The organism is Verrucomicrobiota bacterium (assembly GCA_021413925.1).
In the GTDB taxonomy this organism is placed as follows: domain Bacteria; phylum Verrucomicrobiota; class Verrucomicrobiia; order Chthoniobacterales; family UBA6821; genus UBA6821.
Genome location: JAIOPL010000004.1, coordinates 114,087 through 170,749 on the forward strand (window position 1 = coordinate 114,087; position 56,663 = coordinate 170,749).

General features: G+C 55.2%; 56 protein-coding genes, 2 tRNA genes and 1 other RNA gene (2 of these 59 cut by a window edge). 43 read left to right on the forward strand and 16 right to left on the reverse strand.

What is annotated here, in order from left to right:
* The 5 genes from K8R57_02965 to K8R57_02985 all read left to right on the forward strand — a co-directional run.
* Positions 1-246, forward strand: the end of a protein-coding gene (locus K8R57_02965; GenBank protein ID MCE9587258.1) for a hypothetical protein. The gene continues 384 nt to the left of window position 1, outside the view; 246 of the gene's 630 nt are visible here — the last part of the coding sequence; its start codon lies off the left edge, out of view; its stop codon occupies positions 244-246.
* Positions 247-323: 77 nt separating this feature from the next.
* Positions 324-656, forward strand: a complete 333-nt coding sequence (locus tag K8R57_02970; GenBank protein ID MCE9587259.1) for a hypothetical protein — start codon at positions 324-326, stop codon at positions 654-656.
* 21 nt (positions 657-677) lie between these two features.
* On the forward strand, positions 678-1,160 hold the full coding sequence (locus tag K8R57_02975; protein MCE9587260.1) for a hypothetical protein: 483 nt from the start codon (positions 678-680) through the stop codon (positions 1,158-1,160).
* A gap of 328 nt (positions 1,161-1,488) precedes the next feature.
* Positions 1,489-1,560 (forward strand) — tRNA-Arg (locus K8R57_02980).
* Between the two features lie 89 nt (positions 1,561-1,649).
* Positions 1,650-2,375: a hypothetical protein gene (locus tag K8R57_02985; GenBank protein ID MCE9587261.1), complete on the forward strand. Its 726-nt coding sequence runs from the start codon at positions 1,650-1,652 to the stop codon at positions 2,373-2,375.
* Between the two features lie 11 nt (positions 2,376-2,386).
* On the opposite strand, the gene K8R57_02990 is transcribed toward K8R57_02985, so the two are convergent.
* The gene (locus K8R57_02990) at positions 2,387-3,496 is read right to left on the reverse strand and encodes a glycosyl hydrolase (protein ID MCE9587262.1); all 1,110 of its coding nucleotides are present in this window, start codon (positions 3,494-3,496) and stop codon (positions 2,387-2,389) included.
* 46 nt (positions 3,497-3,542) lie between these two features.
* Here K8R57_02990 and K8R57_02995 point away from each other — a divergent pair, with 46 nt between their 5' ends.
* The 9 genes from K8R57_02995 (at position 3,543) to K8R57_03035 (ending at position 13,661) form a co-directional block, all read left to right on the forward strand.
* Positions 3,543-4,748 (forward strand): DUF1343 domain-containing protein, encoded by a 1,206-nt coding sequence (locus tag K8R57_02995; protein ID MCE9587263.1) that lies wholly within the window; start codon positions 3,543-3,545, stop codon positions 4,746-4,748.
* Between the two features lie 83 nt (positions 4,749-4,831).
* Positions 4,832-5,446: a nicotinate (nicotinamide) nucleotide adenylyltransferase gene (gene nadD, locus K8R57_03000; GenBank protein ID MCE9587264.1), complete on the forward strand. Its 615-nt coding sequence runs from the start codon at positions 4,832-4,834 to the stop codon at positions 5,444-5,446.
* On the forward strand, positions 5,433-5,906 hold the full coding sequence (gene rsfS / locus K8R57_03005; GenBank protein ID MCE9587265.1) for a ribosome silencing factor: 474 nt from the start codon (positions 5,433-5,435) through the stop codon (positions 5,904-5,906). Before nadD ends, rsfS begins: the two co-directional genes overlap by 14 nt.
* A gap of 165 nt (positions 5,907-6,071) precedes the next feature.
* Positions 6,072-6,260, forward strand: a complete 189-nt coding sequence (locus K8R57_03010; GenBank protein MCE9587266.1) for a CPXCG motif-containing cysteine-rich protein — start codon at positions 6,072-6,074, stop codon at positions 6,258-6,260.
* A 55-nt stretch (positions 6,261-6,315) separates the two neighbouring features.
* Positions 6,316-7,134: a transglutaminase-like domain-containing protein gene (locus K8R57_03015; GenBank protein ID MCE9587267.1), complete on the forward strand. Its 819-nt coding sequence runs from the start codon at positions 6,316-6,318 to the stop codon at positions 7,132-7,134.
* The gene (locus K8R57_03020; GenBank protein MCE9587268.1) at positions 7,131-8,393 is read left to right on the forward strand and encodes a CinA family nicotinamide mononucleotide deamidase-related protein; all 1,263 of its coding nucleotides are present in this window, start codon (positions 7,131-7,133) and stop codon (positions 8,391-8,393) included. Before K8R57_03015 ends, K8R57_03020 begins: the two co-directional genes overlap by 4 nt.
* Before the next feature lie 89 nt (positions 8,394-8,482).
* The gene (locus tag K8R57_03025; protein ID MCE9587269.1) at positions 8,483-10,171 is read left to right on the forward strand and encodes a DUF4153 domain-containing protein; all 1,689 of its coding nucleotides are present in this window, start codon (positions 8,483-8,485) and stop codon (positions 10,169-10,171) included.
* A 9-nt stretch (positions 10,172-10,180) separates the two neighbouring features.
* Positions 10,181-12,850, forward strand: a complete 2,670-nt coding sequence (locus K8R57_03030; GenBank protein MCE9587270.1) for a glucosidase — start codon at positions 10,181-10,183, stop codon at positions 12,848-12,850.
* A 43-nt stretch (positions 12,851-12,893) separates the two neighbouring features.
* The gene (locus K8R57_03035; protein MCE9587271.1) at positions 12,894-13,661 is read left to right on the forward strand and encodes a glucose 1-dehydrogenase; all 768 of its coding nucleotides are present in this window, start codon (positions 12,894-12,896) and stop codon (positions 13,659-13,661) included.
* A gap of 55 nt (positions 13,662-13,716) precedes the next feature.
* Here K8R57_03035 and K8R57_03040 read toward each other — a convergent pair whose 3' ends face one another.
* The 9 genes from K8R57_03040 to ychF form a co-directional block, all read right to left on the reverse strand.
* Positions 13,717-14,484 (reverse strand): hypothetical protein, encoded by a 768-nt coding sequence (locus tag K8R57_03040; GenBank protein ID MCE9587272.1) that lies wholly within the window; start codon positions 14,482-14,484, stop codon positions 13,717-13,719.
* Positions 14,485-14,512: 28 nt separating this feature from the next.
* Positions 14,513-15,772 carry a TIGR03862 family flavoprotein gene (locus tag K8R57_03045; GenBank protein MCE9587273.1) on the reverse strand — a complete coding sequence of 420 codons (1,260 nt, stop codon included), beginning with the start codon at positions 15,770-15,772 and terminating at the stop codon, positions 14,513-14,515.
* 47 nt (positions 15,773-15,819) lie between these two features.
* Positions 15,820-18,573, reverse strand: a complete 2,754-nt coding sequence (locus tag K8R57_03050; GenBank protein MCE9587274.1) for a phosphoenolpyruvate carboxylase — start codon at positions 18,571-18,573, stop codon at positions 15,820-15,822.
* Positions 18,574-18,959: 386 nt separating this feature from the next.
* Entirely contained in the window at positions 18,960-22,304 is a 3,345-nt protein-coding gene (locus tag K8R57_03055; protein MCE9587275.1) for an autotransporter-associated beta strand repeat-containing protein, read from the reverse strand.
* 617 nt (positions 22,305-22,921) lie between these two features.
* Positions 22,922-24,379: an Asp-tRNA(Asn)/Glu-tRNA(Gln) amidotransferase subunit GatA gene (gatA, locus tag K8R57_03060; protein MCE9587276.1), complete on the reverse strand. Its 1,458-nt coding sequence runs from the start codon at positions 24,377-24,379 to the stop codon at positions 22,922-22,924.
* Between the two features lie 178 nt (positions 24,380-24,557).
* Positions 24,558-24,857, reverse strand: a complete 300-nt coding sequence (gatC, locus tag K8R57_03065) for an Asp-tRNA(Asn)/Glu-tRNA(Gln) amidotransferase subunit GatC (GenBank protein MCE9587277.1) — start codon at positions 24,855-24,857, stop codon at positions 24,558-24,560.
* 96 nt (positions 24,858-24,953) lie between these two features.
* On the reverse strand, positions 24,954-25,367 hold the full coding sequence (locus K8R57_03070; GenBank protein ID MCE9587278.1) for a plasmid pRiA4b ORF-3 family protein: 414 nt from the start codon (positions 25,365-25,367) through the stop codon (positions 24,954-24,956).
* Between the two features lie 224 nt (positions 25,368-25,591).
* The gene (locus tag K8R57_03075) at positions 25,592-26,719 is read right to left on the reverse strand and encodes a deoxyguanosinetriphosphate triphosphohydrolase (protein ID MCE9587279.1); all 1,128 of its coding nucleotides are present in this window, start codon (positions 26,717-26,719) and stop codon (positions 25,592-25,594) included.
* 168 nt (positions 26,720-26,887) lie between these two features.
* On the reverse strand, positions 26,888-28,006 hold the full coding sequence (ychF, locus tag K8R57_03080) for a redox-regulated ATPase YchF (GenBank protein MCE9587280.1): 1,119 nt from the start codon (positions 28,004-28,006) through the stop codon (positions 26,888-26,890).
* A 69-nt stretch (positions 28,007-28,075) separates the two neighbouring features.
* Here ychF and K8R57_03085 point away from each other — a divergent pair, with 69 nt between their 5' ends.
* From K8R57_03085 to K8R57_03100, 4 genes are all read left to right on the forward strand, one after another.
* Positions 28,076-28,846 (forward strand): Nif3-like dinuclear metal center hexameric protein, encoded by a 771-nt coding sequence (locus K8R57_03085; GenBank protein MCE9587281.1) that lies wholly within the window; start codon positions 28,076-28,078, stop codon positions 28,844-28,846.
* Positions 28,847-29,016: 170 nt separating this feature from the next.
* Positions 29,017-29,250, forward strand: a complete 234-nt coding sequence (locus tag K8R57_03090) for a hypothetical protein (protein ID MCE9587282.1) — start codon at positions 29,017-29,019, stop codon at positions 29,248-29,250.
* Between the two features lie 80 nt (positions 29,251-29,330).
* The gene (rpoN, locus tag K8R57_03095) at positions 29,331-30,767 is read left to right on the forward strand and encodes an RNA polymerase factor sigma-54 (protein MCE9587283.1); all 1,437 of its coding nucleotides are present in this window, start codon (positions 29,331-29,333) and stop codon (positions 30,765-30,767) included.
* A 14-nt stretch (positions 30,768-30,781) separates the two neighbouring features.
* Positions 30,782-31,822: a P-loop NTPase gene (locus tag K8R57_03100; protein ID MCE9587284.1), complete on the forward strand. Its 1,041-nt coding sequence runs from the start codon at positions 30,782-30,784 to the stop codon at positions 31,820-31,822.
* 22 nt (positions 31,823-31,844) lie between these two features.
* Here K8R57_03100 and glk read toward each other — a convergent pair whose 3' ends face one another.
* Together glk and serA are read right to left on the reverse strand one after the other, a co-directional pair.
* A complete protein-coding gene (gene glk, locus K8R57_03105) occupies positions 31,845-32,831 on the reverse strand; it encodes a glucokinase (GenBank protein ID MCE9587285.1) in 987 nt (328 codons plus the stop codon).
* A 31-nt stretch (positions 32,832-32,862) separates the two neighbouring features.
* Positions 32,863-34,458 (reverse strand): phosphoglycerate dehydrogenase, encoded by a 1,596-nt coding sequence (gene serA, locus K8R57_03110; protein ID MCE9587286.1) that lies wholly within the window; start codon positions 34,456-34,458, stop codon positions 32,863-32,865.
* Between the two features lie 424 nt (positions 34,459-34,882).
* On the opposite strand from serA, the gene K8R57_03115 reads away from it, so the two are divergent.
* From K8R57_03115 to K8R57_03225, 23 genes are all read left to right on the forward strand, one after another.
* Positions 34,883-35,764, forward strand: coding sequence for a hypothetical protein (locus K8R57_03115; GenBank protein ID MCE9587287.1), 882 nt, complete (start codon positions 34,883-34,885; stop codon positions 35,762-35,764).
* Between the two features lie 121 nt (positions 35,765-35,885).
* Positions 35,886-36,716, forward strand: coding sequence for a F0F1 ATP synthase subunit A (atpB, locus tag K8R57_03120; protein MCE9587288.1), 831 nt, complete (start codon positions 35,886-35,888; stop codon positions 36,714-36,716).
* An 88-nt stretch (positions 36,717-36,804) separates the two neighbouring features.
* Positions 36,805-37,047, forward strand: a complete 243-nt coding sequence (locus K8R57_03125; protein ID MCE9587289.1) for an ATP synthase F0 subunit C — start codon at positions 36,805-36,807, stop codon at positions 37,045-37,047.
* Between the two features lie 86 nt (positions 37,048-37,133).
* Complete coding sequence (gene atpF, locus K8R57_03130; protein ID MCE9587290.1) at positions 37,134-37,631, forward strand: F0F1 ATP synthase subunit B; 498 nt, start codon at positions 37,134-37,136, stop codon at positions 37,629-37,631.
* Between the two features lie 47 nt (positions 37,632-37,678).
* On the forward strand, positions 37,679-38,068 hold the full coding sequence (locus K8R57_03135) for a F0F1 ATP synthase subunit delta (protein ID MCE9587291.1): 390 nt from the start codon (positions 37,679-37,681) through the stop codon (positions 38,066-38,068).
* Between the two features lie 62 nt (positions 38,069-38,130).
* On the forward strand, positions 38,131-39,666 hold the full coding sequence (atpA, locus tag K8R57_03140) for a F0F1 ATP synthase subunit alpha (GenBank protein ID MCE9587292.1): 1,536 nt from the start codon (positions 38,131-38,133) through the stop codon (positions 39,664-39,666).
* Positions 39,667-39,695: 29 nt separating this feature from the next.
* Positions 39,696-40,580: an ATP synthase F1 subunit gamma gene (gene atpG / locus K8R57_03145; GenBank protein MCE9587293.1), complete on the forward strand. Its 885-nt coding sequence runs from the start codon at positions 39,696-39,698 to the stop codon at positions 40,578-40,580.
* 72 nt (positions 40,581-40,652) lie between these two features.
* A complete protein-coding gene (gene atpD / locus K8R57_03150) occupies positions 40,653-42,131 on the forward strand; it encodes a F0F1 ATP synthase subunit beta (GenBank protein ID MCE9587294.1) in 1,479 nt (492 codons plus the stop codon).
* Positions 42,132-42,542, forward strand: coding sequence for an ATP synthase F1 subunit epsilon (gene atpC, locus K8R57_03155; GenBank protein ID MCE9587295.1), 411 nt, complete (start codon positions 42,132-42,134; stop codon positions 42,540-42,542).
* Between the two features lie 40 nt (positions 42,543-42,582).
* The gene (locus K8R57_03160; protein MCE9587296.1) at positions 42,583-43,221 is read left to right on the forward strand and encodes a hypothetical protein; all 639 of its coding nucleotides are present in this window, start codon (positions 42,583-42,585) and stop codon (positions 43,219-43,221) included.
* A gap of 57 nt (positions 43,222-43,278) precedes the next feature.
* The gene (locus K8R57_03165; protein ID MCE9587297.1) at positions 43,279-44,517 is read left to right on the forward strand and encodes an amidohydrolase family protein; all 1,239 of its coding nucleotides are present in this window, start codon (positions 43,279-43,281) and stop codon (positions 44,515-44,517) included.
* Positions 44,518-44,600: 83 nt separating this feature from the next.
* Entirely contained in the window at positions 44,601-46,466 is a 1,866-nt protein-coding gene (locus tag K8R57_03170) for a tetratricopeptide repeat protein (protein MCE9587298.1), read from the forward strand.
* Between the two features lie 54 nt (positions 46,467-46,520).
* Positions 46,521-47,264 carry a ribonuclease PH gene (gene rph, locus K8R57_03175; protein MCE9587299.1) on the forward strand — a complete coding sequence of 248 codons (744 nt, stop codon included), beginning with the start codon at positions 46,521-46,523 and terminating at the stop codon, positions 47,262-47,264.
* A 74-nt stretch (positions 47,265-47,338) separates the two neighbouring features.
* Entirely contained in the window at positions 47,339-47,602 is a 264-nt protein-coding gene (gene rpmB / locus K8R57_03180) for a 50S ribosomal protein L28 (protein ID MCE9587300.1), read from the forward strand.
* Between the two features lie 60 nt (positions 47,603-47,662).
* Positions 47,663-47,866 (forward strand): hypothetical protein, encoded by a 204-nt coding sequence (locus K8R57_03185; protein MCE9587301.1) that lies wholly within the window; start codon positions 47,663-47,665, stop codon positions 47,864-47,866.
* 123 nt (positions 47,867-47,989) lie between these two features.
* Complete coding sequence (locus K8R57_03190; GenBank protein MCE9587302.1) at positions 47,990-48,853, forward strand: sulfurtransferase; 864 nt, start codon at positions 47,990-47,992, stop codon at positions 48,851-48,853.
* Positions 48,854-48,863: 10 nt separating this feature from the next.
* A complete protein-coding gene (locus K8R57_03195; GenBank protein MCE9587303.1) occupies positions 48,864-49,331 on the forward strand; it encodes a SufE family protein in 468 nt (155 codons plus the stop codon).
* Positions 49,332-49,347: 16 nt separating this feature from the next.
* Positions 49,348-50,421 (forward strand): hypothetical protein, encoded by a 1,074-nt coding sequence (locus tag K8R57_03200; protein ID MCE9587304.1) that lies wholly within the window; start codon positions 49,348-49,350, stop codon positions 50,419-50,421.
* An 83-nt stretch (positions 50,422-50,504) separates the two neighbouring features.
* Positions 50,505-50,579, forward strand: a tRNA-Asn gene (locus K8R57_03205).
* Positions 50,580-50,594: 15 nt separating this feature from the next.
* Complete coding sequence (locus K8R57_03210; protein ID MCE9587305.1) at positions 50,595-50,816, forward strand: DNA-directed RNA polymerase subunit omega; 222 nt, start codon at positions 50,595-50,597, stop codon at positions 50,814-50,816.
* A 76-nt stretch (positions 50,817-50,892) separates the two neighbouring features.
* On the forward strand, positions 50,893-51,351 hold the full coding sequence (gene smpB, locus K8R57_03215) for an SsrA-binding protein SmpB (protein MCE9587306.1): 459 nt from the start codon (positions 50,893-50,895) through the stop codon (positions 51,349-51,351).
* A gap of 51 nt (positions 51,352-51,402) precedes the next feature.
* A complete protein-coding gene (trpE, locus tag K8R57_03220; protein ID MCE9587307.1) occupies positions 51,403-52,935 on the forward strand; it encodes an anthranilate synthase component I in 1,533 nt (510 codons plus the stop codon).
* A 2-nt stretch (positions 52,936-52,937) separates the two neighbouring features.
* Entirely contained in the window at positions 52,938-53,507 is a 570-nt protein-coding gene (locus tag K8R57_03225) for an aminodeoxychorismate/anthranilate synthase component II (protein ID MCE9587308.1), read from the forward strand.
* Between the two features lie 93 nt (positions 53,508-53,600).
* Here K8R57_03225 and lipB read toward each other — a convergent pair whose 3' ends face one another.
* The 4 genes from lipB to K8R57_03245 form a co-directional block, all read right to left on the reverse strand.
* Positions 53,601-54,350: a lipoyl(octanoyl) transferase LipB gene (gene lipB / locus K8R57_03230; protein ID MCE9587309.1), complete on the reverse strand. Its 750-nt coding sequence runs from the start codon at positions 54,348-54,350 to the stop codon at positions 53,601-53,603.
* A gap of 3 nt (positions 54,351-54,353) precedes the next feature.
* Positions 54,354-54,884, reverse strand: a complete 531-nt coding sequence (ruvC, locus tag K8R57_03235; GenBank protein MCE9587310.1) for a crossover junction endodeoxyribonuclease RuvC — start codon at positions 54,882-54,884, stop codon at positions 54,354-54,356.
* A gap of 101 nt (positions 54,885-54,985) precedes the next feature.
* Positions 54,986-55,168, reverse strand: coding sequence for a hypothetical protein (locus K8R57_03240; protein ID MCE9587311.1), 183 nt, complete (start codon positions 55,166-55,168; stop codon positions 54,986-54,988).
* The gene (locus K8R57_03245; protein MCE9587312.1) at positions 55,165-55,983 is read right to left on the reverse strand and encodes a hypothetical protein; all 819 of its coding nucleotides are present in this window, start codon (positions 55,981-55,983) and stop codon (positions 55,165-55,167) included. The genes K8R57_03240 and K8R57_03245 overlap by 4 nt, the downstream gene beginning before the upstream one ends.
* Before the next feature lie 112 nt (positions 55,984-56,095).
* On the opposite strand from K8R57_03245, the gene ffs reads away from it, so the two are divergent.
* Positions 56,096-56,190: signal recognition particle sRNA small type (gene ffs / locus K8R57_03250), an RNA gene on the forward strand.
* Positions 56,191-56,260: 70 nt separating this feature from the next.
* Positions 56,261-56,663, forward strand: the 5' end (the start) of a protein-coding gene (gene argH, locus K8R57_03255; protein MCE9587313.1) for an argininosuccinate lyase. 962 nt of this gene lie beyond the right edge of the window; only the first 403 of its 1,365 coding nucleotides appear in the window; the start codon lies at positions 56,261-56,263; its stop codon lies beyond the right edge, outside the window.

The following is a 56,663-nucleotide window of genomic DNA, read 5'->3' on the forward strand; positions in this document are numbered from 1 at the left end:
TTTCATGCTAGGGGACAGAAGGCAGTTCAAGCCCGTGAGAGCTATAAAGAAAGTGTGAAGGCCGGTTGGGAGACGCGCCGCGCCGTTCATGGAGGCACAGGCAGGAAACCAGCTTTGCATCCTGATAAAAACTTGAGGCGAAAGGCCGTCAGACAGGCCGAAAATTTGACTCATCCGCCAAGGAATGCGCCTCACGACTCCCACCATGACAATCAGCAATATCCCGAAAATCTCGCTGGAAATTAAAGGCCCTCCGGGGACTCAGAATCTCCCAACCGATAAGCCAACCCCCGCACCAGCTCCAACCCCAGCCCCGAAATCTAATGAGTAAGCTCACCACACCATCAACAGAACAGACTAAGCTCACCGCGCAAGTCGCCGCTAGCAAAGTTAAACTTCAAGCTCTCCGCCGCGAGGAGCAGCAGTTGAAGGCAGAGTATGTTCGCAAGGATCTTCGGATCAAAACCCTGCATTCTGAAATCAATGCGATTTTGAAGAGTAGTGGAATGCTCGCCTCAGACATTGCCCCCAGCGGAAAACGCTTCAATGCTGCCGCCGCATATGTCGAGGCAGTCGAGACCGGCAACAAGAAGCTCGCCGCGGAACTTTTCAAGAATCACAAGAGCGAAATCTTCGCCCTAGCCCGTAAGGAGTAATCACAAAACCAAACCAAAACTATGACCACCAAAGCCCCAGCCCTCCCGAAGAACATTGCCGCCCTAGTAAAGCGGGAATCAGAACTCCAAGCCCAAGTTGATAAATGGAGCCAAGCAGCGTTTAGAGAGGAGAGAGACAGGCTCACCGCCGTAGTCCACTCCGGCAGCGCGACCGATGAAGAGATCGCCCTTCATGCAGACTTCCGAGATGGCGGAAAAATTAACGGGGACTTCTCCGCAATGGAGGCCAGCTGTTCCGCCGCACTCGACGCATTCCGTAGAGCCAACTGGGAGGAGTTTCGCCAGCACCTCATTAATCGCCTAGCCCTCAGGGTTCAGCGTGAGGCCGACTATGTTTTAGAGTTGGCACAGGTAGCCACCAAGTACGGAATTGAGATCCAGCACTCGGACGATCAGTCAAGCACGACACGCCAGCTTGAGGATCTTTGCAGCCGCGAGGATGGAGGCTTCATCAGTTTTCTATCAGCAACGGAAACTTTTTAGTGGGTTAGTTGATTGGCTTTCTCTTCGGCCCGCCGTGTGGCGGTGTCCGAACTCATAGGCTGCAAGCCCTCGCCGTAACTGGCGGGGGTTTTCAGTTTTCAAAAAAATCAATCTCGACTCTGTAGGGAATCAACTTTGATTCTCCATGAAACACAAGGAGGCCCGAGCAATCCGCCCCTCACTATTCCTCGATGCTTTCCTTTTTTGATTCTCCGTCTATCATCAACCCCGATGGATTATCTTGAACGGAATAGAACGCCCCTTATGTTTTCCCTTATAAATGGGAAAAACTAGGATTCCTCTTTCTGTAAGTAGTTCATAATCAACTGACCCCGTAGTTCAACGGAAAGAATAGGAGTTTCCTAAACTCTAGATGGTGGTTCGATTCCACCCGGGGTCAGTTTTCTTCATGTTTCGTCATTTGGTTCATGACGAAAGCGTTTCTCAGGCTAGAGTCTCCGACCCAAGCAACGTTTTTTCCACCCCTTCATGCTTCTTTGTATCGATTTCCAACCAGCCTATATCGAGGCATTCGGGGATCTTGTTGTGCCGTTGAGGCGGAGGCTCAGTGAGGCTACCCAGAGTAGCGAAGAGGTTCACTTCATCTACAATGATGTGTGCTCGCTGGAGGGCGAGGAACTTGGCGATTCACTCGCTGGTGTTCTGGAGTGGGGAGCGAAACTGGATTTGGGGCTGGATTTGGGTCTAGCGCTGGGAAAAACCCGTCTCATCCAAAAGAACTTCGGTTGGGTTTCCCATCTCTTCCGTTCCGGGCGGAAACGATCTGTTGCCGTCGCAATTCTCCGTTATCTCATGAAGAACGGTCTCTCAAGCAGCGCGGAGATTCCCGCATCGCATCTGGAGCGGATCGTTGCCGATGCACACGATGACTTCGCGGGATTCTGGGATTGCTCTCCGGAGGCTTGGGAAGAGATAAAGTCCGGGGCAATTGCCATGCCCTTTCTCTTCGAGGGGGGTATGATTCCCTGGCTTGAGTCAATCAAGGGAGCGGTGGTGGAGGTGACGGGCGGATTCCGTCATAGGTGCCTGGATGAGTTCTGTATCACGATGGAAGCGGCCGGAATCTCCTACTTCCTCAATGATGCCTTGATCTATTCGCTTCCGGAAGAAGCCTCAGAGGCCGTGGAACGATACCTCGAATGCGAGGTGAGGGCTCCGTTGCTTTTCCCCACCGCGTCTCTGGTCCCTGCTTGATTAGGTAATTCTTAGTAAGTTTCGACGGGGGAGCGCTTCCCGTCTTCGGGGCTGCGTTTGGCGGCGCCTTCTGCGCCAAGGACATTAACCCGTAGATCCCAGACGCCCTGGTCAAGGGCCTGGAAGTTCTCGAGAGTGAAGGTCGTGGGTGGAGCCATTTTCGCCTTGAAGGCAGCGAGATTCGCATAAGCGCGCTCGAGTTGATCGGAGGGGCTCTTTTCGAGGATTTTGAAGGCCTGTTCGGCAAGTTCTGTACGATGGCAGATCATCAGGAGATCATTTCCAGCGGCCAGTCCGAGACGGATCATCTCGTCGAAACCGTGGTGATTGATAATCGCGCCCATGTCGAGGTCATCGGTCATGACAAGTCCCTGAAAGCCCATCTCCTCCCGGAGTAGCTTCGTGGTGATAACGGGTGAGAGCGAGGCGGGTAAGCCTGAGGCGTCGAGTTCTGCAAAGGCGATATGACCTGTCATCATGCTGTCGACCGAGTTTTCCCCTGTGGCAAAGTGACGGAAGACCTTGAGCTCGTGAGCTTCGAGTTCGGTACGTGGACGAGGCAGGGCGGAGAGTTCGTGATGGGGATCACTGGAAGCCGAGGAATAGCCAGGGAAGTGCTTTCCACAGGAAAGGACTCCGGTTGACTGGAGGGCCTTGTTGAAGACGCCCGCCATCGTGATGACCTGATCGGCCGTCGTGCCGTAGCATCGGCCGCGAAGGGAGTTATCAGCCTCGTCGTCAAAGGCGATGTCCAGAACAGGACAGAGATCGAGATTGAAGCCGAAGATCCGCAGGAGCTGTCCAGTTAGTTCCCCATGGCAGGCAATGAGTTCAAGATCTCCCTTGTCCCGGAGTTGGCGGGCATTGGGAGGCTCGTTCCCCAGAAGCTTGAGCCGGGAGACGCGTCCTCCTTCCTGGTCGATGGTGATGATTGGCTCGATGTCGCTGAGTTCCCGGAGTCGATCCGTGAGTCGTCGGAGCTGGTCGGGGGTCTCGATATTGCGTCCGAACAGTATAAATCCTCCGGGCTGAACCCTGCGGATGAAGTCGGCGTAGGAATCATCGACTTCCATTCCAGGAACACCAAGGAGCAGCAGTTGACCGGGTGAAGAGCATCTCATAACTTGTAGGAAACCAGATAACTTTCTTACTGACGAAACGATTCTTATGAAACTCCGAACCCTAACGCTTTTTCTCTCCCTTCTGCTAGCGCTCTCCGCATTGATATCATTCTCGATCTCCAACGCAAACGCCGTGGAACTGGGAATCGATGTGCTTCAGAAGAACAACTTCGACCTGCTCCGCGGAAAACGGGTTGGACTTGTCACCAATCAGACCGGGGTCAACTCAACCGGGGTGAAAACCCGGATTCTCCTGAAGAAGCATGTCAACCTCGTGGCACTCTACACTCCCGAGCATGGTCTTGATGGGACGGAGAAGGCTGGAATCGAGGTTCGCTCGCGACGTGATTCCCTGACAGGCCTACCTGCTTACTCACTCTACGGAGACACCAGAAAGCCGACTCCCCAGATGCTCGCCGGTATCGATGTCCTGGTCTACGACATGCAGGATATCGGCTGCCGTAGCTACACCTACATCAGCACGATGGGGAAGTGCCTGCAGGCCTGTGCGGAGCAAGGTAAGGAATTTGTCGTTCTGGATCGTCCGAATCCTCTCGGCGGCAACCGTGTGGAGGGACAGGGGATCGAACCGAAGTGGATCTCCTTTGTTGGGCAGTTTCCCATTCCCTATGTCCATGGCCTGACGGTGGGCGAGCTTGCTCTCATGGCTAACTCCAAAGGCTGGATGGGGCCTAAGGCCAATCTGCAGGTGGTGAAGATGCACGGTTGGAACCGCTCAATGACTTGGCCGATGACCGGCCTGCACTGGGTTCCTCCCTCACCCAATATTCCCAATGAGATGTCCCCGAGTTATTACGTGATTACGGGTGTCGTTGGAGAGCTTGCGGGCGGGCTGGACCAGGGTCTCTTTTCTCCGAAAGCGTTTCAGGTGCTCGGAGCCCCTTGGGTGAAGCCTCAGATGGTCTCCTCCCTCAGGGCGAAGTGTGAGGATATCAAGGTGGAACCGACCGTGACCGCCTCGGGACCAGGTGTGATCTATCATGCGAATCCCAGCGGGGGAGGGGATCTCGGAGCGGCCGCCCTCTACACACTCGCCGAGTGCAACAGAGAATCACACGGAATGATTTTCACCAAGGCGAGCAAGTCCAAGCTCGATCTCTTCCAGAAGGTCTATGGAAGTGATACGATCCGTCGCGAACTGGCCACCAAGCGCCCCGAGCAGATCGTGGCCTCCTGGCAGCCGTTCTTGAGCCGCTTTCGCTCAGAGAGACAGCCTTATCTACTTTATTAGTTGATAGGCTGAAGCCTGAAGGCTGAAAACTCTTAGGAAAGATCAGAAGATACCATACACAAACAGGAATCACTCCAACCCCCATGGCTACCAACAGAATTCCGGGCCATGTCGAACGGGTTGGCCTGTTCGGTGGAAGCTTCGACCCAGTTCATCTTGGTCATTTGATTCTTGCGGAAGCCGCTCTGGAGGAACTGCAACTGGAACGAATCATTTTCATTCCTGCAGCACTCTCACCCTTCAAGACGGAACGTCCTCCCGCCGCATCTGATGAATCGCGACTGGCTATGCTCCGGGAGGCGATTGCATCCGAAGCACGTTTCTCCGTGGATGATCGCGAGCTTAGTCGCGAGGGACCCTCTTATACCATCGATACGGTCCGGGAATTGCTTGGGGATTACCCTGGAGTGCGTTTTCTTTACCTGATCGGAGCCGATAATCTGAAGGATCTTCCGCGCTGGCATGAGATCGAGGAGCTTCGGAACTTGGTTGATTTCGCGGTGCTCGATCGCGGAAATGCTCCCGAGTTGGAATCATGCGAGCTCCCGGTGGTACGCCGCCGTATTGATCTTTCCTCCACGGAAATCAGGGAACGATTGGCCAAGGGGCTTTCCATTCGCTTTATGCTGCCCGAGCGGGTATACGATTTCATCATGACGCATCACCCGTACCGCGATTTTCTCCATGGCAACTACTAAGAAGCTGACAACTGTTAAGAAGCCCAAGGCTCCCGCTTCCAATAAAAAAGTTGAGAAGATTGTGAAGGAGAAAAAAGTTACGGTTAAGAAAATCAAAAAAATCGTGAAGCTCGATCCCGAGGAGGCACTCGTGCGACTCTGCGCAGAGGGGGCACTCGACAAGAAGGCTGAGGATATAGTCCTCCTCGATATGAGGAAGATCTCTTCCTTCACCGATTTTTTCCTGATCGTCTCTGGCACTTCGGAACCTCAACTCAAGGCCATTGCCGGTTCGATCCGTGAGAAGGTTCGCTCAGTCACCGGACTGCGCCCGATTGCCGAGGATGGATTCCCAATCAGCCAGTGGGTCATCATCGATTACGGCAGTGTGATCATTCACATCTTCCATAAGGACAAGCGCGATCTCTACGGACTGGAATCCCTCTGGGGAGATGCAGGACGCCTGGAGATCGAGGAGTAGGCTTGAGAAACCTGAGGTCTGAAACTTGAAACCTGAGTTTTTGCAAGAGGGCCCTTGTGGTAAGTATCATAATTTTACCTCCCTAGAGGTTTCTCATTTCCTTTTGGTTCAGCCCTGATTTTGCACTCAGACTTCAGGTCTCAGCTTTCATCCCTTTTTTCATCCATGTCTTGGCTTGAGGAAATCCTGATCCAGTGTCCCCAGTGCGGGGAAGAATTCGCCATTCAAATTGAGACAGCCGAAGATGGCTCTGTGGAGCTCATCGAGGACTGCGCAGTCTGCTGCCGCCCAGCTACCGTACGAATCACGACCGAGGCAGGGGAAGTCACGGCGGTGGATGTGGTCGCGGCATGATCCGCTCTGTTTTTTAATGCTTCAGCTTTCAGCTTTAAGGTTCCATCCTACTTTCATGTCCACGCAGTGTGATGCTCTGGCTCGTCTCTTTCGTGACGATGATCCTCATACGGTCGGTCTGGTGAAAGAGCAGTTGGTCCTCAAGGGAGAGAGTGCCGTTCCCGATCTCCGGAACCTTGTGAATGCGGATTCGGCGATTGTCGCAGCCCATGCGCAGGAAGTTCTCCATGCCATTGCGGGCAAGCGAGCCGCGTCTGAGCTGGAAGCTCTTTTGAAAGGGGAGGAGATCCCTTTGGAGCGGGCCTCTTGGCTGATTGCAGGCGCTTTGATGCCTTGGATCGATCTGGAGGAATGCCTTGCCATGGTGGATGCCTGGGGTAGCGAGTTTGGCAGGCGAATCGCCGTCGGTGAATCTGATCCGGTAAGCGTTCTGACTCGTTATTTGCACGGGGAACTCGGGTTCGATGGCAATGCAAACGACTACTACAATCACGAGAATTCCATCCTGCCATGCGTGATGGAGAGTCGACGGGGTTTGCCTCTCACCCTCACCCTTCTCTACATATTCGTCGCGGCACGTGCCGGCATAACACTTCACGGGGTGAATCTCCCCGGTCATTTCATAGCCCGCTGCGGCGAGACCTATTTTGATCCCTTTCATTCCGGACGTATCCTTTCCCTTGCGGACTGTGCCGACATTCTGGCACGTCAGAATATCGAGCTGAGCGACGAACATCTGGAAAACCCAGGATCCAGGGAGGTTCTCGCCAGGATGCTTGCCAATCTGGGTCACGCCTATGCCATTGAAGAGACCGTATGGCAGAAGGGGATGGTAGATCGCTGGCTCGGCATCGTGACGGGGGCTGAGCAATGATCCCACTTCCTTTACGTGTGGAGTTGCTGAACACAGGCAGCGAACTCTTGCTTGGGAGCGTCCGTGACGCGCATCTTTCCTGGTTTGGCCGGGAACTTTTTCCCCTTGGACTCAGAATCGCCCGTCAGAGCACGGTGCCCGATGGTGCGCCGATCCGGGATGCACTTCTGGAGGCTTTTGCCCGCACGGATGTCATTATTGTGACCGGTGGACTCGGACCGACGACCGATGACATTACCCGCGAACTGGCAGCTGAACTTCTGGGGAGAAAGATGCTTCCCCACCCCGAGACACTGGAACGAATTCAGGAGCGTTGCAGACGCCGGGGATTTGCGTTTCAGCCCCGTATGGAGCGACAGGCGATGGCTCCTGAGGGGGCAACTGTTCTCCCGAATGACAATGGCACTGCACCCGGTCTCTATCTTCCAGCAGTGGAAGGGATCTCCTGGTCCTCTCCCCATATCTTTCTGTTGCCTGGGCCTCCCCGTGAGTTGCAGCCGATGGCCGTTGCCCATGTGCTTCCTGTCTTGAGGGAATTAGCTAAACGCCATTCCGGCGGGGTCACCCAGGAATGTCGCATTTACAAGGTTGTCGGAATGGGTGAGTCGATGGTTGAGGCAAAAATCGGCCTGGAACTCTCTAAGCGTGGAGATCTTGAGGTTGGCTACTGTGCGCGGCCCAACGAGGTCGATTTCCGATTGATCGGACCTCGTGAGATTCTCGACCAAGTGGAGCCCTCTGTTCTGGCCGTGGTTGGCGATTATTTGGTTTCGGGAGATGAGAAATCCATGGAGGAGATCGTTGTTCATCTGCTTGCGGAACGCGGAATCACGCTAGTCACGGCAGAGTCCTGCACCGGCGGGCATCTTGCCAATCGCCTCACGAATGTTCCGGGTGCCTCGAAGGTTTTTCTGGAGGGATTTATCACCTATAGCAACCGATCGAAGTCAGAACTGCTGGGTGTTGATTCTGGGTTGATCGAGGCTCACGGCGCGGTCAGCGAGCAAGTCGTGCGTTCCATGGCGGAGGGGGCACTACAAAAAAGCGGGTCCCGTTATGCTATCGCTACCACAGGCATTGCCGGTCCAGATGGTGGGACGTTGGAAAAACCGGTTGGCACCGTCTGGATAGCACTGGCTGAAGAGGGAGAAGTGACTGAAGCATGGAAGGAAACCATTCCCGCAGATCGTATAACCTTCAAGCAAGTGGTCTCACAGTCGGCTCTTGACCGACTCCGCAGAGTTCTTGTCTCAATGTGACCGAATAAATCCTCAATGCAGATACCCTCTACTTATCCAAAAAGGTGAGAATTCCCAATTTCAGGCATTTCGTATCGAAGCTCGCGGGAATGCGTCGGTTCCCCCTGCCGATCCTGGCGGCACTGATCGCCACCGCCGCATATATTGTTTCCATCCATTCCTCGTGGACCCCGACCGACGAACAATGCATCAGGATTTCCCTCACGATGCTCTTTGGCCTCCCTCTTCTCGTCGGCGCGGTCTATGGATCGGAACTCCATCCTCGATTTCAACCGATCCTGCATCCGGCCGCGCTGATCGCCATGACGGGTCTCTTTTTCCTTGTTCCCGTGGGCATTATTCACACTGGAACGGTGTGGTTTTGCTTCTGGATGCTGGTGCTGATGGCGTTTGCCCTGGCCAGCGTGGTGCCCGGCCTTGTACGCGATGGAAGTCTCAATTGGTGGAGGGTGAATGTCGGTTGGCTGAACGCCCTCGTACTTGCCGCGATTATGACGGCGATTGTGGAAATCGGCCTTCAACTGGCCTTCTTGAGCGTGAAGATACTCTTTGGATTGGAAGCCCATTTCTTTTTTGTGCGGTGTCTGCACTTCGATCTCCTTGCCCTTGCAGGATGCCTAATCTACCCCGTCACTGCCCTGGCTCTGTTTCCGTCCGCCAAGGATGACCTCTATCCCGACCAGCCTGGGTTCAAGGTCTGGTCCAATCTCTGCAAGTGGGCGCTGATCCCGATCGGTTTCCTCTTCATGGGAATCCTTGCCGCTTATGCCGTGAAGATCATCATCCAGTGGAAGCTTCCAAACGGCATGGTGGCGACTCCGGTGCTCTCCCTTGGGGCGTATGGAACGCTGGCCATGCTCCTGATCCTCCCGTGGAAGGGGGAGCGTTCCTGGGCCCGATGGTTCTCGTTGATCTATCCACCGGCCTTCCTGCTCAGCAGCGCCCTCCTCTTCATCTCCCTCGCGCTCCGCATCAAGGAGTACGGCGTGACCTTCGACCGATATTCCGCATTGGCCGCAGGCATCTGGCTGACTGTATCGGCATTCTGTTTTCTGATTCGCCGTAACCAAGCACCTCTCTTGGTTCCCTTCCTGCTTGCCCTCACCACGTTGGTTGCCGTCCTGGGGCCGCTGAGCGCGGGCACCTTGTCGCGGCGCAGTCAGTCCGAACGACTCAAGCACCTTCTCGAATCCTCAAACCGCAAGGATGAGCAGATCCGTTCCATTGTCACAATGATCGTTCAGGATTTCGGGTTGACGGACCTTGAGAAGGTGACCGGACCGCTCGGTATCGATCCCAAGCTTGCTTACTGGGAACTGTCCAGGGCGGTGCTTCAGAAGCTCCATCTATCCAAGGATCCTACCCAATGCAGCTATGGACTTAGCGAAGGATCCATCGTTCCGATTGCCGGATGCACCGCCTATCTGCAGGCCCGCAACGGTGGATGGAAAGGAACTCTTGGTACGAATGCCGCCGGGGAGGAGTTGATGCTGAAGAACACATTCACGGGCAGCGGTGACCTTGACCTGAGGCTGGTGCTCCAAGCTGGGGGAAGGGAGGTGGCATCGAAACGAATCGCTGACCTTGATTTTGATGCAGCGATTAAAAACAAGACGCCCATTCTCTTCACTCTCGGAGGAGAGGGGAGGTGCTTCCAGATCGTGATCACGTATGCCCAATGGGATTCCTCGGCCACCCCTAGAAAGGTGGTTAGCATCGAATATCAGGTTTTTGAAAAACAGTGCGATCCGGAAAATAATCCATCCCCCGCACCTTAGAAATCTATGATGCCATCACCCCTTGAACCCACCGCCGAGGAGATTCGACTTGGAGAGGACTCTCGCCGCGAGCGCTTCTGGAAGCTCTGGGGAACCTACCTCTCGGAGCGCCAGTGGGGTACCGTGCGCGAGGATTACTCTGCTGACGGCGATGTCTGGAATTCTTTTTCCTTCGATCAGGCCCGCAGTCGCGTCTATCGCTGGGGCGAGGATGGATTGCTTGGGCTGAGTGATCGCTTCGGGCGTCTCTGCTTCGGGATTGCGCTCTGGAATGGAAAGGATCCGATCCTCAAGGAACGTCTCTTCGGTCTCACCGGTCCGCAAGGAAATCATGGGGAGGACGTCAAGGAACTCTACTACTACCTGGACGCCACGCCGACCCACTCCTACTGCAAGGGACTCTACAAATATCCCCAGGCAGAGTTTCCCTACGCCGACCTGGTAGCCGAGAATGGACGTCGCACTCACCTGCAACCCGAGTACGAGCTTGTCGACACGGGGGTATTTGATCAGAACCGCTATTTCGATGTGCAGGTGGAGTACGCGAAGGGATCGATCAAGGACATTCTGATCAAGGTCACGATCAGCAACCGGGGTCCGGATCAAGCGGATCTCGTTTTTCTCCCGACCCTCTGGTATCGGAATACCTGGGCCTGGGGGCAGATCAGTGAGGAGTGCCTCGAAGAACCTAAAATCTCCATTGCGAGACCCGGAACAGTTTCTGCCGTCCATGCGGTGATGGGTGAGTACGAGATGACTTTTGACAAGGGGCCGGACGGGAAACTGCCTGAGTTTCTTTTCACAAATAACGAGACCAACACCCAACGTCTCTACGGGGAGCCGTTGGCTCGTCCCTATGTGAAGGATGCCTTTCATGATGCGGTGATCGAAGGAAAAGCCGACGCGGTCAACCCGGAGCAATTCGGCACGAAGACCGCCGGCCGTTACAACCTCACGATTCCGGCGGGAGATTCCGTCGTGCTTAGAATGCGGTTGACGGAGAAGGGAGCGGCGCAAGGTGAGCCGCTGGACGACAGTTTTGAGGATATTTTTGCAGCAAGAGTTGAGGATGCGGAAGAGTTCTACAGCAGCAAGCTCGCCCCCGCACTGAGCGCCGAGCAGAAAAATGTTACCCGTCAGGCCTATGCGGGGCTTCTCTGGTCGAAGCAATTTTACAATCTGGTTCAGAGCGAGTGGGCTAAGGGGGATTCCACGGAGCCTCCTCCACCCCCCGGACATTCGGTGCGCAATGAGGATTGGGAGAACATCTTCAACCGGGATGTCATTTCGATGCCCGACACGTGGGAATATCCCTACTACTGCTCCTGGGATCTCGCCTTCCACACAGCAGCGCTTGGAAGAGTCGATCCCGTTTACTGCAAGGATCAGCTGATCCTACTTCTCCGAGAGTGGTACACACATCCGAACGGCCAGATGCCCGCTTACGAGTGGAACTTCTCTGATGTGAATCCGCCGGTCCATGCTTGGGCAGCTCTCCGTCTTTATTATCAGGGAGTTCTGGCTGGGGTGACTGACAATGACTTTCTCGAGAAGGTTTTCCAGAAACTCCTGATCAATTTCACCTGGTGGGTGAACCGGAAAGACAGCAATGGGAACAATCTTTTCGAGGGTGGATTTCTGGGCTTCGATAATATCTCGGTGTTCGACCGCTCCAGGCCGCTGCCCACCGGTGGAGTGCTAAAGCAGGCGGACGGCTCCTCGTGGATGGCCTTCTACTGCCTAACGATGCTTCGAATGTCGTTGGAACTCGCCGTGCATAATCCCGTCTATGCCGACATGGGCACGAAATTCATCACCCATTTCGCCCGCATCGTCGAGGCGATGAATGAGTTCGGTGGGACAGGTCTCTGGGACGATGAGGACGGTTTTTACTACGACCATCTTCAGCTAGGTGAGCAAAGCATCCCCATCAAGGTCCGCTCGATCGTGGGGTTCATACCGATGTTTGCCACCAGTTATGTGACATCAGAGCAACGGAACATGAATCCGGGATACAAGAATCGTCTTCAATGGTTCATCAAAAACAGACCTAGGCTCGCTGCTACGCTTTTGGAAATTAATGGGCCCGCCAGCCATGATCCCGATGGACTCCATCTGCTAACGGTCACTCCGAGAAAGCGCCTGGAAAAGATCCTGCGCTACATGTTCGACGAGGAGGAATTCCTGTCACCGCACGGCATTCGCTCTGTCTCCAAGTACCACGAGAAACACCCCTACACCTACACGGTAAACGGCCAAGTCTACTCGGTTGATTACGAACCGGGTGAGGGGAAGACCGGCATGTTCGGTGGTAACTCGAACTGGCGAGGACCCGTCTGGATGCCGATCAACTTCATGATCATTAAGTCCCTCGAGACCTATAACCATTTCTATGGCGATAGCTTCAAGGTGGAATTTCCCACCCGCTCCGGCAACTGGATCACTCTCGGGGAAGCCGCTCGACTTCTTGCAGAGAGGGTCTCTTCCATCTTTCTGCCGGATGAGTTGGGTAACCGTCCCTGCCATGGGGGTGATGTCCTCTATGCCAATGACCCTCACTGGAAGAACCTTGTTCTCTTCAATGAATATTTCCATGGTGAGACAGGTAAGGGTCTCGGTGCTTCCCATCAGACGGGATGGACAGCCTTGGTGGCCGAATTACTGGCCAATGATATCTGATCTTCCCGGTACTTTTATTTAATAACCAACCATTCAAATACCTATGAAACTCCAAGGAAAAACAGCACTCGTCACAGGTAGCGCCCAAGGAATCGGGCAGGCCATTGCCATTCGTCTCGCCCAGGAAGGAGCCGACATCATTGTGGATGATCGTACCTTGGGCCAGAGCGCCCAGGAGACCGCCGATACCATCACGGCGCTGGGGCGGAGGGTACACATGATTCAGGGTGATCTTGCCAATACTGAGGATGATCGCCGTGTCATTGCCGAGGGGGTCGAGATGATGGGTAAGATCGATATCCTGGTAAACAACGCTGGCGTCGAAAAACATGCCGACTTCTGGGATGTCACGGAGGAGGACTTTGATTTCGTTCTGCAGATCAATCTGCGTGGGACATTTTTTATTACCCAAGACTTCGTGAACCACTTGCGTGCCACGAACCGCCCCGGCCGTGTCATCAATATCAGCTCCGTGCACGAGGAACTCCCTTTCCCTCACTTCTCCACCTATTGTGCAAGCAAGGGAGCCTTAAAAATGCTCTGCCGCGACCTCGCTGTCGAACTCGGTCCCCTCGGTATCACGGTTAACAACATCGCTCCTGGCGCCATTGCGACCCCGATCAATACGTCCCTGCTCAACAACCCCCAGCTGCTAGCCCTGCTCGAGTCGAAGATACCGCTCGGACGTCTTGGCAAACCGGACGACGTTTCGGGACTTGCCGCTTTCCTAGCCTCCGATGATGCCTCCTATGTCACCGGGGCCACCTTTGTGGTGGATGGTGGACTGCTTCACAACTACCACGAGCAGTAGAACTCCACTACCACTTCGACGTCAAAGAACTGATCTCGGTCGGGCATCCTCTTGACTATCGACTGATCAGTTCCAAAGCCGTCTGGAAGGGCTGGCTTGGAACCTTAATCGAACCGTCCAGCGGCATGCTCATCTCGCAGATCAGGAAGATCGCCCCCGCAATGCTCACCGAGCAGAAGAAGAGCACGGCAAGCACCGTGCCGTTCCTTGGTGCAAAGATTCCGTAAACAAAGGTCAGGAAGGTAATCCAAAAGACAGGAATCACCACCAGTAGTAAAGGCAGTTTCGAGGAAGATTCTACGGTGATCTGCCATCGCTCCTTGTTCAGGTCCGAGGCGATGGAAAGAGCATTGTTTTTCATCTGAATGGAACCTAAATCCGATGCATTAAGAGAGGCTATATCCTTGATCAGAGAGATGATGGTCGATTCCTGCTTGAAGACTGCAGATCCCTTGTTAAGCACCTTGTTGTCCTCGGGCCAAACATCATTCCGGACTATGATGATTCGATCAAGCAGGAGCTTTCTAAGTGGAGCTGCCTCGGGTCCGAAGTTTCTCAGTGTCCTGTCGAGGCTGATCGTATTGGCAGCGGCATCGTTGATGAGGACATTGACGCGGTCATAGGTTCCCTTGGAGGAGGAGACCAGCAGACCGAGAATCAGGGCCGCCATCGTGGCGATGAGTCCGGCGCCCAACTTGACGCTTTCATGGGAATCCTTGCTGAGGTGATGAGCGGGAATGAAGCGCTGGATCAGCATGCCGATCAACGCCCCACCGAAAATGCAGAGAAAGGCAACCGAAGCGACTAGGTAGGAATTCATCATGTGACTCTATGCTGATTGAGGTAAGAAATTAAACGGAAAGCGAACCAGCGGATACGGGCCGGGTTTCAGAGTTCAGATAACGGAGGGCCCCTCGCGCTGCCCGAGTTCCTGTTGCTAAGCAGCCTTGTAGGAGATAACCACCCGTTGGGGCCTCCCAGTCTATCATTTCACCTGCGACAAAGAGGCCTGGGTGTTTTTTGATCATCAAGTCATCATTCAATTCCGAGTACCGGATGCCACCTGCTGAGGATATGGCTTCTGCGATCGGACGCGGGCCGGTGAGTGGGATCGGGATGGCCTTAGCAAAACGGGCCAAAGCAAGCGGATCGTTCCTAGATTCCTCAGGAGCCAAGTTGTTTATAAGAACATGAGCGGCCTTTCCAAGACGCCAAGCATTCTTGGCAGCGCTTATAATATTGCCTGAATATGAGGATAACTTCTGCTGTAATTCCTGAACCGAAAAAGTGGGTTTTAGATCGATGAAGATGAGCGGATGAGGCATAGATCTTAATGAATGTCCCAGCTGGTAGATGGCTCCACCTTCCAGCCCGTACGCAGTAATCATCAGTTCACCCTGGATGGTTTTGTTTCCTGCTGATACCGCGATATTTTTCAAGGGTTGTCCCTCTGGTAATTGGATGATGTCCGGATGCCAGCTAGTTTCCCATCCGCAGTTGGCCGCCTCGAGCGCGGCGATGGAAATCCCTAGATCCTGTAAAATTGGGATCCATTGCGCATCAGAACCGGTTTTAGGCCATGAGGCTCCACCAAGAGCAAGTATAACCGCATCAAAAATCGATGAGCTAACACCCTCAGGATGAGAGAACTCTAGTTCTATACGGCCATCCTTGGGTAAAATGTTTTGTAAATAATGACGTGCTGCGAACTTGACCCCGCTGGTGCGCAGTCTTTGGATCCAACTCCGCAGGAGGGGAGCGGCCTTGAACTCCTTGGGAAAAATCCTGCCGCTTGTCCCGATAAAGGTCTCAATCCCAAGCCCGGTAGCCCAGTCGCGGGTATCCTGATTGCTGAAGTCCTTCAGGAGTGATGTCCAGTATCTTGTTTCAATGCTTCCTTGATACTTCTCGGCGAAGCGATCTAAGGGATCCGAATGAGTAAGGTTCAATCCTCCATGGCCGGCTACCAAGAATTTCCGCCCTACGGAGGGCTTGCCTTCAAAGAGCGTGACTTTTAGGTCCTCTCTACTCGCTCCCTTAGCAATGACTACGGAAGCCACTTCGGCCGCCATGAGACCCGCCGGGCCACCGCCAATTATGGCGAGATTCATCGGACAGGGAGGCCTTCTTTCTGAATATTAATACGTAAAAACAATGACTATCCGGTTGTTCTCAAGCCGCTTGCAATTGCGTTAATAGAAAGCAGAACGCGGGGAAGCAGGGCATCCGCCTTAGCTGGATTTTCCGTGCGCGCAGCCCGCCATTCCTTGATAGTCACAATCTGCTGCTCATGGAGAAGGGCCAAGGCTCGGGCGCGAAGTTGGAGTGTTTTACCCATTCGGGGGCGCCGTTCCTCAAGACTCCCTCCAAAGACCTTGCGGAGCTGTTCCTGGGTGCGCTGAAATTCCTCGGAGATGATGTTGAAGATTCTTTCGCGGATTTCCTTATCGGTCACGAGGGCCGCATAATCCTTCATGATCGGGAGATCGGCGCTGGCCATGTTAGTCTCCACATTCGATAGGACATAATAAAGAAATGAGTAGTTCCTAAGCTCGGCCTGAAGTGTCTTGAAAAGCTCCGGTTGCTCCCTCTCCAGGGCTTCTAGGGCGCTGCCGACACCGAACCAGCCGGGCAAGTAATAGCGGCACTGGTTCCAACTGAAGACCCAGGGGATGGCTCTCAGGTCGGCTAGGCTACGCTGGCCGGAGCGGCGCTTGGGGCGTGAGCCGATACGACTCGACTCCAGGGCGTCGATCGGGGTCGCCTGGTCGTAGAAGGTGATGAACCCAGGCGCGTCGATCAGGGCCCGATAGGCCTTGCGGCTTGCCTTGGCCAGATCATCGGCAATACGCGAGCACGTTCCGGTTTCCCGTCCCGGGCGCTTACCCGCGAGTGAGATGCCTGTGACGCCGGCTAGTAAAAGTTCCAGGTGATAGGTCGCCGTCGAGATGTCGGCGTATTTCTGAGCGATCGTCTCTCCCTGCTCTGTCATCCGATGGTCACCCTGCAATGCGCCCGGAGGCAGGGCGTCTAGGAAGAGGTGAGTGGGGCCAGCCCCGCGACTGATGGTACCTCCTCGTCCGTGGAAGAAGCGCAGGGCGATATTTGACTCGGCGGCGACCCTGGTCATGTCCTGCTGTGCTTCATGGAGTCCCCACTGGCTGGCCAGAATCCCGCAATCCTTGTTGCTGTCGCTATAGCCGATCATCACCTGCTGGACCGGCAGTCGTCCCTCGCGGTGGATGAGGGAGGCCTTGGCAACAGGTTCGGCCAGAAACGCCCTGATCAGTGATGGGCTGCGCTCCAGATCGTCGAGCGTCTCAAAGAGAGGCACGATAGGCAGGGGAGAGGAGAGGATACCGTCTTTCCAGTCGGTTAGTCCGGCCTCGCGGGCCAGAATGGGAATGACCAGCAGATCGGAAAGCTGGCGGGTCATGCTGACGATGAGGGCGCCGACTCCCTCGCGGCCGTGTTCACGGATATGCTCGCGCAGGGTATCGTAGCAGCTCAGAACCGCATCAGCCTCGGCCCCGAGTCCCAGATAATGGTTTGCTCCCAGGAAGGGGCGTGGTGAGCGAAGTTCCTCATGGAGGAAAGAAAGACGCTTTTCTTCACTCCACGTGGGGAAGTTCTCTCCGTCTGGAATGTTGGCAGCCTTTAGGAGCTGGGCCATCGCAAGATCGTGTGTGTTGCTATTCTGCCTGACATCGAGCTCGGCGAGATGAAAGCCGAAGACGTCCAGGATACGCAGCACCGGCCAGACTGTTTCGCGAATGAGGCGTTGGCCCCCGACTTCCGCGAGACTTTCCTGCAGGATGGTGAGGTCGGCGGCGACCTCTTCCGGGCGACGATAGCGCGCACCGGACTCAGCGATCCATGCACGGTCTGCGGCACCGATTTGCAGTGGGAGACGTCCTTGGATGAGCAGTACCAGCTGGCGCCATGGCTCACCGGGATAGCGGGCCGTGATCTGTTCGCCCAAAGGACCAAGCTCCCCGCGGAGCACCGCGACCCTATCGAGTAGTTGCTGGGAGGCCTTTTGGAAGTGGCTGGAGAGAGGGAGAGCCTCGGCGAGGGTATCGAGTTGGCGGTGCAGGACGATCAGGGCATTGAGATGCAACTCCCTGAGTGTTTCTTCCGTCACCTTCGCGGTGACAAAGGGGTGACCATCCCGGTCTCCGCCAACCCATGTTCCGAAACTGAGATGGGGACGACTCTCCGGTCCTCCCATCAGTTCCGGTGGAAAGCCCAGCTCATTCCATGCCCATCGCAGGCGCATATCGAGACGAGTAACCACTCCGGGAAGGATATCCCGGAGGTAAAACATAACGGCACGCCTCTCGTCGGCCACATCGGGCTGATCCAGGAAGATCTCTCCACTTCTCCAAAGTCGCTCCAAGCAGATCTTGATCTTGCGCCGGATCTCTAGTCGTTCGCTGGGAGTAAGATCCATGCGGTCGAGTTCGGCAAGAAGCTGATGGATCAGGCGGTGCTGGTCGAGAACCGCGCCGCGTTTTGCTTCCGTCGGGTGCGCTGTGAAGACCGGCTCCACGCGGACTCCCGGAAGATAGGCGGCGATCTCCTGCGGCGTCCATCCCTTGGCGGCGAGACGGGAGAGTTGATCTCCCCACAGGCCGCGTCCGGAGACAAGCCCCTCGTGGATCTCACGTTGGCGACGTGTCCGTTCTGCAGCATTTGCCTCGACGATATTGAGAAGCTGGAAGGCAATCGAGTAAGCCTGTTCGAGCCCCCTCGATCCCCCGGATCCGGTTTCCTCATTGTTGAGCCAGGGCAGACGCTTTCTAGTCTCTTCCTCACCGAGTTCCTCAAGCACCTCGTTGAGGCAGGTCATCAGTTCACGCAGATCATGGTCGATCTTGGCGAATCCGTCGGAGAGATAGTTGGTTTCCATGGAAAGTTCGGTGCGAATCATTGCCTCTGTGGTTAAAAAATCCAACTCAACAGAGCAAAAACTTTGCCAAGAGCGGAAGGTGGGTGGAAGTGGAGGCCATTAGACTGAAGGCTGAAGGCTAAAGACTGTTAGGGGGAGGGAAATGAAGAATGGGAAATGAGTGGATAGGTGGGAGTGGGAGTGGGCGAGGGGGAGATGTGCCGGTGATTTTTCTCCCGCAGAGGCGCAGGGGCGCAGAGGGGAATGAAGGTAGAACAAGGCTTCTGGGCAGAGGGGCCTTCGAAGGGAAAATAAAAAAACCCCGCGTCCTTTCGGAGGCGGGGCTTTTAAAGGGTTTTGCTTCTGACCTAAGTCTAAAAGACTTCAGCCTGTTCACCTATGCCCTACTAGGCGCGCTTGCGTCGGTAGGCGATCACGAGGGCCAGTGCACCAAGTCCCATGAGGGCGTAGGTACTCGGCTCGGGAACGGCGTAGTTCAGGACGACGTTGTTGCCGTTCTGGGCAAGGGAGAAGTTTCCGCCGGATAGGACATTACCGAAGAGATCACCGCTGGCATCAGTCCAATTGGTGGTGTTGAGGGTAAGGTTACCAAATCCTGCCGTGGTACCGCCCACTGAGTAGAGCGTCCAGCTTTGGCTGGTCTGCCAGAAGGCATTGTTCCAGTCGACCGCACTTCCAGTCTCTCCGAAGGAGATGTTCAGGCTGGTAAGGCCGCTAAAGTTAAGGTCCTTGCCTACAAGGATCTGGTCGTAGGCAAGCGGGGAGTTGACGGTCGTGTTGTCGGCGAATTCGAGCAAGATGCCAGCTCCCGATTGGTAGGTGAGGTTCCCTCCGAAGGTCTGGATGCCGGGGCTGTTGCCGGGGCTGTGGGTGCCCGTGACGACCGTGTCGGCAGCAACCGTGCCACTACCGCTGAGGGTTCCTGTCACGGTCATTGTTCCGGATCCTGCAATCGTGCCGTTGGCCTTCACATCGTTGAGGGACTGGTTCCTCGTACTGAGGTCAAACTTCGCGCCTATGTCAATTTGGGCTGAGCTATTGGTGGCAAGCGATCCCCCTGCTCCGAGGGCGAGTGTGCCGGCGGTGATCTTTGTAAGGCCGGTGTATGTGTTGGCTCCACCGAGGGTCGTGGTGCCAGTACCGAGTTGATTCACGCTACCCGAACCGGAAATCTGGCTATCGATGGTAGTGGCGTCCCGCTGGTTAAAGTTGATGGAGCCGGTACCATCACCAAACTGGATTGTCGATGCCGTCACTGTACCCGCCGTATCGGTTCCTCCGAGGGAGCCAATATTTAGGACGCCAACTGTTCCTGCATTATTAGCGATGTAGATATCGTTTGCCACAACGGAACCTCCCTTGGTCACCGTCAGAGCTCCTTCGCTGGTGGATCCCTGGTAGGCGCCGCCAATATTAAGAGCCCCATTGTTACTCCAAAGAGAGCCCGTTCCGGTTACAAGAGCCGTGTTTCCAACTCCTGCACCACTCCCCCCAATGCCACTCTCTCCGCCGGAATATACCTTGCCTCCAGCGGAGACGACCATGGTGTTGCTGGAGCTAGCAACTGCATCACCATCGTAGCCATCCCCGATCCAAATCCCGTAGGAGCCGTATCGCGAGGTGTTGACCCATAGTGTGGAATTGGATCCGGTTACGGTGAGATTGTTGGCGGAGCCGCCGTATTCACCAAGTCCAAGCCATCCACCAGTATCAGCTACACGGACCGTACCAGCATTGGAAATCGTCAAGCTGTTGCTACTGGAGCCGTAGTAGCCAATGTAGAGAAAATCGCTGTTATTCCAAGAGCCGGAGGTGACGGTAACTGATCCCACCGTGCCTACACCGTTACCGATAATCCCAGAGGCATTATTCAGGGTGCCTCCGTTAACTAGGAGGTTGGTGCTGTGACCCGCTCCACTGTCGATCACGAGATTGCCGGTGCCTAAGTTGCCGATATTCAGGACGCCAGCCGAGACGGTTGTGGTGCCCGTATAGCTGTTGCTGCCGGTGAGTGTCGTGGTGCCCAAACCGATCTGCCTGACGTCACCAGTACCCGTAATCGGAGCCGTTACAGAGAGGGTGCCGCTGCGGTTGAAGATCAGTGAGCCGCTGTTTGAGACCGTGCCGCTGCCAATCGTCCCCGAGGTGCCGCCGTTGCCAACCTGGAGAATAGTGGCGGAGTCGATGCGGGTCGTCCCAGTGTAGCTGTTGGAGCCGGTGAGTGTTAGGGTGTTGCCGCCATAGGCGAGCAGTCCGAGGGTGCCATTGGTGCTGTTGCCAAGGTTGTTGGTGAGGGTGAAGATGCCCCCCGCGACATCAAAGCCGATCGAGGAGTTGCTCAGGAAGCCCTTGCCGCTGGTCCCGCCCAAGTTCGAAAGAATCGTGGTGATGTTACTGGTGGAGAACTGACCGGCGCCTCCGACAGCAAAGGCGAGGGTTGCGCCGTTGCTCACGGTGATATTGTTGGCAGTCCAGCTAGAGGTGGTGCCGTTGTACAGAGAGTTCGTCTTGGCAAACTCGAGGAGACCTTCTCCGACTGTGGTGGTACCGGTGTAGGTGTTGGTTCCACTAAGGAGCATGGTGCCCGCTCCCGTCTTGATGAGGTTGCCGGTCTGTTTGACCCCCCATGAAGCGGAGTCACCATTGGCAAGGTTGCCGGTAACATTGAGGGTAGCCGAATTCGTGACTTGGAACGTGGTATTGGTGACTCCGGCTTCGCCGAGGGCGATGCCGGCTCCGGCAATCGTGGAGGTGGCGGAACCGATGACGCTGACAAGACCTTTCAGTCCGAAAGCCGTGCCCGAGGCATTGGCTCCGGTGGCACCCAGGGACTGTATGGTGCCTCCGTTGAGCACCACGTCGCCAAGGGCATTGAAGTTCACCCCGTCGTTGGCAAGAACACCTCCCTCATTGATAGTGATCGTCGGGTTGATCGTAGCGTTCCACTGAGCAAAGACATCCTGAACGGCAAACACCAGCTTGCTGCCTGAATTAATGGTGATGTCGTTGTTGGCATTGTTGGCCAGGTTATCGACAGCTAGGGTGCCTCCATTGACGGTGATGCCGCCGGTAAAGGAGTTATTTCCCGAGAGTGTCTGGGTGCCGCTACCGGCCTTCACGAATCCTCCCGTTCCGCTGAGAGCGCCGGAGTAGGTGTTGTTCTGGTTATTGGCACCGACGGAGAGGGTGTTGGCGCCGAGTCCCAGGTTTTGGCTGCCGGAGAGACCGCCGAAGTTGTAGGTTTTAGTTCCTCCGGCTGTAAAGTTCAGAGATTGAAATCCGGAGAGGACCACCGTCGATCCGCTGAAGGCATTCACATTTCCTATGTCAACGGAGGCGCCGCCGCTTGCCCCATCAAAGGTTGTGTTGCCGGTGTAGGAGTTAGAGGCGTTGAACTGCATTATGCCGCCGTCCTGAAAAGTCGCCCCGCCGGAACCACTGACCGATCCATTGATCACAAGGTTGCCATCGTTATAGGTTGTTTGAAAGGGCCAAACACCCGTAACGTACGAGGAATAGGCTCTGAAGAGACCTCCGTTGGTTCCCAGCACGATGTTGTTGGTGACCGTGAAAGTGATATTATTTCCCGCCAGAAGACCGCCACCGTTCAGCGTGACCGTCCCGGCCCCCACCGAGGAGACGTAGCCGTTGGTGACGATGGTCTGGGCCTGCGCGGAGGTGGTGGTGATCAGGGCGAGTGCGGGGATTAGGAGCAGGGCGGCTTTTTTCATTATAGTTTGGGTAGCTGTGGAGGAGGGAACTCTAAAAACCTTGAACGATTATTTGAAAATATTTTCAAAAAAATAAAAAAAGTTTTTAACAAATTCAAGGCTTTTTGCTCCCCTCAAAAATATCTTATAAACCTCTAATCACCAGTATCTTGCATATCTATTAAGACGGGTTTCTAGAAGATTTTGGCGGGAATTAGAAAGCCGATCGGCGCTTGTGCCACTCGGTGCCTCAGGGTGAGTGGGGCAGCTTTTTCCGGGGAAGCTCTCGGATGAACGCCCAGGAAACCCATGCTTGCTCGCCGGAATCATAGGTTACCCGGAAGTGACTGCCTAATTCCTCATCCACAACCACGGAAACGGGAAATGCTGACTTTGAGATGAGGTTTGCCTTCCTGATCGATGAATGAGGCTCTAAAAAACAAAGGCCATCCTCGAACTCCACCTCAAAAGAATCCTCTCATCCCAGATACCGGGCATGCCTGATTCTGGAAAAACATCCCTTGCCGAATGAGGATTTAAGAGGGTTGAGAAGTTTCATAGAATTCCCTCTTTCTTCAATTTTTGCACAAGGTCACAAACGAGGGCCCCCGTTTTCACCCTTTAACGGTTCTAACTTTTTAACTTATTTGTCCGGGCCTGCGCTTGTGCCACTCGGTCGACTGCTCGTAGGCATGGCCGATTCGGAGAAGACGGCTCTCACCGAAGGGGCGTCCGAGGAGCTGTAGACCGACCGGTAGATCGACGCCGTCTCGGTTGGAGAATCCGCAGGGGAGGCTCAGTCCGCAGATGCCGGCCAGATTCGTTGCGATTGTGAAGATGTCAGCCAGGTACATCTTGAGCGGATCATCGGTCTTTTCCCCGAGGCGGAATGCGGTCTCCGGAGAGGTGGGGGAGACAATGGCATCGACCTTGGTGAAGGCCTGATCAAAGTCACGCCGAATGAGGGTACGAACCTTCTGGGCGCGGAGGTAGTAGGCGTCGTAGTAGCCGCTGCTCAGCACGTAGGTGCCCAGGATGATACGGCGCTTTACCTCGCGTCCGAATCCCTCGGCGCGTGTCTTCTCATAGAGCGAGAGCAGGTCCTTGGCCTCGGGTGAGCGGCGTCCATAACGCACGCCGTCGAAGCGGGCCAGATTGGCTGAGGCCTCGGCGGTGGCAATGATGTAGTAGACAGCGACAGCATACTCCGTGTGGGGCAGGGAGATCTCCACCGGCTCGGCCCCGAGGGAGACGAGTTGTTCGATTGCGGCGTCGACGGAGCTGCGAACTCCCGGTTCCATGCCGTCGACGAAGTATTCCTTCGGCACACCAACGCGTAGTCCCTTGAGATCACGACCGATCTCAGCGGTAAAGTCTTCATCGGGAAGTTCCAGCGAGGTCGAGTCATGGGGATCCTTGCCTGCCATGGCATTGAGCAAGATGCCACTGTCCTCGACAGTCGAGGTGAGGGGGCCGATCTGATCGAGAGAGGAGGCGAAGGCAATGAGTCCGTAACGGGAGATACGACCGTAGGTCGGCTTCAGTCCCACGCAGCCGCAGAGCGCTGCGGGCTGGCGGATCGATCCCCCGGTGTCGGAGCCGAGAGTGGCGAGGGCCGTTCCTGAAGCAACCGCTGCTGCGGAGCCGCCGCTCGATCCACCGGGAATGCGATTCAGATCCCAAGGGTTGCGCGTCGGATGGAATGCAGAGTTCTCGGTGGAAGATCCCATGGCGAATTCGTCCATGTTCATCCGTCCGAAAGGAATGGCTCCCGCACTGCGCAGACGTGCGATAGCGGTCGCATCGTAGGGGGCTGTGTACCCATCCAGAATCCGGGAAGCTGACTGGAGGGGCTGTCCAGCGACACTGATCGCATCCTTGATCCCTATCGGAATGCCTCCGAGCGGCTTGGAAAGATCGGCTGTTGAAGCCTCCTTCTTGGCTGTCTCGAGATCCCGTGCAATGTAAGCGCCGATCGAGGAATCCACGGAGGCGATGCGCTGCTCAAGACCCTCGAGCAACTCGACGGGGGAAATTTCCTTGGAACGGAGTAGCCGGCGTGTCGCCGCGATGCTTTGAAAAGGGGTGAAGGACATAAAAAAAGTTAAAATGTTGAAATGTTGAAAAGTTAAAATGTCGTCCGCAATTCAGCAGATGGAAGGCTTGGGGAAGGCGAGAGAGGGATGAGACCTGAAACTTGAAACCTGAATATGGGAAAAGAAAAAACGTAAATCCTGAAAAGCTAAAAAGCGGAAAATGGTGAGGGAGTTTTGACTAGTCGAGAACCTTTGGGACAACAAAGAGCCCGTTTGCGTTGTGCGGGGCGTTTTCCAGGATCGTCTTCTTGGGGAGGCTCTCCGTGACCGCATCTTCACGGATCACGTCAAAGACCGTGATCGCATGGGCGGTCGGCTCGATGCCTGAGATGTCGAGTTTGTTCATCTGCTCCACGTGATCAAGAATGCGACCAAGCTGAGGACCGAAGATCTCGATCTCCTCGGGAGTTACTTCCAACCTGGCAAGACGGGCCAGATAGGGGACGTCAATTGTGTGATGGGGTGCGTTGGTGGACATGGGCAAAGGAAAGGTTGAATTATGAAGGATGAAGGATGAAAAGGGAAGGCTTGGGATTGAACTATGGGTTGCCCACGACGCTCTTTAGGTCGAATTTTACTCCTCCTCGCAGGGGGGATACTGCACGGGAGGGTTGCCATTTCGGGAGAGTACCCTACGGTGGCGCCGAGCGGCCTCTTCCTCGCCAATGTCGATGCAGGTGACCGGAAAATGCCAGTCATCTCCGTAGTCGAAGTAAAAGAGCATCGTTCGCCCCTTCGTGAAGACCTCGGAGATCAACGTGCTCTTCACACCGGGGTCATCATCGGCTTCTCCGATGTCGGCGAAGAGGGTGTAGCGCTCGGTGCTGTTGAAGCGGTTCAAGTTGTCGCAGAACTCGAAGCAGTGATCGAAGTCGAATTCCAGCGCCTTGATCAGCGTCTCCGCCAGATCATAGAGCGTGTATTCCCCGAGGAAGCCAACCGTGGCGCGGAACTTCTCATATCCGATCTCGAAGATGTAGGTCTTCAATGGGGGATCTTTAAGAGCGATCATGGGTGGGATATTAGGGGAAAAGAAAAAGAAGGAGAACAACGAACATCACTAAAGACACGAGAGGGGAGATGAAAGAGGAAGGGTGATTCAGGTTTCGTGCTTTTCGTGTCTTTCGTGGTTTTAGATTCGTTCGGAGCAACTCTCCAGATGCGAGGCTAGCGAGCGACAACGCCCCTATCCGCCGATATCCCGAGTCTTTTCTACGACAGCGCCTCGTAGCGGGAGCGTAAGTAGGAATCCGTCATGCCCGCGACATAGTCAGCCACGACGCGGTGGAGGCCGTCGCGTTCCAGGCGCGAGAGAGTGCGCACGCCGAGCTTTTCGGGATGGCTTATCAGGTCGGCAAAGACAGACTCCATCTGTTGGCAGGCGTTCTCATTGGCGCCATGCACCTCGGGATGGCGGTAGAACTTCTCGTAGAGATGCCTGCGGAGAGCGGCGTTGCGGGATTTGAGATCGGAGGAATATCCGATCAGACGGGTGGGATGATGACGAACTTCCCCGACGCTTGTGACGCCCGAGGCAACGATGGATGAATGACTTGTCTGCACAAGATCCTCAACCTCCCGGTTGATCAGGCAGCGGAGGAGGAACTTCCGATAGGTGCGGGGACCTGCAGAGCTGAGGGTCCCGGAGGATTCCGCGAGGGCCTTGGCATCGGCTTCGCGCCAGAGATCCAAGCTCATGAGTTCTTCCTGAGAAAGCAGGCCGGAGGCGAGTCCATCCTCGAGGTCATGACTGTAGTAGGCTATCTCATCAGCGATGTTCGCCACCTGGGCCTCCAGCGATGGGCTGGGATAGCGCGCGCCATCTGGGCTTACAATCTCGCGGTGATGCTTTTTCAATCCCTCAAGAACCTCGTGGGTGAGGTTGAGTCCCTGGTGCTGGGGATAGCTTTCCTCAAGTGTCTCGACAACGCGGAGGCTCTGCTCGTTGTGATCGAATCCGCCGTGATCCTTCATCAGGCGATCGAGCGTCTCCTCTCCGGCATGACCGAAGGGAGGATGTCCCAAGTCATGTGCCAGGGCGATGGCCTCGGCCAGATCCTCGTTCAGTCCGAGAGCCCGAGCGATGGTCCTGCTGACCGAGGCTACCTCGATCGTGTGGGTCAGGCGTGTGCGGTAATGGTCTCCCTTGCCGTTGAGGAAGACCTGCGTCTTCCCGTCGAGCCTGCGGAAGGAGGTTCCGTGAACGACCCTGTCACGATCCCGCTGGTAGCACGAACGAAAGGAATGCTCCGACTCGGGCAGCAAGCGTCCTGCACTCTCCGAGGCCTTCTGGGCGAAGGGAGCGAGAAGGGCTTCGCGTGGATCGGATGAATGTGTCATGGAACGGAGTTATGAATTCTCGCGCAGAGGCGCAGAGAACGCAGAGGAAGAATCTTTGATTGAGCAGTAAGAAATCGATTAGGGATTCAAGTCGAAGGCATTACCTGTTTTCTGTTTTTTTACAAATATCTCCGCGCCTCTCTGCGTCTCTGCGGGAGATCTCCTCGGCTAAACGTTGAAGCGGAATTCCATGACGTCTCCGTCCTTGACCTCGTATTCCTTGCCCTCGATGCGGAGTTTGCCCGCTTCGCGGCACTTTGGAGCAGAACCGAGTGAGTCCAGGTCTGCGAAGGCCATGGTCTCAGCGGCGATGAAGCCGCGCTCGAAGTCGCTATGGATGACGCCGGCAGCGGCAGGGGCCTTGTCACCGGTGCGAATGGTCCAGGCGCGGGTCTCCTTAGGCCCGTAGGTGAAGTATGTGCGAAGTCCCAGCAGGGCATAGGCTCGGCGGATGAGCTTGCCTACACCACTGTCGGAGACACCCAGTCCCTCCAGATACTCCTTCGCCTCTTCGGGCGGAAGTTCGGAAAGTTCGCTCTCGATCTGGGCGCTGACAACGACCGTTCCGGTACCGTGATGGGTCGCAGCGTACTCGACGACGGCCTTCACATGGGGATTGGTGGAATAGTCACCCAGCTCAAGTGGCGCGAGATCCTCCTCGCGCACATTGGTGGCAAACAGTACAGGCTTGGCGCTGAGAAGGAAAAAGCCGGCCATCAGCTTCTTCTCGTCATCCGTCAACTGAGCTGTGTTGGCGGGTTTACCCTCGTTGAGGTGAGGGAGGAGCTTTTCTCCGAGTTCGATCTCGGCCTTGGCCACCTTGTCGCCGGTGCGTGCGGCCTTGGTCTGGCGCTCGATCCGTTTCTGGACGGTGGCCATGTCAGCGAGGACAAGCTCGGTCGTGATGATCTCAATGTCGCGAACGGGATCGATCGATCCGGCCACGTGATGGATGTCCTCGTTCTCGAAGCAGCGGACTACCTGGACGATGGCGTCGACCTCGCGGATGTGTGCCAGAAACTTGTTTCCCAATCCCTCTCCCTCGCTGGCACCCTTCACGAGGCCGGCGATATCGACCACCTCGATGGCGGCCGGGATGACCTTCTCGGAGGAGGCAAGCTCCCGCAGACGCTCGAGCCGCGCATCGGGAACGTTCACCACGCCGACGTTCGGCTCAATAGTGCAGAAGGGGAAGTTTGCCGCCTCGGCCTTACGGCTCCGGGTGAGGGCGTTGAAGAGAGTTGATTTGCCCACATTGGGGAGTCCGACGATTCCTGTTCTTAACATCTAACCTTGCTACCTGAGGCCGGGCCGGGGAAAAACTTCTTTCACACACTAAAGCAAAAAAACTTTTCCATGAAAAAAACCCTCAAATCACTTTCTTCGCTTGTTTCGACGATGGACAACCTCCTGCGAACAGGTGAAATCAACGATTATCCAGGAGCTGTGAATGGTCTCCAGATCGAAAACTCTGGTGCAGTCACAAGGATCGTTGCCGCTGTGGATGCCTGTGAGGAAGTCATCCGCGAGTCATCCAGAGTCCCGGGTACGCTCTTGCTGGTCCATCACGGACTCTTCTGGAACGGAGTGCAGACTCTGACCGGGGCCCACTACCGCAAGATCAAGGCTGCCCTGGATGGAGACCTCGCTCTCTACAGTTCGCACCTTCCCTTGGATCTCCATCCGAAACTCGGGAACAATGTCCTCCTGGCCAAGGCTCTGGGTCTGACCGCTATCAAGCCGGCTCTGGAGATGAAGGGGCAAGCTGTCGGCGTGCTCGGAAAGGTGAGGGAGATGAAACGCGAGGCCTTTGCCGAATTACTATCAGGCGCTGTAGGTGGTGACGTGCATCTGGCTCCCGGCGGTCCTAAGATAATCAAGACTGTTCTTGTGGTCACCGGGGGGGCGGGCAGCGAGGTAGCTCGGGCAGCAACGCTTGGGGTTGATGCCTTCGTGACAGGGGAGGGGCCCCACTGGAGCTACACAGCCGCTGAAGAGCTGGGGATCAATCTCTTTTATGCCGGTCACTATGCGACGGAGACCTTCGGGGTGAAGGCCCTGGCTTCACTTGTTGCCACTCAGGCATGTCTCCCCTGGAGCTTCCTTGATCATCCCACAGGGCTCTAAAAGACAATGACATGGTGAATGTCGTGCCTAAGCCTCTCTTCCTGGAGGTTCCTGAGAAAGGGACGTCTGTTTGTGAGCATTCCTGTCTGAGCTCATGCAAAGGAAAAGCCGGACCGACTGAACGGCCCGGCAATCCATAAGCTGGGGGGAGAAAAGCGCCCAAGGCGCTTTTGCCTGAATTACTTGCTCTTGCCGACGGTGGATGGGCAGGGATTCTGGCAGCACTGTTTGTGGCAGCATGCGCCGAGGCTGAGGGCTACCGTTGCAAGCGCAACGATCGCCGCGATCTTGGTGATGGTCATAATAAATTCGCCTCCTTTGTAAGCTGGTTGCCTCCTTCAAAGCTAATTCATCCACTTCTCCTGTCCAGTATTGGGGAGATGTTTTTTTCCTTTGATAATTAAAAGTTGCTGTTTTTTGATTAAATGGCCCAAAAGTTGCTTGCAATCTAATCTCTCTGTTTCATGAATAAGAAATGGCCGGAATGGAACTCATCGCTGGGGTTGCCCAGCAGCAGGTGCTTTCCCCGCAAATGCAGCAGAGTCTCCAGCTGCTGCAGACTCCTGTGGCAGAGCTTCGTCAGATGATTGCCGCAGAGTTGGCCGGCAATCCTGTTCTGGAAGAAGAAGATTTTCTAGGGGGACCCTCTGATTCAGATGAGGATCCTCATCCCCATTCCCTTCCCAAAGAGGAGAATGATAGAAGGGCGAGAGATAATGAATTTTCCTTACAGGACGAGTGGCGCGATTATCTGCCTCAGGCTTCAGCCCGACCTGCCTATTCCGCGGAGGATGAGGAACGCCGGAGATTTCTTTTTGAATCGCAAGTCTCAAGGCCGACGCTCAGGAGCCTCGTGATCGATCAGGCGGCGGGTTTTCCTCCCGAAGAACGGCACCTTGTCGAACTCATTGCCGGAAGCCTGGATGAGGATGGCTATCTGAGAATGACCGTTTCGGATCTGGCTACAGCGGCAGGAGTTCCCGAGGCGCCCATGGAGGTTGTGTTGAGAAAGGTCCGTGAATTCGAGCCTCCGGGAGTGGCGGCCTCTGATCTCGCGGATTGCCTTCTTCTCCAGCTCTCGAGACGGAGTGAGGGGAATGGCCTAGCTGCCCGGATCCTCAGCCACCATCTCCCCCAGTTGGCCCGTCACCGCTATGACGAGATCTCCCGAGATCTCCGTGTCCCCGTTGCTGATGTCACCGCAGCCGCACGACACATCGCAACACTGGAGCCGAAGCCCGGGCGTCCCTTTGCATCAGCCGATGAGCAGGGTGTCATTCCCGACCTGATCGTCATTCCGCAAAAGAATACTGAGACTGAGGGGGGGGGTGATACAGGAGGATTTTCGGTACGTCTGAATGAGGATGAACTTCCCCGCCTCAAGATCAGCAATGATTACAAGGAGCTGCTTGCAGAGCGCGGTCAGAACGAGGAACTGCTGCTGTACCTTCGCGATAAGATCAAGGGCGCGCGTTTTTTTCTACGCAGTCTTCAGCAGCGTCAGCAGACCCTGCTTGCCATCGGGAACCAGATCGTTTCCCGGCAGGAGGAGTTTTTCCGTAAGGGGGCCTCTGCCCTGAAGCCCCTGATCATGGCTCAGATCGCAGACGCCGTAGGCCTGCATGTCACCACCGTCAGCCGCGCCGTCTCTGGAAAATACATGGATACGCCCCAAGGATTGTTCGAGATGAGATATTTCTTCACCCCTGGATTTCAGAACTCCGACGGCACTGCAGTCAGTAATGAGATGGTGAAAGGGGCAATCCGAGACATGGTGGACAAGGAATCCCCCCGTGCCACACTGAGCGATCAGGAAATCGTTACAGAATTGGAAGCGAGAGGACTGAAGGTCGCCCGCAGAACTATTGCCAAGTACCGCGAACAGCTTGGGATTTTACCGAGCCATCTGAGAAAAAACTGATAAGTCTGTAAGATATGACGCAATCATCCATCACTGAGCAGGAGGTCAGGACAATCCTTTCCACTATTCCCTATCCGGGCTTCACCCGTGATATCATTTCCTTCGGTGTGGTGAAGGGGGTCACGCTGGGGGATGAGCTCATTATCCAGATGGTCCTCTCCACGAATGACACTGGCGTGGCTTCGGAGTTGAGAAACCGAGTGACTCAAGCGCTCAGCGCTTCATTTCCAGGGATTTCCTCGAAGGTTCTTCTCGATGTCCAAGCGCCGGTCCAATCCTCGGGGCAGGGGCCTATTCCTATTCCTGGGATCCGTCATGTGATTGCGGTAGCCAGTGGAAAAGGAGGGGTTGGCAAATCGACCCTCTCAGTGAATCTCGCGGCTTCCTTGGCTTCCAGAGGGCTCAAGGTCGCGCTTTGTGACTGCGATCTCTATGGCCCGAGTGTCGCGCTCATGTGCGGTGCCAGTAAGCGTCCATCTTCCGACGAACAGGGAATGATCATTCCTCCGGAACATCATGGAATGAAGATCATGTCGATGGGGCTTCTGCTCGAGCAGGATTCTCCAGCAGTCCTGAGAGGTCCCATGGTGACGCGTTACACACAGCAGTTCCTGAGGAATGTCGCTTGGGGAGAAATCGATGTGCTCATCCTCGATCTGCCTCCTGGAACGGGTGATATCCAGTTGACCATCGTTCAGACGATCCCCCTGACCGGTGCTGTGATCGTGACAACGCCTCAGGAAGTCGCGGTGATTGATGCGCGCAAGGCTGTCTCCATGTTTCAGAAAACGAATGTCCCGATCCTGGGTATTCTTGAAAACATGGCCTATTTCGTGGCGCCGGGTGATACGACACGGCACGAGATCTTCGGGTGCGGCGGTGGTGTCAGAGAGGCAACCCGGCTGGGGGTTCCATTTCTCGGTTCGCTGCCCCTAGACCCTGAACTGAGGATCGCTTCTGACAATGGTGTCCCGTTGGTGCTATCGCATCCCGAACTCCCTGTTTCCAGCCTGATTCAGAAAGCCGCGGAATCCCTCTTGCCGGTGCTTCGCTGACCCTAGGAGTAGGTTTAAAAATCTACCGCTCCAGCATGCGCAAGGCATTCCTTGCAGAGCCAAGAAGCGCGGCCTCGTCATTCAGGACGACATTGATAGGCATCGTCTCTAGGAGTGCCCTGAGCCGTCCTTTATTTAGAAAGCTTTCCAGGAAGAGCGGACGGCGGAGAAGTCGTAGGATCTTCGGTGGAATCCCCCCTCCGAGGAAGACTCCGCCCGTGGCCATGGTCTTGAGTGCCAGATTGGAAGCTTCTGCGCCGAGTGTCCGGACAAAGAGATCCATTGTTGAGATACAGAGTGGGCACGATCCGTCCGCTGAATGCCTGTCGATGACTGCCGGGCCATCCTGCTCCATCATCTCGAGGGCGATTTCAGGATTTTCGACTCCACGCCCAGTGTCGCGGAGAAAGCGGTAAATGTTGGTGATTCCCATACCCGAAACCACGCGCTCGAAGCTGACGCTGCCGTATTCGCGCCGAAGGAAGTTGAGCAGATCTTGTTGGAGTTCGTCCGTGGGGGCAAAGTCCGCATGCCCCCCTTCGCTGGCCCAGGGTGTATGGCGTGTGCCGTCCCAGAATAGGCCTGCCTCACCCAGTCCCGTTCCGGGAGCTATGACGCACTGGTTCCCGGCCTGAGAACCGGAACCCGCCTGGAGTGGCGCAAGGTCGGTTTGACGCAGTGCCGCAAGTCCATAGGCCGTCGATTCGAGGTCGTTAAGCACCTCGACGCGTGGGACGCCGAGGAGCTTCGGAAGGGCATTGATCTCGATTTTCCAGCCAAGGTTAATTGGCGTGACGTCGCCCGCGATGTTGGGTCCCGGTACGCCAAAGCAAGCTGTCCTGAGTGGGGATTCTAGGTTGAGATCCTTGAGAAAAAGGCCGACCATTTCCTCGAGAGAGGAGTGGTCCGCGCTATGGAATTTCGCGAAATGCAGACGGGTCATCTCCGCGTCGTTGCGGAAGACGGCCACGCGGAAATTGGTCCCGCCCAGATCTCCTGCGAGAATCAGGGCGGGAGAATCTGACATATACTGCAGAGGTCTAGAGACGGATGACCTTGGCGGTCGAGATATCAGCGTCAGATGTCACCTTGGCAAGCAGAGCCTCATCCGGTGCGGAGTCTAGGTTGAGTAGGGTTAGAGCCTGTCCGCCGACTTCATTTCGGCTCAGCGACATACTGGCAATATTGACGCTGTTCTGGCCGAGGAGGGTTCCAAGATGGCCGACGATGCCCGGACGATCCCGGTTCTCGAGAAGGAGGATGATGCCTGAGGGCACTCCCTCGACAAAGCGTCCGTTGATCGTGACGATGCGCGGCTTGGAGCCGTAAAGCGTGCCGCCAACGGATGCCGTGACGCCATCCTGGGTGATGGAGGCCTCGATGAGATCGGTGAATTCTCCCGCTTCGCTCTGGCGTGTTTCGATGACTTCAAGTCCCAGGTTAGCGAGGATGGCGGGGGCATTGACGGGATTGACATCGTTGCCATGGGTATAACGAAGGAATCCGGTGATGAGTTCACGGGTGACGGCCGTGAGATCTTGCTCGACGAAGCGACCGCTGAAGCGGATGGAAAGCTTCTCGGCGCGCTTGGGTGCGATCTGCGCCAGGAAGAGCCCGAGTTTACCTCCCAGTTCGATCCAGGGGCCGAGAATGGAAATGGTCTTGGCGTCGATATTCGGCATGTTGACGGAGTTGCGGATCTCACCCTGGAGCAGGGTAGCGCGTACAGCTTCGGCAATCTCGATGCCGACGAGTTCCTGAGCCTCTGCCGTGGAGGCACCGAGGTGAGGGGTGAGAACGAGATTCGGAACATCGCGGTGAGGCCATTCAGCGGGAACGGGCTCAACCTCGAAGACATCCAGGGCCGCACCGCCGATCTGGCCGCTCTTGAGTCCCTCGGCGAGGACATCCTCATCGATCAGTCCTCCGCGGGCGCAATTGACAATGCGGACGCCTTTCTTGAGCAGGGGAAGCTGTTTGCGACCGATCATGTGCTTAGTCTCTTCGGTCAGAGGCATGTGGACGGTTATGAAGTCTGCTTGAGGCAGGATGTCATCCACTTTGTCGACCACTTCGACCTGCAGGGACTTTGCCTTGCTGGCTGAGATGTAAGGATCGTAGGCAAGCACTTTCATGCCGAAGGCGATCGCCCGGCGGGCTACCTCGGTGCCGATGCGGCCCATGCCGAGGATGGCGAGGGTCTTGCCGTGAAGCTCGACACCCTCGAACTTTTTGCGGTCCCACTTACCGGCCTTCATGCTGGCATCGGCTTGGGGAATAAAGCGAGCGGTCGCCAGCATGAGTGAGAAGGCGTGCTCGGCCGTGGAGATCGTGTTGCCACCTGGGGCATTCATGACAATGACGCCGTGCTTGGTAGCGGCTTCCACGTCCACGTTGTCGATGCCGACACCGGCGCGTCCGACAACCTTGAGGTTTTTGGCAGCCGCGAAAACGGCCGGCGTGACCTTGGTCTGGCTACGGACCACCAAGCCGTGGAATTCGGGAATGATCGCTATCAGTTCCTCCTCCTTGAGGCCTGTCTTCACCACAACCTCGATAACACCTCCCTCGGCAAGGGCTTCCACTCCACGTTGGGAAACCGGGTCTGCGACGAAAACTTTTGGGATGCTGCTCATGATGAGATGGTGATGAAGTGTTGTTGGTTTGATCCTTCCGGCGTCTATTTGGACAAGCGGTTCAGAAGCAATTATTCATTACTAGGACTTGTCATTATCCGCAAACCGGAAACAAAAAAATCGCTCTCGCTGTGGCTTTTGTCTTTAAATTTCAAGATCGCTTTCACAAAGCCAAACTCCTTCTTTCTCATTGCCCATGAACAATCCTGAATCGTCGAAAGAAGCCAGTGATGAGTTGCGACCGGATGGAACACATGATGAGGAAACCGCTTCGGAGTTATCCCAGGTGGAACCTCAGCTTAGGCGCCGTCGACGCTCAGATCGCAATTCCCCAAAAGGTCTGTTTGCGAGGGCTGGTTCCCGTGACAGGGGTCGGTCTAGGGGTAGGGGAAGGTCTTCGAAGCGATTGGATGCCGAGCGCTTCATGGTGATTAGCAGCTTTATCCTAATTGTGGGATTGGCAGCCTTCGGCGGTTATTGGTTCGGCTCGAAATCAGTAACTTCGGGCAGGGCCGATGTATCGGCACCGAAATATGAAGAGGTTGTCCCTTCGGCAGAATCAGATTCCCTGGTGGATTCCGGTTTTGCTGAACTCAGTAGCGGAGATTTCCGCAAAGCTTTCCTGGATTTTCAAAAAGTCCAGGAGTCTCAGGCAACACTGCCCGGCATCGATTTTCTGGTAGGCAATTCCGCGCTCCAAGCCGGTGAAGTGACTCTCGCAAAAGAATCCTTGGGGCATGCTATTTCCAAGAACGAAATGGATGCTGAGGCACGTGTCCTGATGGCTCTCATTACTCTCGAAGAATCCGATAAAAACAAGGATCAAGGGGGACCTAATGGAGGACAAATGACGGATCCTCTCGTGACGGCCGAATCGGAGCTGCGTCGCTATGCATCGACTCATCCGACGACTGCCTCCATCTACCGCAAGTGGGCTGAGATTCATCGACATAGGGGAAGCTATCGAACCGCCGCTGACCTCCTGCACAAGGCGGTGATCCGTGCTGATCTTGACGACAATATTTCTCTTCTCTCCGCGAAGGAGATTCTGACGAAACTCCAGAATCAACCTTCAAAAGAGGCTCCTTCGCTTGCGCTAATCACCTCAATGTCCGGAGAACAGGCGATGGGAGCTGCCCTCAGTGCCCTGCAGAATAAATCGGGATCGGATGCCGTTTTTTTCCTGGAACGAGCAAGGGAGTATTATACACCCCGAATTTTCAAGGAACTCATGAAGGATATTGCTTTCGATGAGTACAGGACCGACCCGAAATTTGAAAAGTTCCTGAAATCCAGGTCTCCATAACCCTAGGATTTTCTGATTTGCTTGTGAAAAATTTCACAAGCTCCCAAAAAGCACTTGCCAGACGCGTCTCGCTTGATTGTTATCCGAGACTCATTTTTCTGACTTTCCCGAACTTCGACACATGGTTTTTTCACTACTCCCGATAGCCAGCGCGGAACTTTCCGCGGAGACGCCTGAGTTCCTGACTCATTCCTTCCTGGCCTGGTTCACCAATTCGATCCTCGTCACGGCGATCGTACTCGGGGCCATCATGTGGATCGTCCGCTCCTGCACCCGCAAGATCGAAGTCATCCCGGGGGCTGGTCAGAATTTTCTCGAGGCGGTCGTCGAGGGTTTTTACGGCGCCGTGGAGGGGATTCTTGGCGACAAGATGACACGGAAGTCTTTTGGCCTTCTTGGAACACTTTTCATTTTTATCCTGATCTCGAACTGGTTCGGCTTGCTGCCAGGCGTGGGTTCGATCGGTTGGCATGAGGGGGACAAATTCATTCCTCTCCTTCGCCCGGGGACCGCAGACATGAACATGACCATTGCCATGGCTACGGTGTCGATGGTTCTCTGGTTTTACTGGACGATGCAGGTCACCGGACCGGTTGCCTTCATCAAAGAACTCTTCGGCGTGAAAGGTGGCATGTCCGGACCAATTCTCTTTCTCCTGGTGCCCCTCTTCCTCTTTGTGGGCGTGCTGGAGGTTGTTTCCATCCTAGTTCGCCCCGTCTCTCTCTCGCTCCGACTCTATGGAAATATCTTTGCCGGTGAGAACATGCTCGCGACGATGATCAATATAGGACAAATTTTTCATTTCCCCCCTTGGCTCTCCTCGGTCCTGAGTTGCATTGTCCCCATTCCCTTCTACTTCCTGGAATTGCTTATCGGATTCCTCCAGGCAATGGTCTTCACTCTCCTGATTCTTGTGTACCTCCAACTCTCGACAGCGCACGAGGAACACTAAGCTTATCTTTTAAAGACTTTTGGCAGCCGGGACCATGCGAGACGTGGACGACTGCCGGAAACAAAACAACAACAAACCAACACATCACATGCTCATCAACATTCTTGCCGAAGCCCTGACTTCGGCCAACACGATCACTGGTAGTTTCACCCTCGGCGTTGCCGGAGCAGGGTCCGCCATCGGTATCGGTCTGATCGGAGCTCGCATGGTCGAGGCGATCGGCCGTAATCCCGCCACTCTTCCCAAGGTGCTCATGATCGGCATTCTGACCATCGCTCTGGCCGAGGCCATCGCGATTTTCGGTCTGATCTTCGCATTCCAGGGCAAGTAATCCTTCTTGGGCGGCGCCCCGTCAACGAGGCGCCGCTCAACCTTTTTAATAAACCAAAAAACATTATCGGGAGAATCTAACGGAAGATGGAAATTTTAAAACAATTCGGAGTTGATTGGCCGCACTTTATTGCCCAGTTGGTTCTTTTCCTCATCGTTTACTTTGTCCTGAACCGCTTTGCCTTCGCTCCGTTGCTGAAGGTTCTGGAAGAACGTCGCAAGCGCATTGAGGAAGGACAGCTCAATGCTGAGAAGATCAAGAAGCAGCTTGCCGAAGCGGAACTCCGTTATCAGGAGATTCTCCGGAAAGCCAATGATGATGCTCAGGTGATGATTGAGGAGTTACGCAAGAGCAATGAGGCATTTTCCCAACGGGAGATGGAAAAAGCTGTCAAGGAGTCAGCCGCTATTGTGGAACGGGCTCGCCACGAAATTACTTCCGAGCGCAACCGCATGGTCGACGAAGTAAAGCGAGAGATGGTTTCTCTTGTCGTCAAGACCACGGCCCAGGTCGCAGGCAAGGTTCTCTCACCCGAAGATCAGAAGCGCCTCAGTGAGGAAGCCTCCAAGGAACTCGCTTCCTAGGGCAATCTTGATCCGCTTTCCAGGAAACTCCCAACGTACCAACCACGATGCAGATCCCCAAGGATGCCAAAATTAAGTCCAGGGAACTCTTCGAGTCCTCACTCGATGACTCTGGACGCCCTGACAGTGCCAAGGCACTCTCCATCGCTGACCTCGTTGTGAATGCCGCCCCGCGTCACTCCGTTCAGATCCTCAGGGAGTTTGCGCGCCTGATCCGACTCGAGACAGCCAAGCATCACGCCGTGATCGAAAGCGCCGCCCTTCTCGACGAAGGAACCCGCGACTCGATTCTCAAGTCCCTGCAAGAACGGGATGGGGGAGCCGTCACGGTCGAAGTGAAAGTCGATCCAGTACTTATCGGCGGCGCTCGCATCCGTCTCGGAAGTGAAGTCTGGGATGCCTCGGTGCTGTCCCGTCTCTTAGCCCTGAATTCCTAATTATCACCATTGCCTGTTAACCCTTCCTCTTCCTAAAACTCACCTTTCAACACCCACAAACCATGAGCAACCTCCTGCAAGAACTTGAAGCAAAGATCAGCGGTCTTTCCAACGCAACCGCTGCCAAATCCAATGTCGGAACCGTCCGCGAGATCGGAGACGGTGTCGCCCGCATCGAGGGACTCGGCGGCGTCATGCTCAACGAGATGCTCGAGTTCCCTGGTGGGATCTACGGCATCGCGCTGAACCTCGAGGAGACCGAGGTTGGAGCCATTATTCTCGGAGATTACACATCGATCTCCGAGGGGGACGAGGTGAAGACCACCGGGCGCCTGCTTGAGGTACCGGTCGGCAAGGAACTTCTCGGTCGCGTTGTTGACTCACTCGGACAGCCGATTGATGGGAAGGGACCCATCCAGTCGAAGACCTTCTACCCCGTCGAGAAGACAGCTCCCGGCATCATTAAGCGTCAGAGCGTCAGTCAGCCTCTCTGCACCGGCATCATGTCCATCGACGCGATGATTCCTATCGGTCGCGGTCAGCGTGAGCTTATCATCGGTGATCGAGCTACTGGCAAGACGACGATCGCCATAGACACGATCATCAACCAGGCAAACATCAACCGCTCGGGTGAGGCCTCCGGAGATCCTTCCTTCCGTCCTATCTACAGTATCTATGTTGGCGTTGGTCAGAAGAATGCGAACATCGCCCGTGTCGTCGACACGCTCTCCTCCCACAATGCCCTCCAGTACACGATCATCGTCTCTGCTCCCGCATCGGACAGTGCTTCAAACCAGTACCTTGCCCCCTTTGCCGGCGCGGCGATGGGAGAGTGGTTCATGGATAATGGCATGGATGCCCTGATTGTTTTTGACGATCTCTCGAAGCATGCCGTGGCTTATCGTCAGATTTCTCTGCTTCTCAAGCGTCCTTCGGGACGTGAGGCCTATCCCGGTGATGTCTTCTACCTTCACAGCCGTTTGCTCGAGCGTTCCGCCCGTCTTAGTGAGAAGGCCGGAAACGGATCCCTCACGGCCCTTCCAATCATCGAGACCCAGGCTGGTGACGTGTCGGCCTACATTCCGACAAACGTCATTTCGATTACGGATGGCCAGATCTACTTGGAGACCGATCTCTTCTACCAGGGTATCCGACCAGCAATTTCGGTCGGTCTTTCAGTCTCTCGCGTCGGTTCCGCAGCGCAGATCAAGGCGATGAAGCAGGTTGCCGGTAAGCTGAAGGGCGATCTTGCCCAGTTCCGCGAGCTAGCCGCCTTTTCCCAGTTCGGGAGTGATCTGGATGCCCGCACCAAATCTCAACTCGATCGCGGAGGGCGCATCGTGGAACTCTTCAAACAGCACCAGTATCACCCGCTTGCCGTGGAGCTTCAGGTTGCCATCCTCTGGACCATGCAGAAGGGGTACTTTGATGCAGTCGCGGTCGATCGGGTCAAGGACTTCCAGGATCAGCTTTCCCAGTTCCTAAACTCCCGCAAGGAGTCCCTCCTCGCACTTATCCTCAAGAAAGGTGCCGTTGATGCCGAGATCGAGAAAGAACTGACTGCGGCATTGGAAGAGTTCAAAGTCATTTTCCGCTAAAATAACCATATAACGCATACTGGTAGCTTATGGCTAATACCCGCGACATCCGCCGACGCATTAAGTCGGTCAAGAACACTGCCCAGATTACGAAGGCAATGCAGATGGTCGCCGCATCCAAGATGCGCAAGGCTCAGCAGGCTGCCATGGCTGGACATCCCTACTCCCTGGTTCTCAACAGGGTCCTTGTTTCCCTGCGGGACATGGTGAGCGCGGACTTCCATCCACTGCTGGAGGTCCGGCCGGTGAAGAAGACGCTGGTCCTGCTTGTCACCTCTGACAAAGGGCTCTGCGGCGCTCTTAATACCAACGTGCTTCGAGAGGCGATGCTACTCGACCAGGAGAAGACTCTCTTCGTTGCCTCCGGAAAGAAGGGAGCCTCTTTTCTGGCAAGAACAGGGCGCAACATGATCGCTGATTTTGCACTGCCCGACAATCCAACCTTCCTTCAGACAAAAGCGATTTCTAAATTCTGCTTGGAGAAGTTCCTCTCCGGTGAAGTCGACCGCGTGGAGGTGCTCTATCCGAAGTTCGTTAACACGCTGGTTCAGAAGCCGCTCCTGGTTACTCTACTTCCCATCACGGATGACAAAGCCGCAGGAGTATCCCAATCGGTTAGTGAACAGGTGGCTATAGAGGCAACGGCAACAACGGGAGCCCAGTTTCTGTTCGAACCGAATGCGGATGAAGTCCTCAATTCCGTTCTTCCCTATTACTTTCACTTCGAGGTGTTCCAGATGATCCTCGATGCCCGAGCTTCGGAACAGAGCGCCCGCATGGTTGCGATGAAGAGCGCGACCGACAATGCGAAGAGCCTCGTGAAGGATCTCACTCTTGAGTACAACAAGGCCCGTCAGGCCAGCATCACCACCGAACTTCTCGAAATCACAACCGCCCAGATGGCTCTTGCGTAAAAGCTAAAAACTTAAGCCCTCGAGAGTCCGAAACAAACCTTTCCAAATTCAATAACCCCAACAAAAAAGCTCATGAGCAACACAGGCACCATCGTTCAAATCATCGGCCCGGTCATCGATGCCGAGTTCAACACCAAGGAGGGCAAACTGCCCAAGATTTATGACGCCATTGAGGTCGACTACACGGTCGACGGCAATCCGGCCAAAGTGACCCTGGAGGTCCAGCAGCACCTTGGAGAGAACTGGGTGCGCGCCATCGCCATGTCTTCGACCGAGGGACTCAAGCGCGGAATGCCTGTCCGATCCCTGGGTAAGCCAATTTCGGTCCCTGTCGGTGAAGGCGTTCTCGGCCGCATCTTCAATGTCCTTGGAGAGCCCTGTGACGAGCGAGGCCCCGTCAAGGCGGACAAGTATCTTCCCATCCACCGCAGTGCTCCTCCTCTTGTCGATCAGGATACCAAGGCACAGGTTTTGGAAACTGGCATCAAGGTCATTGATCTGATCTGTCCCTTCACCAAGGGCGGCAAGGTCGGTGCCTTCGGCGGCGCCGGTGTTGGAAAGACTGTCGTCATCATGGAGCTCATCAACAACATCGCCAAGGGCCACGGTGGTTATTCCATCTTCGCTGGTGTCGGTGAGCGTACCCGTGAGGGAAACGATCTCTACGGTGAAATGATCGAGTCCGGAGTTATTGCGGTCCAGAAAGATGAAAAGGGTCACCCGGTCAAGGATGCCGATGGCAACTTCATCTTCCTGGAAGAGGGTTCCAAAGTGGGCCTTGTCTACGGACAGATGAGCGAGCCCCCCGGAGCGCGTCTTCGGGTCGCCCTCACGGCCCTGGCCATGGCCGAATACTTCCGTGATGAGAAACACCAGGACGTGTTGCTCTTCGTTGATAATGTTTTCCGCTTTTCGCAAGCCGGATCCGAGGTCTCCGCGCTGCTTGGCCGCACGCCAAGTGCTGTCGGTTATCAGCCGACGCTGGCCTCAGAAATGGGCATTCTCCAGGAGCGCATCACCTCGACCAAGGATGGGTCTATTACCTCCTTCCAGGCCGTCTATGTCCCTGCGGACGATCTGACCGATCCCGCCCCCGCCAATACATTTGCCCACCTGGATTCGACGATCGTTCTCGAGCGTTCCATCGCAGAACTTGGCATCTATCCTGCCGTTGATCCTCTCGCTTCGACCTCCAAGGCTCTTGCCCCAGAGATCGTCGGTGAGGAGCATTATGGTGTTGCCCGCGGCGTCCAGAAGGTGCTCCAGCGCTACAAGGATCTCCAAGACATCATCGCCATTCTCGGCATGGACGAGCTTTCCCCCGAGGATAAGCTGACCGTCTATCGCGCGCGAAAGATCCAGCGCTTCCTCAGCCAGCCTTTCCACGTTGCTGAAATCTTCACTGGTTCCAAAGGACAGTACGTGGCGATCGCCGACACGATCCGTGGATTCAAGGAGATCCTTGAAGGAAAAATGGATGAGATTCCCGAGGGTGATTTCTACATGAAGGGCGGAATCGACCAGGTTATTGCAGCGTCCAAGAATTCCTAAATGAGCTCACTCCAACTCGAGATCGTCACTCCGGAGGCTCGCGTTTTCACGGGAAGTGCGCAGATGGTGATTGCTCCCGGGGTGGAAGGCGGTCTCGGCATCCTGCCGGACCATATGCCTCTCATGACGGAAATTATTCCTGGGGAGGTCATTGTAACCACAGAAGATGGCGAACTCTCCTTCGCCGTGGGCGGTGGCTTCCTGGAGGTCCTACCGGATCGTGTCTCCATTCTAACAGATATGGCGATCGTCGAGGCGGAGATCGACGAGAAGGCCGCCGAAGAAGCGGTAGCCCGTGCCGAACAGGAAATGCGCGACAAGGTTCTCTCCGGTGAGGAACTTGCCACAGTGCAGGCCTCCCTGCTTAGGTCCTTCGCGCAACTTCACGTCAAACGTCGTTCTCATCGGTAAGGGATCCTTATCCCTTACCCTTATTTCTTGTTAAGGGCAGATGCCAGTTGCCCCCTCAACCTGCTGTGAGTTGCTGGCCCAGTGTCTGGAATCGGGCCGCTTTCTGATCGGCCAGATTCTTCTGCGCTCCGACTTTACATTGCGTCACGTCGAGGACGCTGATCGTGAAGACCTTGATTTCTTTAACGCAGCCACTGATGCGAGGCTTATTGCGCGTTATAATGACCAAGAAGAGTTCCGCCCCCTGAAAACGGCACCGAACCTGAGGCGTGGCTGGCTACTCAAGCTTGGCTCACTCGAGGAGATGGAACGTGCGATCGAATATTTTTATCCTGCAGCTCTTGGGCTCTGGCTTTCTTTCCTCAACGGGTCCCTTCAGCCTACGAGCCTTCGTCAGACCTTGGACCGCCAGACGGGAATGTACCGGATCACGCAATTATTGAAGCCCGATCAAGCCCAGGAGCTTGTGGCGAAGTGCTGCACCTCCGACGGAGGATGCCTACGTACCATTCTGTGGGATCTGGCTCCCAGTGAACCGCTCTCAGGTTTTCCTGCCGAGAAGCTCTCCCTTGACATGCTTCCCACTGACCGAATTCCGCTGATCTGCCGCGAACTCTGTAATCTGGTGGTCGCGGCCGCACGTCCGATTGCCAAGGGTAACCTTCCCAAGAAGGACTGAGGAGAGAGGTTTAAGGACAAAGAAACCAAGAACGAAAGGATTAGTCTCTAACACGCCATGCCTGCCTCAGAAGCAATAAGGCTCTACAGGGCAACAAGCGTGCTTCCGGTAAGTTCGCCTGATATCTCGGATGGAGGGCTTGCTGTGAGGGGTGATAAGATCCTTGGCGTGGGTACCTGGAAGGATCTGGTTCAGGAGTATCCCGGCGCCTCGCAGGAAGATCTCGGGGAGGTAATCCTAATGCCCGGGCTGATCAACGCCCATTGCCATCTCGACTACACGATGATGCGGAGCGCCCTCTTTGGAGGAGGCTCGTTTGCCGAGTGGATCCAGCGTCTTAATGCCATGCGTCGCTCTCTGGACCAGAGGGATTATCTGGATGCAATAGCAGCTGGATTGAAGGAACTTCATCAGTGGGGCTGTACTACGGTCCTGAATATAGAGTCCCTTCCAGAGTTGGTGCCCTTTCTTCCCGAATCCCCGATCAGGGTTTGGTGGTTCCTCGAAGTGATGGATGTGAGGAGTCGCCTCCAATCAGCAGAGGCCTTGGCAGGGGCAATCTATTTTCTCGAGAAAGCGGGTGAGGGGTTAGGAGGATTCGGGATCTCGCCCCACGCTCCCTATACCGTCTCCCGCGAGCTTTACGAACTCTCCTCGACCTATGCTCTCAAATATCAGCTTCCACTCTGCACGCATCTGGCCGAGTCCGAGGAGGAAATGAGTATGTTTACGACGGGTGACGGGCTTCTCTACGAATTTTTACGCTCCATTGGTCGTCCGATGGAGGATTGTGTGGGAATGACCCCTATTCAAGCAGTGCTGGGGAGGGAGCTTGTTCCCGAGGGATCGATACTCGTTCACATGAATCAGCTCGATAGTAAAGACCGGGATTTGTTGAAACGTACGGCCGGACGTTATCCCGTGGTGCATTGCCCTAGGACCCATGCGTTTTTCGAACGCCCCCCCTTTGATCTGAATTTCTTCCGAGAAAGCGGGATTCCTCTCCTCTTGGGAACTGACAGTCTGGCAAGCAATCAGGATCTCAATATGTTTGCCGAAATGAGGACTCTGTCCGAATCTTTCCCCATGCTGGATCCGAGCGAAATTATTCGCATGGTGACGACAGCCCCCGCTGCCGCGATCGGACGCGCCGGAATGCTGGGGGAGCTTTCACCGGGAGCTCTTGCGGATTTCATTGCTATTCCCGATCCGGCACCGAATGCCGGGTTAAAAGGAGTTGAGGAACGGGTGCTCGCCAACCGGACTCCTCCGACTGTATGGATCTCGGGTCAATGATGAGTATTCTACGGTCGTTTCTTGTTCGGATATCTTCAAGGCCTTGGTTTTCAAGCCTTCTCCTCGGACTTGTGCTCCTTACGGTGGCTGCCACCTACGCTCAGGTCCTGAGCTTCCATTTCCTGCCGTTCTGGGACGACGACACCAATATCCATCGGAATCCCCTCTATGCTCCGCTTGCGTGGGGAAGCATTGCCACTTTTTGGAAGGCTCCCTTCCAGCAACTCTACATTCCCGTCACCTATTCCATTTGGGCGGGACTTGTCGCCCTCTCACGTATCGCGGCAGGTACATGCATCAGTTTTGGGCCGATCAATGCCGCACTTTTCCATGGAACGAATCTTAGCATTCACCTCCTCTCAACCGGCATGGTTTTTCTCATTGTTCGTAGAATGCTGGGTGCGCGCTGTTCTACTGATTCGATTACTTCACCACGTATCGTTCTGGCTTCTGCTGCTGGAGCCCTTGCCTTCGGTCTTCATCCGATCCAGGTCGAGGCGGTCGCTTGGGTCTCGGGATTGCGAGACCTTCTGGGTGGTGCATTTTCTCTTGCTGCCCTGGCTCTTTTCCTTTCATGGCTTGATCACTCCGGAAGGTATGCCCGTCAGGTCTTCCGATACGCTGCGGCCACCCTTCTACTGCTCTTGGCCTTCGGTTCCAAGCCGGGGAGCGTCGTTACGCCAGCTCTGGCACTTCTCTGCGGATTCTGGCTTCTACGGCTCAGGGGACGTTCGCTCAAGCCCCTTCTCTGGCTGATTCCCTGGTTCATTGTAGCTCTTCTGGAGGTGATGATGACGTCCAAGGCACAGCCGGCTGCGGAACTTGCTCGTTCACTGGTGCCTCTCTGGGCGAGGCCTCTGGTGGCTGGTGACGCGGTCTCCTTTTACATCTGGAAACTTCTCTGGCCTGCGGACCCCTGGGGGCTGTGTGCTGATTATGGGCGTTCCCCTAACTCCCTGATGCAGGCAGGCGTTCTCTACTGGAGCTGGCTGATTCCAACGCTCCTTGCGCTCCTGCTGGCATTCTTCAAAAAACTCCGTCCTTACCTGCTTCCGGCCACGCTGATGGTCATCGGAGTTCTTCCAACGCTGGGTCTTATCCCTTTCAACTTCCAGGTAGTATCAACGGTTAGCGACCGATATCTCTATCTCGGCATGCTGGGGCCGGCACTGGCCTTTGCCATGCTGATCAGCGATGCACGTCCCCGGATTGCCATTCTTCTGGCAGCTGTTTTTCTTCCCTTTTGGACAATCTTGTCGCTGCTTCAGATGCCGCAATGGGAAGCCGGCGAGTTTTTCTTTCCTGCGACGTTGGCCCGCAATCCCACCAGCTGGAAGTCCCGACATAACTATGCCTGCACGCTGGATGCCCAGGGGAAACTTCCCGATGCTTTGAAGGAGTTTGTGGAGGCGATCCATCTGCGCCCCTCGAATGCCGAGGCCTACAACGACATGGCCCTCACCCTCTTGAAGATGGGACGCCGTCAGGAAGCTATCCAGGAGTTCCAGCAGTCCCTCCAGGTGAGGGCGACAACTGGGGCCGCACGGAATCTTGCGGCAGCCCTGCTGATGAATGGCGAAGCGGCAAAGGCAGCTCAAGTTTACCGACTTGCGATGCAGATCGACCCGGGTGACCTGCAGGACCAGCGCTCGTTGGCATGGTTGCTTGCAACGCACCCCGACGGCACGGTCCGCAATGGGCAGGAAGCTGCGGCCCTTTCCAAACAGATCGTGGAAGCGACGAACGCGCAGGTTCCACTCTTTCTTCTCACGTATGCCGCGGCCTTAGCCGAATGCGGCACTTTTGATGAAGCCGCTCGGGTTGCCACAATGGCGGCATCCGCCTATGAGCATTCCGGTGATCCCTCGATGGCAAAGATGATTCAGACAAGGGTGCTTCCTGCACTTGGTGCTCATCAGCCAATCCGAGATAATCCTACCCTCAAGTAATTCGGAACAGGATCTTCTTGATCTCCGAGCCTGCAGAGTTAACTCTCCGCCTCCATGACTGCACGCTCACGCTCCAACAACAGGGCTTCCGACAAACTCAGGGAAGTCACCTTTCAGACCGGCATCGCGCCCCAAGCTTCCGGCTCTGTGCTGATTTCCTTCGGGCGCACTCAGGTTCTGTGCGCCGCCAGCATTGAGGAGGGAGTGCCTCGCTGGATGAAAGAGCAGGGTGTCACAGGGGGTTGGCTGACCGCTGAGTACTCAATGCTTCCTTATTCTACCGCACCGAGAAAGCAGCGCGATAGCTCCCGCGGTAAGATCGACGGAAGGTCAACGGAGATTCAGAGACTCATTGGCAGATCCCTTCGCGCTGGAATCGACCTTGAGGGTCTGGGCTCCCGAACTCTCTGGGTTGATTGCGATGTCCTTCAGGCCGATGGAGGGACACGTACGGCATCCATCACCGGTGCCAGCGTCGCCATTGCTCTTGCCTGCAACAAACTGGTGAAGGAGGGGAAACTTGCCAAGAGTCCCGTGTCGCGACAGATCGCGGCCGTGAGTGTTGGCGTCGTCAATTCCGAGGTTCTCCTCGATCTGGATTATCCCGAGGATAGGGATGCCGAAGTCGATCTCAACCTCGTGATGACAGGAGATCTGGAGTTCATTGAGTTGCAGGCATCCGGTGAGGAGAATGTCTTTGGGGATGCCCAGTTAGCCACGATGCTGGATTATGGACGCCGCGGGATCTCCGAGTTGGTCGCCAGGCAGGAAGAAATTCTCGCGGCAACGCTTTCCTAAAGCGAAAATCGCCTCAAAAATCCTTGACCCCGAGGGTGACAACTGACCATATAAACGACTCAACTAATTTCATTATGTCTAGAAAGTGCTCCATTACCGGTTCGCGTCCCGTGCGCGGTTCTAAAATTCACCGCAGAGGTCTCGCCAAGAAAAAAGGGGGTATCGGCATGCACGTCACTGCAGTGACGGCCCGTTATTTTACCCCGAACCTTCGCAACAAGCGGATCTGGGTTCCCGAACTCAAAAAATTTGTGACGGTCAAGGTCACGGCCCGTGCCCTGAAAACCATTTCGAAGAACGGTGCTCACGCCACTCTTTCGAAAGCTGGGCTTATCTAAGCAAGATTATTTAACCAATCACCATCAAACAACCCCCAACCAAAGAAAGGATCCAATACCATGTCATTCAGCGCAGTCAGCAAGAAAAGCGGCAAAACCTATTTCCTTCATCAACGCCTCCAGGAGCTTCGTGGCGGTCAGAAAGTGACCCTTTACTACTTCGGTGGTGAGGCCAAGGAAGGTGCTATCGATGCACTTCCCGCAGGTTATGAAATCTCCGAGAACGAGCGCACCGGTCTTCCTCTCCTAAAGAAGAAGAAATAAGCGTTTCCAAAAGTTTCCTCCCCGAGGATACGGGCGCCGAAGAAATTCGGCGCCCGTTTTTTTGTTTCTTGCCAATCGAGGAGGGGGTTTGACCCCATTGCCGTAAGCGTTTAAAAAGATAAGATGAGTATAGATAGCAATTACGCGCATCCCGATGCACTAGTCACAACGTCATGGATGGCCGACCATCTGAAGGATCCCGGCATCCGAATCATCGAGAGCAACGAGGATATCCTTCTTTATGATATGGGGCATGTTCCGGGAGCCGTGCATATCGATTGGCAGCGCGATCTGCAGGATCACACGATTCGTGATTATATCCAGCCCGAGGCCTTTGCGGCTCTCTGCTCGAGGAATGGGATCACCCCGGAAACAACCTGCATCTTCTACGGTGATAAATCCAACTGGTGGTCCTGCTATGCCCTCTGGGTCTTCCGCCTCTTCGGTCATGAGAAGGTCAAGATCATGGACGGAGGACGCGACAAGTGGATCGAAGAGGGCAGACCGCTGACCCGTGAAGTTCCCCATTATGAGAAGACGGACTATCCAGCGCCCTCGAAGCGACGTGATGCCGAAATTCGCGCTTTTTATGACGACGCCCTTGCCCAGAGCCGTGGCAACCTTCCTCTGATCGATGTCCGCTCCCCGGGAGAATTCAAGGGACTGGTGACCCACATGCCGGAATATCCCCAGGAGGGAGTGCTACGAGGTGGTCATATTCCTGGAGCCTATGGTATCCCCTGGAAGCAAGCCGTGAATAACGACGCGACTTTCAAGAGTGCCGAGGAACTCCGCAAGATCTACCAGACCGATCTTGGTCTCAAGCCCGATGACCAGATCATCGCGTATTGCAGGATTGGCGAACGATCCAGTCACACGTGGTTCGTGCTGAACTATCTCTTGGGATTTGATAAGGTGCGGAACTACGACGGCTCCTGGACGGAGTGGGGGAATCGTGTCGGCGCGCCAATCGAAAAGTCCCTCTAGGATCCTTGCGATGTCTTATCCCTCGAAGCTATCCGCGATCATCGAGCTTTTTTCTGGTCTTCCCGACGCGGAGAAACGCGAGACCTTGATCGCCTATGCCGATCAGGCAAGGTCCCAGGAACCGAGAGATGGGGAGACGTTTGATCTTGAGGATGTGCGCAAGGACGAGGAGTGCACCGACACCGTGGCGATCTATCTCCGTCTCGACGATCAGGGAGGAGCCCACTTCAGAATATCTCTTGGTCCCCAGGTCCAGACGCTGACACGGGCCATGAGTTCAATCCTCTGCAAGGGGCTTGAGGGAGTTTCCCCAGCGGACATCCTGGAAATTCCTGCGGATTTTGTTCCGAAGATCGTCGGCGCTGAGCTTGTCCGTCTTAGAAGTCAGACCGTTTATTATCTGCTCACTCGCATTAAAAGCGTCTCCAAGGTCTGGTTGCAGCGCCAACGCAACGCGACTCAAGACACCAACGGTTAATCGCCTTTCACTGAAGGTGCCTCGCTGTTTTATCCTCAAGCCTGACGGGATCGGAGATTTCTTTCTGGCCTCGGGAGTAGTGCGTCTCATGGCGCGGGAGTTTGGTGAGGAGAATCTGACCATAGCAGTACTCCCACTCCTAGAGTCGGTTGTGAGAGGTCAATTTCCCAAGGCAGAGATCGTGATTCTTCCCATCCGGAAGCAACGGGTCATTCTGAATGTCTTTGTTGCCAATTGCCTTCGCTGTTTTCCCTCGTGGATCAAACTCCTAGGGACACGAGTGGATACAGCGATCTCCCTGCGTCATATGCGGGACTATCTGCAGAGCTTTCTTTTCTACAGCGTGCGGTCTGGAAGGAGGTTCATGGCCTCGAATCTTCTTTTAGGAAATGGGCGTCGGGTCCGGCGCTGGACGGAGCAATCAATGAATGCCATTTTTTCCACGGAGATCGCGTATTATCCCGAGGCAAGACCCGGGATTCCGAGTGAGTTAGAAGCACATCGTTTGCTTGTCTCGGCGGCCCTTAGCCGAAACGTTGATCCAAGTGAGATCTGGCCCGAACTGAAAGCGGTGAATTCTTCCCCGATCGACTCCCGCTACTTTGTCTGTGCTCCATACTCCAGTGACATCTGGAAAAACTTTCCAGAGCATCGCTGGATCGAGCTCTTTGTCCTTCTGGATGCTCAAGGACGGGGGGGAAGGCTTCGGGACCTTGTGCTGACAGGCTCCCCGGATCAACGGCAATCCTTGGAAGCCTTTGGAATAATGATCCGAAAGGCCCTTCCTGAGACGAGGATCAAGATTACTGTCCTGATTCCCGAGGATCTGCAGGGATTCATCAATCTCCTTGCTGGTGCTGATTGTGTATTCACCGTCGATACCGCCGCAGCCCATGGCGCGACGGCCCTGGATTGCCGAACCTTAATTCTGTTCTCGGGTCTCCATCAGGGGATGTTCGCACCTTGGACCAGGAGCAATCGTCAGCACTGGATCCTTCCCAAGGAATCACCAAGCGATAAGCAATGGCACGAGGCCCATACGTCTTCCGAGATCATGGAATGCCTTGAAAATATACTGTCAGCTCCCTGAGGGGGCTCCGTTTTTTACTCTCTACGAGATGTTTTTTGATTGCAGCAGGGGAGGTGTCGGTGTTTGATTTTTTGTTCCATTGATCCAGCGTAGCTCAGTGGTAGAGCGGTCGGCTGTTAACCGATTGGTCGTAGGTTCGAGTCCTACCGCTGGAGCCAATTTTCACACTTTCCATGAACACCCACTACATCGAAGAGGCCTCCAAGGTCATTACAAACAAGCAGCAGCTCGTCAACATGGTGAGCAAGCGTCTGCGCGAGCTCTCCGCCGGAAGCCGCCCCATGATCGAAGTGGACCTTCAGATGGGACTTGCAGACATTGCCCTAGCTGAAATTGCAGCAGGTAAGCTCTCCACAGAGCTTACTTCGGATTCGGAAACCTTACAGGCGGCCTAAAGCAACACGCGCTGGCATTCGGTGTTATCGAATGCCACATGACGGGCTTTGAAACGGATGTTTGCTCACTCCAAGCATGGGTTCTGACATCGTCACCAACCGCAAAGCCCTCAGGGATTACCAGATCCTTGAGAAGTTTGAAGCCGGCATTTCTCTTGTCGGAACCGAAGTCAAGTCGCTGCGAGCAGGCAAGGCTGATCTTCTGGGATGCTATGCAAAAGTTGAGAAGGGTGGGGTGTTTCTCTATGAGGCCACGATCCAAGTCTACGAGAAGGCCAGCCACTCAACCCATGATCCCAAACGCCCCAGGCAGCTTTTGCTAAACAAGGTCGAGATTCTCAGGATGCTTGAGCAGACTACCCGCAAGGGACTGGCCCTGCCCGTGCTGCGCCTCTACTGGAAGAAAGGGCGCGTGAAGGTCGAAATCGGTCTGGCTAAGGGAAAGCATGCCGCTGATCAGCGCCAGGATCTCAAAAAGAAAGCCGAGCAGCGGGAGACAGACCGTGAGGTCGCGCACTTCAAGCGGGGTAAATAGTAGCATTTCCTCATTGCACGCCCACTCCGTCAACAGCACCCTTTTTTTCAAATGAAGACAGACCGGAAGAATGATTTTCCAGACTTGAGGGGGGTGTTTCCTTCCGCTGAGGAGTTTGCCGCAGAGGCTGTGACTCATTCGGTTGTGCCTGTGTGGATCGAACTGATTGCCGATAGTGAAACCCCTCTTTCCGTTCTCTCGAAACTTGGCTCCGAGGAATCGTCCTTTCTTCTGGAATCTGCCGAGAAGAGCGATTTGGTGGGACGCTATTCCTTTGTCGGTTCCGGTGCCCGTGCGGTGATCTCCTCCCATGGAGAGACAATAACGCTGACCGATCGCAACGGTACGCGGTCCTGGAAGGCTCCAGATCCTCTTAAGGAACTCGAGACGCTGATGTCGGCATACAAGTGTGCGGTTCATCCGCAGCTGCCGGGATTCACCGGCGGAGCGGTCGGCTATCTCGGATACGAGGCCGTACGAAGATTCGAGCCCTCCGTTCCTGCTGCTTCACAAGATGATCTAGCGGTTCCCGAGATGCTTTTCATGATTGCCGACACCGTGGTGGCCTTTGACCACAAAGCAAGGAGGATCAAGGTGGTGGCGTGTGCCTTTCCAGGCGAACTCGGAGTCGAGGAATCTCGCCGCGAAGCCATGCAACGAATCTCCACACTCCTTGCAAAACTTGCCCTGCCGCTTGCGATGTCGCCCTTTCCCGCCGCGGGAGATGCGGAATGCCTGCCCGTTTCCAGCAATATGAGCAGGGAGGCTTTTGAAAAGTCGGTCGAGGACGCCAAGGAGTTCATCCGCGCAGGGGATATCTTTCAGATTGTCCTCTCTCAGCGCTTCGCGATCCCTTACGAGGGAGAGCCTCTTCATCTCTACAGGGCTCTCCGATTCATCAATCCCTCGCCCTACATGTTTTGCATGCGTCTGCCTGGTGGATTTTCGCTCGTGGGAAGTTCCCCGGAAATTCATGTCAAGGTTACGGACGGAAATGTTCAGATCCGACCCATCGCTGGGACACGCAAGCGCGGTGCCACGCCGGAAGCTGACGAAGCTCTCTGCCTCGAGCTACTTGAAGACCCCAAGGAGCGGGCCGAGCATCTCATGCTTGTCGATCTTGCCCGGAACGATGTCGGGCGCATCTCAGAATTTGGCAGCGTGTCTCTCACCGACTTCATGACAGTCGAGCGTTATAGTCATGTGATGCATATCGTCTCCAATGTGGTCGGCAAGCTCTCCGGAAACCATTCCCCATTGGATGTTCTGCGGGCTACTTTTCCTGCCGGTACAGTCAGCGGATCTCCGAAGGTGCGCGCCATGCAGATCATTGCGACGATGGAGCCGACTGCGCGCGGCAGTTATGCCGGGGCGGTGGGATACCTCGGATTCAATGGGGAGCTTGATTCCTGCATCGCCCTGAGGACTGTTCTGCTGAAAGAAGGCATTGCCTATGTCCAGGCCGGCGCCGGTATTGTGGCAGATTCGAAGGCTGCGGCCGAGTTCGATGAAACCGTCAATAAGGCGATGGGAGTCATCCGGGCTGTCGATCTGGCAACATCGACTCTTTCCAACCCCTCATAGTCATGATCCTTGTCATCGATAACTACGATTCCTTCACCTACAACCTTGTCCAGTACTTCGGGGAACTCGGTGCGGATCCCGTGGTTCGCCGCAACGACCAGATCACGATTTCGGAAATTGAAACACTCTCACCTGACCGGATCTGCATCTCTCCCGGTCCCTGCACCCCGAAGGAAGCCGGTATCAGTTCCGAGGTGATAAGGACTCTAGCGGGACGGTATCCTATTCTCGGAGTCTGCCTAGGGCACCAGTGCATGGGTGATGTCTATGGAGGTGAAGTGGTGAGAGCAGAACGCCTGATGCACGGCAAGACCTCCCCGATTCTTCACAACTCGAAGGATTTATTTGCCGGACTGCCAAATCCCTTCGAGGCAACCCGTTATCACAGCCTGCTCATACGCAGGGAGAGCTTTCCAGACTGTCTCGAGATCACGGCAGAGACCGCGGAAGGAGAAATCATGGGTCTTCGCCACAAGGAACTACCGCTCTGGGGGGTCCAGTTCCATCCCGAGTCAATCCTAACAACCCACGGCAAGGAGCTCCTGGCCAATTTCCTTAGACTGAAGATCTGAGGAATCTGGAGATGGATCTCCCGCAGAGGCGCAGAGGCGCTGAGGGAGAATGGAGCATAGGCTGTAAGAAGTCTCTTCAGGCCTTTCTTATCATCAGATATTCCCAATCAAGCGTGGTGGGCTTAATTCAGAAGCGCCCATCACACTAGGCTTGCGTGCCTCTTGGTTCCCCCATTGCTTCTCTCCGCCTCCGCGCCTCTGCGCCTCTGCGGGAGAATCTTTCTGGAGTAGTTCGTTAAAGATTTCAGCTACTTCCGTGGCGCAGGATTCTACTGTCACGCCGATTGCTCCCTCCGCTTCTAGGGATGTCATCATGACCCCGGGAAGACCGCACGGGGTGATATGACTGAAGGCGCTCAGATCGCCGCAGATATTGATCGCAAATCCATGCATCGAGACCCATCGCCGAACACCCACTCCAAGCGATGCGATCTTGCGATCACTCACCCAGACCCCGGTTTTTCCTTCAAGTCGTCCAGCAGTTATGCCGTGGCGCGAGAGGAGAGTGATGAGAACCTCTTCGAGAAATCTCAGGTAGGCATGCAGATCCCGATCAAAGAGACCCAGATCAAGCACGGGATAGCCTACCAACTGGCCTGGACCGTGATAGGTGGCCTGGCCACCCCGGTTTGTACGATGGATCGGGTAGGGGAGAGTGATTTCCTCTCTGAGGCTAGATTCATCACGTGTGCGCCCCATGGTGTAGACGGGCTCATGTTCCAGTAAAAGCAGATGGTCCGTGACACTTCCCTCTATCTTTTCCTGAACCAAGGATTCCTGAAGAGAGAGTCCCTCCTCATAGGAGAGCCTTCCAAGCCAGCTCGGTTCGATCCTCATGCCCATTTCCTATTTTCGCTTAGGTGATGTGGTCAGTCCTGCTAGAGCAGCCAGATTGGCCTTCGATACAGGTGAAGCAGCTGTCCGGAGATGGGTCAGACCAATCGCGATGGCATCAGCGGCATCACTGGGAGGCGTTTCCGTTAGGCCAAGAAGTGCCCGGATCATGAAGGCGACCTGCTCTTTAGCGGCGGCTCCCTTACCCACCACTGCCTGTTTCACGCGCTTGGGAGGGTATTCATGGACCGAGAGTCCCCGTTGGGCAGCAGCTAGAACAGCAACTCCACGTGCTGCACCCAGAATGATCGCCGTGGCGTAACTCTGGACGAAGATGACTTTCTCGATCGCCAGCGCCGTCGGTTGGTGTTTCTCGATCGCCACGCTCAGGGCCTCGTAGATGGCGACGAGGCATCCTTCCTGTGAAAGGGAGGGGTGATTCTTGATCACAGAGTATTCGAGACAACGGATCCGGGTTCCGATCTCTTCTAAAATCGCAAATCCGGTGCCGCGAAGGGATGGATCGACTGCTAAAATGCGCATGGTTTGTGATCTGCGATGAACTCAGCCTAAAATGTCCGCTTCAACTATCAAAAGAAGCACCCTGCGTGCAGGAAAGGGCAGTAGAATCTGCAGGGTTAACTTCAACGACCGCCCTGAGGCATGAAGCCACCCAAGGCTCCCGACCCTTCCCAACTTGCCGGCTTATTCCAAGGGATAGCGCTCACGGCTGAACTTTCGGGCGTCGTGATATCGGTACTTGGGGCTGTTGCGCATCCCGCAAGAAGCAGCGTGGAGAGAATCAGGAGAATCCCGAATCGGTTCATAGATTTGTCTTGTTGTCAGATGAATCGTCACCCGGGCCCGAGTAGATGACGGTGTCACCAGGTTGAACGCTCAGTCCGCCACGGACGCTGTTAACGACGATGTCGGCAATCGAGGTGGAGGGTTCTACGGAGGTGATACGCACTTTGCCGATCAACTGGGATCCGCGCTTGATAAGCATCTCGGCATTGTTCACCACGCCATTGCGGTCCCCGAGGCTCAGGACCACGAAATTCCAGGAGGGATTCACGGCCAGAATGCGTCCTTCCAGACCACTACGCATCGACTTACTGCGGCGCTGGGCTTCCCTTTCCTTAAGAGCAGCTAGTTGGCTCTCCTGATCCTTAAGTTTTGTCTGAAGGCTGGTGGTTAGGATATCCTTCTCTTCAATTTGCCTCTTGAGATCATCGGAAGGATCAACGGGTGGTTTGGCCGTGGAATTCACTTTCGCCTCCAAGTCGGTGATATGAGCATCCTTGGCAGCCATGTCAGTCTTTTGCTGGTCGATGGTGGCATCCCTGTCTGAAATTTGCTTCTGCACATCTGCAGCGTTACTCGAGGACTTTGCAATCTGTGCCTTAAGATCGGTATTTTCTGAGGCAAGCTTCTCTTGGTCGCTACTGAAGAGCGCGAGCTTTTCGGTTTTTTCCTTAGCGTCTGCTAGGGCGGTGGTCAGGCTCTTGTTTGCCTTCTCTGCTTGCTCTTTATAAGAATCGCCGGTGTTTTTGGCTTCAACAAGCTTGCTACGGTTCAGGTAACCTAAAGCTGCTGCAGCCAGAGAAAGAACCGCAGCCAGAATAAGTAGGATTTTTTGCATTAAGGGGGGACTAAGAGGAGCGAATACCATTAAGGGGTTTGAATTCATTTCTCAAGTAGCAAAAAGATGTTTCCATGATTGTTTTACCTTCTTCCTTGGAGTAGTTTGCACGCGTCAGGGGCTATGGATGAAAGACCGGCGAACCCCGCCAGGGCAGGAATGCAGCAACGGCAGCCAGCTCTCTCTTGCCGTAGTTCCCTGACACTTTTTTTCATTCAAGCCGTTTTAGGGGGGTATTCTTGCTTCCGCGGTAGAGAAAAACCGCTAGAACCAAGTAATGCGACACGGCCGTTTTGAGGAATCAATATCCACTCTCTTGAGGGACTACGGGGAATCCATCTCATTTGACTGGAGGCTTTACCGTCATGATATCCGGGGAAGTGTGGCTCATGCCCGTGCCCTCCTGAAAGCCGGTTTCCTGACGCAGGCCGAGTTTTCCTCCATCGAGCAGGGTCTGAATGCCATCGGTGAGGAGATTGCCGCCGGTAAGTTTGAGTTCTCCGTTGATCTGGAAGACATCCACATGAATATCGAGAAGGAGCTGACCAACCGCATCGGTGATGCGGGGGCCAAGCTTCATACGGCTCGCAGCCGTAATGATCAGGTGGCGACCGACCTGCGTCTGTATCTCCGTGACGAGATTACGGCCCTGCAATCGGGAGTTCGCACGCTTCAGACTG

What these genes read in the sequence shown, in the direction of transcription:
- atpD (MCE9587294.1), top strand. Translation starts at nt 40,653, where the DNA reads ATGAGCAACACAGGCACCATCGTTCAAATCATCGGCCCGGTCATCGAT.
- K8R57_03210 (MCE9587305.1), top strand. Translation starts at nt 50,595, where the DNA reads ATGAACACCCACTACATCGAAGAGGCCTCCAAGGTCATTACAAACAAG.
- K8R57_03160 (MCE9587296.1), top strand. Translation starts at nt 42,583, where the DNA reads ATGCCAGTTGCCCCCTCAACCTGCTGTGAGTTGCTGGCCCAGTGTCTG.
- K8R57_03075 (MCE9587279.1), bottom strand. Translation starts at nt 26,719, where the DNA reads ATGACACATTCATCCGATCCACGCGAAGCCCTTCTCGCTCCCTTCGCC.
- K8R57_03015 (MCE9587267.1), top strand. Translation starts at nt 6,316, where the DNA reads ATGTCCACGCAGTGTGATGCTCTGGCTCGTCTCTTTCGTGACGATGAT.
- K8R57_03165 (MCE9587297.1), top strand. Translation starts at nt 43,279, where the DNA reads ATGCCTGCCTCAGAAGCAATAAGGCTCTACAGGGCAACAAGCGTGCTT.
- K8R57_03035 (MCE9587271.1), top strand. Translation starts at nt 12,894, where the DNA reads ATGAAACTCCAAGGAAAAACAGCACTCGTCACAGGTAGCGCCCAAGGA.
- atpB (MCE9587288.1), top strand. Translation starts at nt 35,886, where the DNA reads ATGGTTTTTTCACTACTCCCGATAGCCAGCGCGGAACTTTCCGCGGAG.
- rpmB (MCE9587300.1), top strand. Translation starts at nt 47,339, where the DNA reads ATGTCTAGAAAGTGCTCCATTACCGGTTCGCGTCCCGTGCGCGGTTCT.
- atpG (MCE9587293.1), top strand. Translation starts at nt 39,696, where the DNA reads ATGGCTAATACCCGCGACATCCGCCGACGCATTAAGTCGGTCAAGAAC.
- K8R57_03025 (MCE9587269.1), top strand. Translation starts at nt 8,483, where the DNA reads ATGCGTCGGTTCCCCCTGCCGATCCTGGCGGCACTGATCGCCACCGCC.
- ychF (MCE9587280.1), bottom strand. Translation starts at nt 28,006, where the DNA reads ATGTTAAGAACAGGAATCGTCGGACTCCCCAATGTGGGCAAATCAACT.
- atpA (MCE9587292.1), top strand. Translation starts at nt 38,131, where the DNA reads ATGAGCAACCTCCTGCAAGAACTTGAAGCAAAGATCAGCGGTCTTTCC.
- smpB (MCE9587306.1), top strand. Translation starts at nt 50,893, where the DNA reads ATGGGTTCTGACATCGTCACCAACCGCAAAGCCCTCAGGGATTACCAG.
- K8R57_03135 (MCE9587291.1), top strand. Translation starts at nt 37,679, where the DNA reads ATGCAGATCCCCAAGGATGCCAAAATTAAGTCCAGGGAACTCTTCGAG.
- K8R57_03030 (MCE9587270.1), top strand. Translation starts at nt 10,181, where the DNA reads ATGCCATCACCCCTTGAACCCACCGCCGAGGAGATTCGACTTGGAGAG.
- K8R57_02970 (MCE9587259.1), top strand. Translation starts at nt 324, where the DNA reads ATGAGTAAGCTCACCACACCATCAACAGAACAGACTAAGCTCACCGCG.
- rpoN (MCE9587283.1), top strand. Translation starts at nt 29,331, where the DNA reads ATGGAACTCATCGCTGGGGTTGCCCAGCAGCAGGTGCTTTCCCCGCAA.
- rph (MCE9587299.1), top strand. Translation starts at nt 46,521, where the DNA reads ATGACTGCACGCTCACGCTCCAACAACAGGGCTTCCGACAAACTCAGG.
- rsfS (MCE9587265.1), top strand. Translation starts at nt 5,433, where the DNA reads ATGGCAACTACTAAGAAGCTGACAACTGTTAAGAAGCCCAAGGCTCCC.
- gatA (MCE9587276.1), bottom strand. Translation starts at nt 24,379, where the DNA reads ATGTCCTTCACCCCTTTTCAAAGCATCGCGGCGACACGCCGGCTACTC.
- K8R57_03040 (MCE9587272.1), bottom strand. Translation starts at nt 14,484, where the DNA reads ATGATGAATTCCTACCTAGTCGCTTCGGTTGCCTTTCTCTGCATTTTC.
- K8R57_03195 (MCE9587303.1), top strand. Translation starts at nt 48,864, where the DNA reads ATGTCTTATCCCTCGAAGCTATCCGCGATCATCGAGCTTTTTTCTGGT.
- K8R57_03050 (MCE9587274.1), bottom strand. Translation starts at nt 18,573, where the DNA reads ATGGAAACCAACTATCTCTCCGACGGATTCGCCAAGATCGACCATGAT.
- K8R57_03020 (MCE9587268.1), top strand. Translation starts at nt 7,131, where the DNA reads ATGATCCCACTTCCTTTACGTGTGGAGTTGCTGAACACAGGCAGCGAA.
- K8R57_03190 (MCE9587302.1), top strand. Translation starts at nt 47,990, where the DNA reads ATGAGTATAGATAGCAATTACGCGCATCCCGATGCACTAGTCACAACG.
- ruvC (MCE9587310.1), bottom strand. Translation starts at nt 54,884, where the DNA reads ATGCGCATTTTAGCAGTCGATCCATCCCTTCGCGGCACCGGATTTGCG.
- K8R57_03010 (MCE9587266.1), top strand. Translation starts at nt 6,072, where the DNA reads ATGTCTTGGCTTGAGGAAATCCTGATCCAGTGTCCCCAGTGCGGGGAA.
- K8R57_02990 (MCE9587262.1), bottom strand. Translation starts at nt 3,496, where the DNA reads ATGAGATGCTCTTCACCCGGTCAACTGCTGCTCCTTGGTGTTCCTGGA.
- gatC (MCE9587277.1), bottom strand. Translation starts at nt 24,857, where the DNA reads ATGTCCACCAACGCACCCCATCACACAATTGACGTCCCCTATCTGGCC.
- K8R57_03100 (MCE9587284.1), top strand. Translation starts at nt 30,782, where the DNA reads ATGACGCAATCATCCATCACTGAGCAGGAGGTCAGGACAATCCTTTCC.
- trpE (MCE9587307.1), top strand. Translation starts at nt 51,403, where the DNA reads ATGAAGACAGACCGGAAGAATGATTTTCCAGACTTGAGGGGGGTGTTT.
- K8R57_03085 (MCE9587281.1), top strand. Translation starts at nt 28,076, where the DNA reads ATGAAAAAAACCCTCAAATCACTTTCTTCGCTTGTTTCGACGATGGAC.
- K8R57_03055 (MCE9587275.1), bottom strand. Translation starts at nt 22,304, where the DNA reads ATGAAAAAAGCCGCCCTGCTCCTAATCCCCGCACTCGCCCTGATCACC.
- K8R57_03185 (MCE9587301.1), top strand. Translation starts at nt 47,663, where the DNA reads ATGTCATTCAGCGCAGTCAGCAAGAAAAGCGGCAAAACCTATTTCCTT.
- K8R57_03225 (MCE9587308.1), top strand. Translation starts at nt 52,938, where the DNA reads ATGATCCTTGTCATCGATAACTACGATTCCTTCACCTACAACCTTGTC.
- K8R57_02975 (MCE9587260.1), top strand. Translation starts at nt 678, where the DNA reads ATGACCACCAAAGCCCCAGCCCTCCCGAAGAACATTGCCGCCCTAGTA.
- K8R57_03245 (MCE9587312.1), bottom strand. Translation starts at nt 55,983, where the DNA reads ATGCAAAAAATCCTACTTATTCTGGCTGCGGTTCTTTCTCTGGCTGCA.
- serA (MCE9587286.1), bottom strand. Translation starts at nt 34,458, where the DNA reads ATGAGCAGCATCCCAAAAGTTTTCGTCGCAGACCCGGTTTCCCAACGT.
- lipB (MCE9587309.1), bottom strand. Translation starts at nt 54,350, where the DNA reads ATGGGCATGAGGATCGAACCGAGCTGGCTTGGAAGGCTCTCCTATGAG.
- K8R57_03045 (MCE9587273.1), bottom strand. Translation starts at nt 15,772, where the DNA reads ATGAATCTCGCCATAATTGGCGGTGGCCCGGCGGGTCTCATGGCGGCC.
- K8R57_03115 (MCE9587287.1), top strand. Translation starts at nt 34,883, where the DNA reads ATGGTGATTAGCAGCTTTATCCTAATTGTGGGATTGGCAGCCTTCGGC.
- K8R57_03125 (MCE9587289.1), top strand. Translation starts at nt 36,805, where the DNA reads ATGCTCATCAACATTCTTGCCGAAGCCCTGACTTCGGCCAACACGATC.
- K8R57_02995 (MCE9587263.1), top strand. Translation starts at nt 3,543, where the DNA reads ATGAAACTCCGAACCCTAACGCTTTTTCTCTCCCTTCTGCTAGCGCTC.
- K8R57_03240 (MCE9587311.1), bottom strand. Translation starts at nt 55,168, where the DNA reads ATGAACCGATTCGGGATTCTCCTGATTCTCTCCACGCTGCTTCTTGCG.
- atpC (MCE9587295.1), top strand. Translation starts at nt 42,132, where the DNA reads ATGAGCTCACTCCAACTCGAGATCGTCACTCCGGAGGCTCGCGTTTTC.
- nadD (MCE9587264.1), top strand. Translation starts at nt 4,832, where the DNA reads ATGGCTACCAACAGAATTCCGGGCCATGTCGAACGGGTTGGCCTGTTC.
- K8R57_02985 (MCE9587261.1), top strand. Translation starts at nt 1,650, where the DNA reads ATGCTTCTTTGTATCGATTTCCAACCAGCCTATATCGAGGCATTCGGG.
- atpF (MCE9587290.1), top strand. Translation starts at nt 37,134, where the DNA reads ATGGAAATTTTAAAACAATTCGGAGTTGATTGGCCGCACTTTATTGCC.